This is a genomic window from Phreatobacter sp. (assembly GCF_051860605.1).
Lineage (GTDB): Bacteria > Pseudomonadota > Alphaproteobacteria > Rhizobiales > Phreatobacteraceae > Phreatobacter.
Genome location: NZ_JBHYDR010000002.1, coordinates 1 through 54629 on the forward strand (window position 1 = coordinate 1; position 54629 = coordinate 54629).

Consider the following 54629-nt stretch of genomic DNA (forward strand, 5'->3'; position numbering starts at 1 on the left):
CGGCGGCACCAACACGGATGCCATCCTGATCGAGGACGGCAAGGTGGTCGGTGCGGTCAAGGCACCGACCAGCGAGGATGTCACCGGCGGCATCCTTGAAGCGTTGGCGAGGCTCGGCGACAGCGGCCTGCTGAAGGGCCGGCGCATCGACGGCGTGATGATCGGCACCACCCATTTCATCAATGCGGTGGTCCAGCGCCGGCATCTGTCGAAGGTCGCCGCGCTGCGCCTCGGCCTGCCGTCGGGCGCCTCGCTGCCGCCCTTTTGCGACTGGCCGAAGGACCTGGCCGAGCTGGTCCGCGGCGCGGTCTATATGGTCGAGGGCGGCCACGAATATGACGGCCGGCCGTTCATGCCGCTGGACCGCGAGGCCGTGGCCGGCGCGGCGCGCGACATGAGGGCGAAGGGGCTGACGGCGGTCGCCATCTCCTCGGTCTTCTCGCCGCTCGATCCCTCGCACGAGCGGGAGGCCGCCGAGATCGTCGCCAGGGAAAATCCCGGCGCGGTCATCACCTGCTCCTCCGATCTTGGCCGCATCGGCCTGCTGGAGCGCGAGAATGCCGGCCTGCTCAATGCCGCGCTGACCGACCTTGCCCGCGAGACCATCGCGGCCTTCGAGAAGGCCATCGCCGACAGCCGGATCGCCGCGCCGCTGTTCATCACCCAGAACGACGGCACGGTGGCGGAAGCCCACCAGGCCATGCGCCTGCCGGTCTATTCCTTCGCCTCCGGCGCCACCAATTCCATGCGCGGGGCGGCCTATCTCTCCGGCCTCGACGACGCCATGGTCGCCGATGTCGGCGGCACGACCACCGATATCGGCGAGTTGAAGAACGGCTTCCCGCGCGAGGCCAATTCGGTCGTGCAGGTCGGCGGCGTCCGCACGCTGTTCCGCATGCCGGATCTGCTGTCGTTCGGCCTCGGCGGCGGCAGCCATGTCCGGCTCGATCCGCTCGGGATCGGCCCGGTCTCGGTCGGCTATCGCCTGATGCGCGACGGCATCGCCTTCGGCGGGCAGCAACTCACCACCACCGACGTGGCGGTGGCCGCCGGCCTCCTGCCCATCGGTGATCGCCAGAAGGTCGCCCATCTCGATGCCGACACCGTCGGGCGCGTCTTCGCCGAGGCGCGGCGCATGGTCGAGGAGGCGCTCGACCGCATCAAGACCGAGGCCGGCGACGTGCCGCTGATCGCGGTCGGCGGCGGCGCCTTCCTCATCCCCGACACGATGGAGGGCGCCTCCCGCGTCGTGCGCGTGCCCCATGGCGACTGTGCCAATGCGGTGGGCGCGGCGATCGCGCAGGTCTCGGGCGAATGCGACCAGATCTTCCGCGATATGGCCCGTAACGACGCCATCGCCGCGGCCCGGCAGATCGCCGCCGACCGGGCGGTCGCGGCCGGGGCCGACCGGGCAACCATCGCCACCATCGAGACCGAGGACATGCCGATCGCCTACCTGCCGGGCAATTCGCTCAGGGTCCGGGTGCGGGTCGTCGGCGCGGTGGCGTCAGGGGCTGCGGAGGCGGCCTGAAGGCCGCTTCAGCCCGTCTCGGTGCGCCCGAGCCCGAGATAGCTCTCGACGATGCGCGGGTCGCGGGCAAGCTCCGCCGCCGGTCCGTCGAGGCTGATCCGGCCGAGTTCCATGACATAGGCGCGGTCGGCGGCATTGAGCGCGGCGCGGGCGTTCTGCTCGACCAGCAGGATGGCGACGCCCGCCGCCCTGAGATCAGTGATGATCCGGAAGATGTCGGCGACGATCTTCGGCGCAAGACCGAGGCTCGGCTCGTCGAGCATGAGAAGCCGGGGCCGCGCCATCAGCGCCCGGCCCATGGCCAGCATCTGCCGCTCGCCCCCCGACAGGGTGCCGGCCAGCTGGCCGCGCCGCTCCTCGAGCCGTGGAAAGCGCTGGAACACCTCGATGAGCGATTCGGCCGCCGCCTCGCGGGTGACGCGGAAGCCCCCGAGCCTCAGATTGTCCTCGACCGTCATCGCGCCGAACAGTTCGCGCTTCTCGGCCACCAGGCAGAGCCCGAGGCCGACCCGGTCCTCGGCCTCGACGCCGATCAGGTCGCGGCCGTCGAATGTCACGCGTCCGCGCGCGGGAAGAAGCCCCATGGCGGCATTGAGCAGCGTCGACTTGCCGGCACCATTTGCGCCGATCACGGTAACGATCTCGCCGGGCGCAACCGTCAGCGACACGTCGGTCACCGCCTCCACCCGGCCATAGGCGACCGACAGCTGCTCGATGGCGATGAGCGCGCTCATGCGTCCGTCCCCAGATAGGCGGCGAGCACGGCCGGATTGGTCTTGATCTCGGCGGGCGGGCCCTCGGCGATCTTGGTGCCGAAATCCAGCACGACGACATGGTCGGTCAGTGTCATGACGAAACCCATATCGTGTTCGACCAGCAGCACCGACACGCCCTCGGCGCGCAACTGGCGCAGCAGTTCGGAGAGCGCGGCCTTCTCGAAATGCCTGAGGCCCGCGGCCGGCTCGTCGAGCAGCAGCAGGTCGGGGTCGAGGCACAGGGCGCGGGCGATCTCGACGATGCGCTGCTGGCCGAGCGCCAGCGAGCCGGCCGGCTTGTGCATGTGTTCGGCAAGGCCGACGCGGGCGATCTGGCGCGCCGCCTCCGCCTTGATCCGCTTCTCCTCCGTGCGGTCGAGCCTGAGCAGACCCTGGACGAAGCCCGCCCGGCCGCGCAGATGCGCACCCAGTGCCACATTGTCCAGCACGCTCATCTCCGGCAGCAGCTTCACGTGCTGGAACGAGCGGGCGATGCCGAGCCCGGCCACGGCCTGCGGCCGGCTGCCCGTAATCGGTCGTCCGGCAAAGGCGACCATGCCGCCCGATGGTGGCGACACGCCGGTGATCAGGTTGAAGGTGGTGCTCTTGCCGGCGCCGTTCGGGCCGATCAGCGCGACGATCTCGCCGCGCCGCACCCGGAACGACACGTCGTTGACAGCCACCAGCCCGCCGAAGGCCTTGCGGGCGGCCGTCACCTCCAGCAGCGTCTCGGCCCCCGCGCGCGGGCGCGCGGGAAGCGGTTCGGCCGCAGCGTCGATATCCGGCGGCGCCGCCGGTGGCAGCAGCGCGGTGATGCGCGGCCACAGCCCCTCACGCGCGACGATCAGGATGGCAACCAGCAGCACACCGAACACGATGGTCTCGTAGAGCGCGGTGGTGCCGAACACCGCCGGCACGATGCGCTGGAGAATGTCCTTCAGGAACGTGACGAGGGTTGCGCCCACCACGGCGCCCCAGACCTGGCCGGCACCGCCCGAGACCGCCATGAACAGATATTCGATGCCCGGATGGACGCCGAACGGCGTCGGGTTCACCGCGCGCTGGACATGCGCATAGAGCCAGCCGGAAACGCCGGCCAGAAGCGCGGCATAGACGAAGACGGCGAGCTTCATCCGGGCCGGCTCGATGCCGAAGGCCTCCGCCGCCATGCGCCCGCCGCGCAGGGCGCGGATCGCCCGGCCGGTGCGGGAATCGAGCAGGTTTGTCGTGATGATCGCCGCGATCAGCACGAAGCCCCAGATGACGTAGTAGATCGCGCGCGGGTCGATCAGCGAGTGACCGAACAGGCTGAGCGGCGGAATGCCGGAAATGCCGTCGTGCCGGCCGAGAATCTCCAGCTTGCCGAAGGCGTAGTAGAGCGCGATGCCCCAGGCGATGGTTCCCAAAGGCAGGAAATGGCCGGACAGGCGCACGGTGACGAGGCCGAGCAGAACGGCGGCCATGCCGGTCACCACCAGCGCCACCGGCAGGGCGAGCCACGGGCTGTAGCCGAACTTGGTGGTCATCAGCGCCGAGGTATAGGCCGCGAAGCCGCAGAAGGCCGCCTGCCCGAACGAGGTCATCCCGCCGACGCCGGTGAGCAGGACGAGGCCCATGACGACGAGCGTCGCAAGGCCGATATTGTCCAGGAGCGTGATCCAGAACACCGACAGGCCCGGGATCAGCGGGATCACGGCCAGAACCGCCGCGAAGACGGGAAGGGCGAAGCGATGCATCGTCACTCCTCCTCGTCGTGGTGGGGATCGGTCCAGGACCGGATCAGCAGCACCGGCAGCAGCAGGGTGAAGACGATGACCTCCTTCCAGTCGCTGGCATGGAAGGAGGCGAAGGCCTCGATGATGCCGACCATCAGGGCGGCGGCTGCCGTCAGCGGATAGCTGACCAGCCCGCCGATGATGGCTGCGACGAAGCCCTTCAGGCCGATCAGGAAGCCGGTGTCGTAATAGAGCGTCGTCATCGGCACGATCAGCACGCCTGACACCGCTCCGATCACCGCGGCCAGTCCGAAAGCGATGCGCCCGGACAGCGCCAGGCGGATGCCGACGAGCCTTGCGCCGATGCGGTTCATGGCGGTGGCGCGCAGCGCCTTGCCGGTCAGGGTGCGCCCGAAGAACAGGCCGAGTGCCACGATCAGACCCGCCGTGATGACATAGATGGCAAGGCTCTGGCCGGTGGCGACGATCGGGCCGATCGGGATGGAGGCGTCCGACAGGGGCGGCGCGCGCAGCCCTTCGGGGCCAAAGAACACGAGGCCGACGCCGGTCAGGGCCAGATGCACGCCAACCGCCGTGATCAGCAGGACCAGCACGGAGGCATCCGCCATGGGCTGGAACGCGATGCGATAGAGATAGGGACCGATGGGGGCGACGATCGCCACGGTCAGCACGAGGTTGACCAGCGATCCGGCCTTGGCCGCCACCGCGACCTGGGTGATGGCCAGAACCGCAAGCGGCAATGCAATCTTGGCCAGCGCCTCCCGGCCGATCTGCGGCAGGTGCAGCGAGCGGCGTCGGGAGACGATCTCGGCTGCGAAGGCGACAAGGCCGAAGACCACGACCATATAGGCCGTGCCGGGGACGCGGCCGGCCTCCAGCAGGGCGAAAGTGAGGCCCCCATAGGCGACGAACTCGCCCTGCGGCACGAAGATGACGCGCGTGACGGCGAACACCAGAACGAGCGCGAGGCCGAGCAGCGCATAGATCGCGCCGTTGGTGATGCCGTCCTGCAGCAGGAAGAGAAGGATGGTGGTGTCCATCCCTCACTCCCGCTCGCGCAGGGTGTGGACGGATGGTGGCCATCCGGTGCAGCCTGTCACTGCGCCGCGGGGGTCGAGCACGTCAGGTCCTCCCTCAGGACCGCTCTCACGGCGGCTTTCCTGCAAATTAGATATAGTCTATAACTATTTTCGGGACGGCTGCAACAGGCGTCCCGCAGGAGGGCAGGGCCGATGGGCAAGGCCACGGCGCGGCGGCGCAAGCCATCGGCGGAGAGGCAATCCGGGGTCGTCACCCCGGCGGCCGCGCGGACGGATGGATGGCTGGACCACGGGCCGCTTCCGGGTCTGGTCGGCTATGTTCTCAGGCGTGCCCAGCTGGCCGTTTTCGACGATTTCATCCGCTCCTGCGACGCCCATGGCCTGCGACCGGCCCAGTTCAGCGCCCTTGTGCTGATCGACGCCAATCCCGGTCGCTCGCAGCGCGAGATCGCCGCGGCGCTCGGCATCCAGAGGCCGAATTTCGTGGCCATGATGGACGGGTTCGAGAAGCGCGGCCTGGCCCGCCGGCGGCGCTCGGACACCGACAGGCGCAGCCACGCGCTCGAACTGACTGCGGCCGGCCGCGACCTGCTCGACCAGGCCAAGGCGACCGTCCTCGACCACGAAGCGCGCATCACCGGACGGCTGACCAGTGCCGAGAAGGCCGAACTGCTGCGCCTGCTCGAAAAGATCTGAAGCGCCTCACTCCTCGAGCCAGCGAACCGCCTCCTCCAGCGAGGCCCGCGGCGTCCTGTAGCTGTTCACCGGCGCATCGGTGTCGGCGAACCCGAAGGAGATGCCGCAGACCACCTGTCGGCCTTCCGGAATGCCCATCAGCTCGCGCACCAGGTCCGCATGCACCGCGAGCGCCGCCTGGGCGATGGTGCCGACCCCATGCGCCTGCGCCGCCGACATGAAATTCGAGACATAGGCCCCGCAATCGACCGCGCCATAGACCCCGATCACCTCGTCCGTGGTGACGATGGCGATATGCGGCGCATCGAACAATTCGAAATTGCGCAGCGTCTGGCGCCTGTAGGCGTCCTTGTCGCCGCGGGCGATGCCGACGGCGCCGTAGAGCTGGAACCCGCAGGCGCGCCGGCGGTCGAGATAGACGCCGAGATAGTCGCGCGGGAAGGGCAGGTCGCTGGCATGGGCCCCGCCGGAAGAGGCCCGCTCCACCATGGCCGCGCGGAACCGGTCGCGGGCGGCGCCCGAGGCAATCGTCACCTGCCAGGGCTGGGTGTTGTTCCAGGAGGCGGTCTTCTGCGCCGTTGTCAGGATCGCCTCGATGGTGGCGCGCGGCACCGGGTCGGGACGGAAGGCGCGGCACGAATGGCGCGCGCTCATGATGCGGTCGAAGGCGGCGGCGTCCCCCTCCCTGACGGTTGCGAGGGGCTGGGCATCGGTCATGCGGCAGGTCCTTCCGGGATGGGTCGGGCGATGCCCTAGGCTGGCCGCCGCGGCCGCGCCGATCAAGGGTCCGAACGGGAGGGGGCCTGCCGGACCGCCGGTGGACCTGACGGCGCATGCGTGACGGCCTGACGCTGACGGAGGGTCTTCCGGGCGGGGCTGCGATCCGCTAAGCCTCGCCCGTCCCGGCCCGCCGAGGAGGCACCCGGCCGGAGCGTGCGGGAGCAGGGCGTGGCGACGGTTGAACTCGACGGGGTCAGCAAGGCCTTCGGAACCCAGAACGCCGTGGCAGGGGTCTCGTTCACGGTGGAAGCCGGCCAGCTCGTCGCGCTGCTCGGCCCGTCCGGCTGCGGCAAATCGACCACGCTGCGGCTGATCGCCGGCCTCGAACCGGCAACCGGCGGAACTATCCGCATAGCGGACAGGGACGTCACCCAGGCGGCGCCGTCCGAGCGCGGTGTCTCCATGGTGTTCCAGAGCTATGCGCTCTTTCCGCACCTGTCGGTTGCCCAGAACATCGTGTTCGGCCTGGAGGTCAGGAAGGTGCCGAAGGCCGAGCGGGCGCGTCGCCTGGAGCGGGCGGCGGGCATTCTCGGCCTCGAAACGCTGCTCGACCGCAAGCCGTCGCAGCTGTCGGGGGGCCAGCAGCAGCGGGTGGCCCTCGGCCGCGCCATCGTCGCGGAAACGCCGGTCTGCCTGATGGACGAGCCGCTGTCGAACCTCGACGCCCAGCTTCGCCTCGACATGCGCCGCGAGATCCGCGGGCTGCAGCGCCGGCTCGGCGTCACCATGATCTATGTCACCCACGACCAGGTTGAGGCCATGACCATGGCCGACCGGATCGTGCTGATGCGCGCCGGCCACCTCGAACAGCACGGCACGCCGGAAGAGCTCTACAACCGTCCGGCCACGGTCTTCACCGCCCGCTTCGTCGGCACGCCGCCGATGAATGTCCTGCCGCTGGCGTCCCTGGGCGAGGCGGCGGCGCGTCTTGCCCCTGCCGGCCGCGACCCGGCCGGGGTCTCGATCGGCGTGCGTCCCGAACATGTGCGCTTTGCCGGGAACGGATTTCACGCAACCGTCACATCGGTCGAATACCTCGGCGCTGACAGCCTCGTCGACGTCCGCCTCGGCGGCCACCCGTTCATCGTGCGCGTGCCGGGCAGGACCGGGCTCGGCGAAGGGCAGTCCATCCACCTCGAATGGGACGGAAGCCATGAACATTTTTTCGACACGGAAAGCGGCCGGCGGATATGATGAGCCGGCAGACAAACACAATCCTGGGGAGGACAAGACCATGACCAAGACCAGCCGCCGCACCGTCCTCGCGGGCGGAGCCGCGCTCCTTGCCGCGCCGCTCGCCGGCAGCCTTTCCGCACCGGCCATCGCCCAGGGCAAGGTCGAGGTGTCGTTCTTCTATCCGGTCGCCGTCGGCGGCCCGATCACCCGCCTCATCGACGCCTATGCCGCCGATTTCGAGAAGGACAATCCCTCGATCACGGTGAAGCCGATCTATGCCGGCACCTATCAGGAGACCATCGTCAAGGCGCTCACCGCCCACAAGAGCGGCACGCCGCCGGTCACCTCGGTGCTGCTCTCCACCGACATGTTCACGCTCATCGACGAGGATGCCATCATCCCGTTCGACGACTTCATCAAGACCGACGCCGACAAGGCGTGGCTGGGAAGCTTCTTCCCCTCGTTCATGGAAAACAGCCAGACCGGCGGCAAGACCTGGGGCATCCCCTTCCAGCGCTCGACCATCGTGCTCTACTGGAACAAGGACCTGTTCCGCGAGGCCGGCCTCGATCCGGAAAAGCCGCCCCAGACCTGGGCCGAGCAGGTCGCCTTCGCCGAGAAGCTGACCAAGCGCGACGGCAACACGACCACCCAGTGGGGCATCCAGATTCCGTCCTCGGGTTTCCCCTACTGGCTGTTCCAGGCGCTGGCCGTCCAGGCCGACGCGATCCTGATGAACCGCGAGGGCAACCGGACGGCCTATGACGCGCCGGGCGTCATCGAGGCGCTGCAGTACTGGGTCGATCTCTCGCGCAAGCACCGCGTCCACCCGACCGGCATCGTCGAGTGGGGCACCACGCCGCGCGATTTCTTCGAGCGCAAATGCGCCATGATGTGGACCACCACCGGCAACCTCACCAACGTGCGCAACAACGCCAAGTTCCCCTTCGGCGTCGGCATGCTGGCGGCGGGCAAGCGGCGCGGCAGCCCGACCGGCGGCGGCAATTTCTATCTGTCGAAGAAGTCCTCGCGCGCCGAGCAGGAGGCCGCCTTCAAGTTCATCCAGTGGATCACCACGCCGGAGCGCGCCGCCAAATGGGGCATCGACACCGGTTACGTGGCGGTCAGGGGCGATGCCTTCGAAACCCCGGTCATGAAGGAATATGTCGCCGGCTTCCCGGCCGCGGCGGTTGCCCGCGACCAGCTCCAGTATGCGGTGGCCGAACTGTCCACCCACGAGAACCAGCGCGTCACCAAGGCGCTCAACGACGGCCTGCAGGCCGCCCTCAACGGCACCAAGACGCCGGAAGCCGCCATGAAGGATGCGCAGGCCGAGGCCGAGCGCATCCTGCGCCCCTATCGCTGACATCTCTCATGCGGGGCGGTCGCCGCACGGCGGCCGCCCCCTGACCCTCCAGATGACATCGCTCCGCACCCGGACCTGGATCCACGCCTGGCTGTTGCTGGCGCCCTCGCTGGCGCTGCTCGCCCTGTTCACGCACTGGCCGGCCATCGGGACCCTCATCGACAGCCTCTATTCGACGCCGCGCGCACGCCGTCCGTCCCGCTTCGTCGGCCCGGCCAATTTCGAGCAGATGATGGCCGACCCCATCTTCTGGCAGGCGATGTGGAACAATCTGTGGTTCGCCCTCGGCACGATCCCGACCTCGATCGCGCTGGCGCTGCTCATGGCGGTCTGGGTGAATGACCGCATTGCCGGCCGCACGCTGGTGCGCATGGCCTATTTCACGCCGACCGTCCTGCCGATGATCGCGGTCGCCAATATCTGGCTGTTCTTCTACACGCCCCAGTACGGCCTGCTGGCGCAGATCCTTGGCGCCTTCGGCATCAACGGGCCCAACTGGCTCGGCTCCAACGAGACCGCCCTCTTCGCCGTCACGGTGGTGGCGGTCTGGAAGGAGGCCGGCTTCTTCATGATCTTCTACCTGGCCGCGCTCCAGACCATCTCGCCGAGCCTCGCCGAGGCGGCGGCGCTGGAGGGGGCGTCGCGCTGGACCTATTTCCGGCGCATCCAGTTCCCGCTGCTGATGCCCACCACGCTGTTCGTGCTGGTCAATGCCGTGATCGGGGCCTTCCGCACCATCGACCACATCTTCGTCATGACCCGCGGCGGACCGGACAACGCCACCGCCCTGCTGCTGTTCTACATCTACCAGGTCGGCTTTTCGTTCTGGGACACGAGCTATGCCGCGGCCCTGACGGTCGTCCTGCTCGCCATCCTCGCCTTCATCGCGCTGGCCCAGTACGGGCTCCTCGAGCGCCGGATCCACTACCGGTGAGGGGGCGGCGATGAGCGAAGTCTATGCGCCGCGCGGCTGGGGCAAGGCGGTCGAGACAGCGGGCGCCTGGCTGCTGGCGCTGATCTGGATCGCGCCGCTCGCCTATGCGGTCTGGACGGCGTTCCATCCGCCGGAATTCTCCACCCGCTTCGACCTGTTCGCGCCGCTGACCCTGCAGAATTTCGCGCGCGCCTGGGAGGCGGCCCCGTTCGCGCGCTATTTCCTCAACACCTTCATCCTGGTGACGGGGATCCTCGCCTGCCAGCTGGTGCTCTGCACGCTCGCGGCCTTCGCCTTCGCCCGCTACGAGTTTCCCGGCCGGACACTGGTCTTCGCCCTCGTCCTCGCCCAGCTCATGATCATGCCGGACGTGCTGATCGTCGAGAACTACAAGACCATGAATCGCCTCGGGATCCTGGATTCGATCCCGGCCATCGGCCTGCCTTACGTGGCCTCCGCCTTCGGCATCTTCCTCCTGCGTCAGACCTTCAAGACCGTACCGAAGGAACTGGACGATGCCGCGCGTGTGGAGGGGGCAAGCCCCATGCAGATCCTCTGGCGCGTCTATGTGCCGCTCGGCCGCCCCGTCTATATCGCCTACGGCCTCGTCTCGGTCAGCTACCACTGGAACAACTTCCTCTGGCCGCTGATCGTCACCAACTCGGTGGAGGCACGCCCGCTGACCGTCGGGCTGCAGGTCTTCTCCTCCACCGACCAGGGCATCGACTGGTCGATCATCTGCGCGGCGACGCTGATGACCTCGGCACCGCTGCTCATCGGCTTCCTGCTGTTCCAGCGCCAGTTCGTGCAGAGCTTCATGCGCGCCGGGATCAAATAGGGCGCGACCGGGCAGGGACAGAACGCCGCAGGCCGTGCGGATGGACAGATCGCGCGCTCGCGCGTTTCTGTCACGACCCGTTGCAGACAAGGAGCCGGAACCATGGCCATCACCCGCAAGGAAGAGGCCCGCGCGCTGAGCGCGGACGAACTCGCCCTCGTCGAGAAGTCCCATCATCCGGGCCTGCAGGAGCTCTCCGACAGCGACCTGCGCGACCTTGTCAGGCTGGTCCGCGAGCGGCGCGACAAGGCGCAGACAGACGTCAGCCGGCGCCGGCGCGAGGCGCGCGGCAAGGGCGCTCCGAAGGGCGCGACCCCGTCCGCCGGCGATGCCGGTTCCAAGACCAAGCTTGCCGTGCTGGCCATGGCGATGCGCCGCCTCAACGGCGAGGCGCAGCGCCGCAAGCAGATCGCCGCGACGGCTGCCACGGCGGCCGGCATGCGCAAGGCGCTGGAGATGAAGCAGGCCAGCGACCAGGGCCCTGCCTTCAACAGCCGCCACGCCCGCAGCGGCATGCGCGATGTCGGCAATACGCGCGCCCAGAACCTCGTCCGGCCGATGGAGCGCGGCCGGCAGCGCCAGGCGGCGAAGGTGGCGCAGGCCCGGCGCGACGCGCGCTAGGAGATTTGCCGCCGGGACGTCTGCAGGCTGCGCCGACGGACGGCGCAGCCTGAGGTCGGCTTTCGCACCTCTTGCCGAGCCGGCGGGCGTCCGGCTATGTTCCGCGCCGCGGGCGGGTGTAGCTCAATGGCAGAGCAGGAGCTTCCCAAGCTCACGACGAGGGTTCGATTCCCTTCACCCGCTCCAGCCCCGCCGCCGGTGCAGCGCTTCCGTCGCGGATAGCGCCCCCCTTACGGATACAGCCGCTGCTTCACCGTCCATGGCCCGTCGGGCACCTCGCGCAGGAACTGCACGCGGTCGTGCAGGCGGAACGGCCGGTCGTGCCAGAACTCCATCGACACGGGCAGGATGCGGAATCCGGACCAGTGGGGCGGGCGCGGCACCTCGCCGATCGGGTGCCTGGCCGTGTAATAGGCCACGGCCTTTTCCAGAGCGAACCGGCTTTCCAGCGGCCGCGACTGCTGGCTGGCCCAGGCGCCGATGCGGCTGCCGCGCGGGCGCGAGGCGAAATAGGCGTCGGCCTCCTCCGGCGTCACCATCTCCACGGGGCCGCGCAGGCGCACCTGCCGCCTGAGCGATTTCCAGTGGAACAGCCCGGCTGCCTTGCGCTGGCCGGTCAGTTCCGTGCCCTTGGCGCTTTCGGTGTTGGTGTAGAAGACGAAGCCGCGCGGATCGATGCCCTTCAGCAGCACCATGCGGGCATTCGGCAACCCATCGGCATCGACGCTCGCCAGCGCCATGGCGGTCGGGTCGTTCGGTTCGGATGCGGTTGCTTCGGCGAGCCAGGCCTCGAACAGGGCGAAGGGCTCGGTGCTTTCAGTAAAATCGTTCGGATCCGAACCGGACATTAACCAGCTCCGTTGTCTGATCGCCCGAAAAGAGCCCTGTTGGCTGCGGAGTATCTGCGTATGGGCGCATCAATCAGGAGCGGATGGACCCTTCGGGTTCGCCGTCTCTATAGCGAATTGCCGGGGGCGCGCCCATGCCCCCTGACGCATGGCGATCAGGCTGGCCGGCGTTTGCCGCGCCTCGCCTTCTGCTGTCTTGCCCTGTTCGCGCTCGAGGGCTGCACGGTGGCCCTGCCGTCGCTTTGGGAACGCACCAACACCGCTCCGCCGCTCACCGCCCAGATGGCGCAGCCCGCCGGCGACCCGCGCACCACCGGCTCGGTCAACCGGGGAGCCACCGCCACCGCACCCGCTGCCGGCGGCGCCCTGCCGATACCCCAGGCCGACTGGGACGCCGCCAAGGCCGTGCTCATGCAGGCGCTGGCCGACAATGCGGATACGCCGAGCCTGCCCTGGACCAATGCCGCCAGCGGCATGGGCGGCACGGTGACCGCCATGCAGCGCGCCAACGGCCCCAGCGGACAGACCTGCCGCGACTTCCTCGGGAGCGCCATCAAGGACGGCCGCGAGACCTGGTTCGACGGCCGGGCCTGCCGCAGCACGGGTCCCTGGGCGGTCACCGAGCTCCGGCCCTGGCGGCGGAGCTGAGCCCGGTCGCTCCCGAACTTGTGAAGCGGGCCTGCCGCCCCCACATGCATTCCAACTCAACGCTTTGCGGGGCGTGGCCTGCCGGCCGCGCCCTTTTCAAGGACGACCATGGCCCGCGATCCCTATGACGTCATCGGCGTCGCGCGCGCGGCGAGCGCCGACGAGATCAAACGAGCCTTCCGCAAGAAGGCCAAGCAGCTGCACCCGGACGCCAACTCGGGCGACCCGAAGGCGCAGGACCGCTTTTCCGAACTGAACAATGCCTACGAGCTGCTGTCGGACGCCGACAAGCGCAAGGCCTTCGACCGCGGCGAGATCGACGCCGAGGGCAAGCCGCGCTTCACCGGCTTCGAGGGTTTCGGCGGCGGCCGGCCCGGCCCGGGTGCAGGGCCTCAGGGAACGCCGTTCGGCGAGACCATCTTCGAGAGCTTTTCCTTCGGGCCTGATGGCGTTCGCCGCTCCTCGAACCGGCCGGGCGGCGGCCCGCCGGGTGACGATTTCTTCGACATCTTCTCCCGCATGGCCAGCGGTGGTGCGGGCGCGCGCGGCCCCGATGCCTTCGAGCCCGGCCCGTCGCCGCGCGGTGCCGGCACGGACATCACGCTGACCGTGAAGGTGCCGTTCCTGGACGCGGCCCGCGGCTCGACCCAACGCGTCGTGCTGCCCACCGGCGAGTCGGTGGATGTGCGCATCCCGCCGGGCACCCGCGACGGCCACCGTCTGCGCCTGCGCGGCAAGGGCCGGCCGTCGAGCCTCGGCCGCCTTCCGGGCGATGCCTATGTGGTGATCGCCGTCGAGCCGCACCCGGCCTTCCGTGCCGAGGGCAAGGACTTGCGCCTCGACTTACCCGTAGCCCTCGACGAGGCGATCCTCGGGGCCAAGGTGCGCGCGCCGACCCTCGACGGCGAGGTGGAACTGACGCTGCCCGCCATAACCTCCTCGGGCAAGACCTTCCGCCTGCGCGGTAAGGGTCTGCCATCCGACTCAGGGGCCGGCGACCTCTATGTCACCGTCCGCATCGTGCTGCCGGAGGCGAGCGCCGACCTCGAGGGGTTCGCGCGCGTTCTGAAGGACCGTCGCAAGACGGATCCGCGCGAGGGGCTCTAGGCGCACGGCGGGCTCTCTCGGATCGGGGCGGTGCTGCCGATCCGGGGGAGGGGCGAGCCTGTCGCCACCTGAACGGGGGATGATGGATGCAGCTGACCTTTGAAACCGACAGGCTGCTCCTCAGGCCGCGCTCGACGATGGACTTCGCAGCGTGCCTTGCGATGGACCGGGATCCCGAAGTCACGAAATATGTAGCCGGGCCCTGGAGCAATCCCGTCGAGCACGAGCAGTTTCTGCGAAACAGGCTTGCGGCGTCCTATGGAGATGGGCTCGGATACTGGTCGATCTTCCCGAAGTCCGAACCGCAGCAGTTCCTCGGCTGGATTCTCCTGATTCCTTATGATGGGAAGGGTCCCGACATCGAGATTGGCTGGCGGTTGAACCGCCTCTCGTGGGGCAAGGGCTATGCCACGGAAGCAGCCAGGCCGCTTGTTCGTCATTCATTCGAGGTGCTGCGCCTCGAAAAGATCGTCGCCGACATACACCCCGAAAACGAGCCCTCGATGAGGGTCGCCGCGAAAATCGGCATGCGGTTCGTTGGAGATGTCCGCTACGAGGGGACCTTGCTGAAATCCTACCGGATGGCCAGCAGCCACCACCGGACAGGCTAGGTTAGCGCCCCCCGATGGATTCATATCGGCGTCCCCGGGCGAGATAGGGAGAGCCGGCGGCCAGCCCGTCCGCCTTGCGCCCAGAGCCCCGCAATGGCATAGGAACCGGCTGATTTGCAGGCGGAATGCCGGGCGAGGAACATTATGACGGGCATCATGAAGGGCAAGCGCGGCCTCATCATGGGGGTTGCGAACAACCGTTCCATCGCCTGGGGCATCGCCAAGTCCTGTGCCGAGCAGGGTGCGGAGCTTGCCTTCACCTACCAGGGCGATGCGCTGGAGCGGCGCGTGCGCCCGCTGGCGGCAGAGCTTGGTGGTCATGTGGTCGGCCATTGCGACGTGACCGACACGGCGACGCTGGACGCCGTCTTCGCCGAGACCGCGCGGCTGTTCGACGGCAAGCTGGACTTCGTGCTCCATGCCATTGCCTTTTCCGACAAGGACGAGCTGACCGGCCGCTATGTCGACACCTCCGAGGGCAATTTCACCAAGTCGCTGCTGATCTCCTGCTATTCGTTCACGGCCGTCGCCCAGCGCGCAGAGAAGCTGATGACCGATGGCGGCTCGATGCTCACCCTGACCTATTACGGCGCCGAGAAGTGGATGCCGCACTACAATGTCATGGGTGTCGCCAAGGCGGCGCTGGAGGCGAGCGTTCGCTATCTGGCGGCGGATCTCGGCGAGAAGAACATCCGCGTCAACGCCATCTCGGCCGGCCCGATCAAGACCCTTGCCGCCTCGGGCATTGGCGACTTCCGCTACATCCTGAAGTGGAACGAGTACAATTCGCCGCTGCGCCGCACGGTCACCATCGAAGAGGTCGGCGATTCCGGCATGTATTTCCTCTCCAACCTGTCGCGCGGCGTGACCGGCGAGATCCACCATGTGGATGCCGGCTACCATGTGGTCGGCATGAAGAACCCCTACGCGCCGGACATGAGCGTCGTGAAGGAGTGAGGGCAGCGCGTCATCCGCCGTCGCTGCTCCGCCGCCGGTCGGCGATCCATGCCGCCGCCAGCACGGCTAGCCCCATGGCTCCGATGACGAGCGGTGAAAACAGAAGGGTCAGCGGATAGAGCGGCTCGGCGAGGGCGCCCCCGATCCGGATGCCGTTCGCCAGCAGGATCTGGATGACCGCCCCGTAGAGCACGAAGGCCTGGCCCGCGGCCATGGCGGCAAGGCCCGCCGCGGCAGCCTGCCAGCCGGCCGGCCGGGTCAGGATGCGGGCCAGCACCAGCCACAGAAGCGCGAACGGCAGCAGGTTCCAGACCGCGACCAGCGCGAGCTTTCCCGGCACGCTGCCCGGCCAGCACAGCACCACCGTGACCAGAGCGACGAGGCCGCCGGCCGCGGCGGCCATCGCCGCAGCCCGGCGGGCGGATGCGCGCCGCCGGTTCTCCAGCAGGCGGCTTGCCGCCGTGCCGTCCCCGCCGGTCATCGGGTCTCGCCGCCCGTGGCCGCCCGGCGCGTGCGGGCGTGCAACTCCACCGCCATGGCTGCGACCAGGCCGATCAGGCCGGCGCCGCCGGCATAGAAGGGGACGATGAGGGAGGCGAGCCCGTAGAGCGCCTCCTGCCGGACACCCTCGATCCGCCAGCCGTGGGCGTGGATCAGAAACTGCTGGCCGGTCAGGAACAGGAACCAGGCCTCCATCGCGGCCATGGCGACAAGGCCGGCAAGGCCGACCGCCCAGGCGGAGCGGCTGGTCAGCGTCCGGTCGAGCACGATCCAGATGCCGGCCAGCGGCACCCAGTTCCAGGCGATCACCAGCGGCATCATCCAGGCGTCGCGGCCGAAGCCGCTCATCAGCACCATGGCGACCGCCATGGCCGCCGCCAGCAGCACGGTGGCAAGGCCGAGCCACCGCAGGGTCGGGGCAGGGGTGGGAACGGTGTCGGGCAGGTCCTCGGTCATGCTCCTTTGTCGCTGCGACGCAGCGAAAAGTTCGATGGCCCCGGTCGCGCCCTGCCGTTCCGGTGAGAGCCCGCGGACCCTCAGAGATAGAAGAACCGCTCCTCGACGATCTTGCCGTCGCGCACGGTGTAGAGGCCGACCTCCGCCAGGTTGATCCGATCGCCTTCGACCTTGCGGGTGAAGTCAAAGGCCATGTGCACCGCGAACTGGTCGCCATGCACATAGGGACCCTGCACCGTGGCGCTGTGGACCTCGTGGTTGGCCACCCACCACTCGCCCTTCTGGCGCACGCCATCCGCGCCGCTGACCTTCGCCATCGGGCCGTCCATGCTCTCCAGGCTGACAATGTCGGGTGCGTTGTATTTGGCGGCCGCCTCGGCGTCGCGGCCCTGCTTCAGCATGTCGGTGAAATCGAGTGCAACGTCACGGGTGTTCATGGGTGCCTCCTTCGGCGCGAGTGGTCCTGCCGGGGACGATCGCAAGGGCCGGGCTGCCGGATGTCAGCATGCCTTTTCGGCGATCCGCCGTGCCGCACCTGCGAAGGCTTGATTGCCGGCTGCGGCCGGGCCACCATCGTCCGTCACGGCCCGCGAGCGGCCGGCTTCCACGGGAGCGTCATCCATGAAACTGAAGGCCCTTCTCGTCGCCGCGGTCGCCGCCGTCGGCGCCACCGTCGGCATGGGCTATGCCCTTGCCCAGGAGAAGCTGAAGATCGGCTTCGTCTATGTCGGTCCCGTGGGCGACCACGGATGGACCTACCAGCACGACCTCGGCCGCCAGGCGGTCGAGCGCCAGTTCGGCAACCGCGTGGAGACCACCTTCGTCGAGAAGGTGGCCGAGGGACCGGATGCCGAGCGCGTCATCGAACAGCTCGCCCGCACCGGCCACCGGCTGATCTTCACCACCTCGTTCGGGTTCATGGACCCGACCGAGCGCGTGGCCCGCCGTCATCCGAACGTGCGCTTCGAACACGCCACCGGCTACAAGCGCGGTCCGAACCTTGCCACCTATGCGGGCCGCTTCTACGAGGGCCGCTACATCCTCGGCCAGATCGCCGCGCGCATGTCGAAGACCGGCACGGTCGGCTATATCGGCTCCTACGCCATTCCCGAGGTCATTTCGGGCATCAATGCCTTCATGCTGGGGGCTCAGTCCATTCGCCCGGACCTGAAGGTCCGCATCGTCTGGGTCAATTCCTGGTACGATCCGGGCAAGGAGGCCGACGCCGCCAAGGCACTGGCCGACCAGGGCGCCGACATCCTCGCCCAGCACACCGATTCCCCCGCCGCCATGCAGGTCGCGGCCCAGCGCGGCATCCTCGCCTTCGGGCAGGATTCCGACATGCTCCGCTTCGGGCCGAACGCGCAGCTCACCTCCATCGTCAACGACTGGGCGCCCTATTACGTCCGGCGCGTGCAGATGATGCTCGACGGCCAGTGGACCTCCGGCGACACCTGGGGCGGGCTGAACACCGGCCTCGTCCACATGGCGCCCTATACCAACATGCCCGCCGACGTGAAGGCGATGGCGGAAGCGACGGAGGCGGCCATCAAGGCCGGCACACTGCATCCGTTCCGCTGTCCCGTCGTGCGCCAGGACGGCCAGACCGTGCCATGCGAGGGCAATGGCACATTGGCCGATCCGCAGATCCTCGGCATGAACTTCTACATCCGCGGCATCGACGAGCGCGTGCCGAGCGGCAATTGAGGGGCGCGGGAGGCCGGCCGGACGCTGGTGGCAGGCCCCCTCACCCCAAGTCTGACCGGGTGAGGAGCAAGCCGCGTCGGCGCCGATTGCCTCCCGCCGACCTCCTCGTCTAAGAACGGGAACCCGCCGCCTTTCGCGGCGGGTTTCGCGTCTCATGTGTCATGTCCGCTCCCATCGCCACGCCCGTGCTCTCCGCCTTCCGCCGCATCGTGGTGAAGGTCGGCTCCTCGTTGCTGGTCGACGGCACGCGGGGCGCCGTGCGCCAGGCCTGGCTGGAAACGCTCGCGGACGACATTGCCCGCCAGGCGGCCCGCGGGGCCAATGTGCTGGTCGTCTCCTCCGGCGCCATCGCGCTGGGGCGCACCATCCTGAAGCTGCCGAAGGGGCCGCTGGAGCTTGAACAGAGCCAGGCGGCGGCCTCGGTCGGCCAGATCGCCCTGGCTCGCGCCTGGTCGGAGGTGCTCGGCCGCCACGGCATTGTCGCCGGACAGATCCTCGTGACCCTCAACGATACCGAGGAGCGCCGGCGCTATCTGAACGCCCGGAACACCGTGGAGACGTTGTTCGAGGTGCGCGCCGTGCCGGTGGTCAACGAGAACGACACCGTGGCAACCGACGAGATCCGCTACGGCGACAATGACCGCCTCGCCGCCCGCGTCGCCACCATGATCGGCGCCGACCTGCTGGTTCTGCTCTCCGACATCGACGGTCTCTACACCGCCCCGCCGCAGAACGACCCTTCCGCGACGCTGATCCCCGTGGTGCCGCGGATCACCCCGGAGATCGAGGCCATGGCTGGGGGCGCTGCCTCCGAACTGTCGCGCGGAGGCATGACCACCAAGGTCGAGGCCGGCAAGATCGCCACCACGGCCGGCACGACCATGGTGATCGCCTCCGGCAAACACGATTCGCCGCTCGGCCGGATCGAGGCCGGCGGACCCTGCACCTGGTTCCTGACGCCGACGCATCCGGTCACCAGCCGCAAGAAATGGATTGCCGGCTCGCTGGAGCCGCGCGGCGTCCTCTGGCTCGATGCCGGGGCGGTCGGTGCGCTGCGCCTCGGCAAGAGCCTGCTGCCGGCCGGCGTTGCGAGGGTCGAGGGCGCCTTCGAGCGTGGCGACTGCGTGGTGGTGCGCGGGCCCGACGGCGCCGAGATCGGCCGCGGCCTCGTGGCCTATGACGCGGTGGCGGCCGTGCAGATCATGGGCCGCAACTCGAAGGCCATCGAGGCCGTGCTCGGCTATCGCGGCCGCTCGGAGATGATCCATCGCGACGATCTGGTGCTGGCGGCGGAATAGGCCGGCGGGGCGCAGGCCCGCTACACCATCATCGCCTGCTTCTCGCGCCGGCGCTGGACCGAGGACGGGATGCGCAGGGCCTCGCGATACTTGGCCACCGTCCGGCGGGCGATGTCGATGCCCGAATCCTTCAGCTTGTCCATGATGGCATCGTCCGAGAGCACATCGTCCGGCGTCTCGGCGTCGATCATCTGCTTGATCCGGTAGCGCACGGCCTCGGCCGAATGGCTCTCGCCGCCGACGGCGGAATTGGCGATCGACGAGGTGAAGAAATACTTCATCTCGAAAATGCCGCGGCTGGTGGCGATCGACTTGTTGGAGGTGACCCGCGACACGGTCGATTCATGCATGCTGATGGCGTCGGCAATGGTCTTCAGGTTCAGCGGCCTGAGATATTGCACGCCGAGGGCGAAGAAGGCGTCCTGCTGGCGGACGATCTCGGTCGCGACCTTCAGGATGGTGCGCGCCCGCTGGTCCAGCGCCCGCGTCAGCCAGGTCGCCGTCTGCATGGCGTCGGCAAGGAAGCTCTTGTCCGTGTCGTTCTTCGCGGTCTTGGAGACGCGCGCGTAATAGCTCTGGTTGACCAGCACCTTGGGCAGGGTTTCGGAATTGAGCTCGACCAGCCAGCCGCCGTCCGGGCCGGCCCGCACCATCACGTCCGGCACCAGCGGCTGGACGGGCGCAAAGCCATAGGCAAGGCCCGGCTTGGGGTTCAGCCGGCGGATCTCGGAGACCATGTCGGCAAGGTCTTCGTCATCGACCGCGCACAGCTTTCTCAGGGCACCGAAGTCACGCTTGCCGAGCAGTTCCAGATGCCCGACCAGAACCTGCATCGCCGGGTCGAAGCGGTCCTTCTCCTTCAGCTGGATGGCAAGGCATTCGGCGAGATTGCGCGCGCCGACACCCGAGGGCTCGAAGGTCTGGATCACCTCGAGAACCGAGACGACGTCTTCCAGTTCCGCGCCCAGCCGGTCGGCGACATCCTCGACAGCGACCGTCAGGTAGCCGGCATCATCGATGGAATCGATCAGCATCTGGCCGATCAGCCGGTCGGCGGGCACTTCCACGGCCAGCGCGAGCTGGTTGGAGAGGTGGTCGGCCAGCGACAGATCGGCCGACACGAAGGCCTCGAGATTGTAGTCCTCGCTGTCCGAGCCGCCGGAGCCGACATTGGTCCATGACGAGGTCATGGGGTCCGAGCCGGCATCGGCGTGGCGCACCTCCGGCCCCTTGTCGTCGGGAAAGACGTTCTCCATTTCGGTGCCGAGCCGCTCCTCAATCTCGGTGCGGCTTGGTCCCATGTCGTCGCCCAACCAGTCGCCGGCCTGGGCATCGCCCTCGACGGGAGCGGCCGCCGGGGCCGCGTCACCTTCCGGACCGGCCTCGTTTGCCGGCTCGGCGCGTTCGAGCAGGGGGTTCTTCTCAAGCTCCGCCTCGACATAGGCCATCAGGTCGAGATTGGAGAGCTGCAGCAGCTTGATCGCCTGCATGAGCTGGGGCGTCATGACCAGCGACTGGCCGACGCGAAGCTCGAGACGTGCAGACAGGGCCATCGGGTTCCTTGCCGATCAGGTTCGATCCAACCACCGAAGCCCGATCATACGGCCGAAGCGGTGATTAGCAAGGTTCATGCCATGAGACGGGTGACTACGTCGTTAAGACCATCGGCGGGGTTGCGGGGCCGGCCGGCCTAGAGTCGGAACTCTTCGCCGAGATAAAGCCTGCGCACGTCGGGATTGGAGACGATCTCGCCGGGCGAGCCCTCCATCAGCACCTGTCCGGAATGGATGATATAGGCCCGGTCGATCAGGCCCAGCGTCTCGCGCACGTTGTGGTCGGTGATGAGCACGCCGATCCCGCGCTCCTTCAGGTGGCGCACGAGGTTCTGGATGTCGCCGACCGCAATCGGGTCGATGCCGGCAAAGGGCTCGTCGAGCAGCATGAACGAGGGCTTGGTGGCCAGCGCCCGGGCGATTTCCAGGCGCCGCCGCTCGCCGCCGGACAGCGCGATGGCCGGGCTCTTGCGCAGGCGCGTGATGTTGAACTCGTCGAGCAGGGCGTCGAGCTCCTGCTCGCGCTTGGCCTTGTCGCGCTCGGTCACCTCGAGCACGGCCCGGATATTGTCCTCGACATTCAGGCCGCGGAAGATCGAGGCCTCCTGCGGCAGGTAGCCGATGCCGAGCCGGGCGCGCCGGTACATGGGCAGCGCGGTGATGTCCCGCCCGTCGAGCGCGATGCGGCCCTTGTCGGCCTCCACCAGGCCGGTGATCATGTAGAACACCGTGGTCTTGCCGGCACCGTTCGGCCCGAGCAGGCCGACCGCCTCGCCGCGCCTGACGTCGAGGTTGACGCCCCGGACCACGGCGCGCCCCTTGTAGGACTTCCACACGCCGTGGACGCCGAGAAAGCCCTCCTCGGAGCGGGGTTCGAGCGCCTCCTGCGGCGCCGGCGCGCGCGGCGGCTGGTCGAGGAGCGCCACCTCCGCGGCCATCTCCTTCACCAGCCAGTCGGCATCCACCGCCGGGGCAGGGGCCTGCGACGGCTTGCGCCCGATCAGGCCGGTCATGCGATCGATCACGGACACCGGATGCGGCCGCCTCAGCCGCGCGGGGCCGGCCGGCGGGCCGGCGCTCCAGCGCATTCGGGATTGTTGGAACCGCCAGCGCCCTGGCCGGCCGGCGACAGCACGCCCGAGACCCGCCCGCCGGTCGAGGCCCCGCCGTCAAGGCGCACCCGGTTGGCGGTGAGATCGGCGAACAGCCGGCTGCCGCGCAGCACGTTGCCGCACTGGGTCAGCACCACATTGCCTTCCATGACCGCCTCGTTGCGGCGCGCGTCGAACGAGCCCCGCTCGGCCGTGGCGCTCTGGTTGCGCGAGGTGACCACGACGCCTCCCTCCATCTCGAAGCGCCGGACATTCTGCGTGGGCGATGCGGTCACCGTGGCCGGCTGGCGCTCGGAGGTCGTCGCGGGGCGGCCGCCGCCGGCCGGATTTTCGTAGAGGATCACCAGGCGGGATGCCGCCAGGGAGGACTCGCCCTGCCGGATGCGCACATTGCCGGTCAGGATCGCCTTGCGCTCGTTGTCGAGGACCTCGGCCCTGTCGGCTTCGAAATTGATCGGCTGGTCCCGGTTCTGGCTGAATCCGACGAAGGGGCTGCCGGCCTGCTGGGCACCCGCCGGCAGCGCCGTCAGCAGGGCCACGGCGGCGAGTGCAGCAAGCCCCCGGGCGGCTCGGCGCGCCTTCGGCATTCTCGCCCTGACTTCAGCCGGCATCATCTGCGAATCTCCACATTGTCGGGGGACGAGCCTTCCGGCTGCGACCTGGCGGCCGGATCAGGCGGCTCGGGCATGAAGTTACCACGCACCTGTCCTTCAAGCACGATCGTCTTGCCGTTGTCGCGGATCGCCATGCGGTCGGCGAAGAGCTGGCCGCGCGGCGAGGCCAGTTGCACCGGTCCTTTCGAGGTAATCACCCCGGCCCGCGTGTCGATCAGGGCATGGCCCGCCTCCCCGGACTGGCCGTTCGAGGTGGTGACCGACACCCGCTCGTTGAACTCGACCTGTCCGGTCTTGGTGTCCAGCACGCCGGCCGGCGCCACGACGCGTGCCGTGCCTCCGCCTTCGATCTCCATTTCCGCGTCGATGGCGGACAGGGTCACGATATGGGCCTGCAGGATGTCGTGCTCGGCGCGCGTGGCGGCAACACGATAGAACCGGTTGTCGTTGGTGTAGCCGGTCAGGCGCGGCGCCTCCATGGTCACCTTCGACCCGGAGACCGCGATGTTTCCGATCGAGACCGGCAAGTTCAGCATCTTCAGCGGGTTCCACCAGCTGACGAACACCACGCCGGCGAACAGCAGCACCGACACGATCGGTATGGCGACGCGCAGCGTCCTGACCCGCCGCGAGTGACGGAAAGCGGCGCGGAACGCCGCTTCGCGCGCCGGGTCGCCGGCGGCCGCGCCTCCGGAGATATGCCAGTCATGGATTGGCCGCGCCGCCATCGACAAGGGTCTCCCGCGCACTGTCCGGACGGTTGCCATCGGTGGGCCGACCGGCCGGAACGCGCGCCGCGCACTCTATAGCATTCTGTGGCCCCAGCATGGCCGCAGCCGGGCGAAGAGTGGAGCCCCGGCCCTCATGAATGGGCAAAGATATCGGTCTCCGGCCAGCCGGCAAGGTCGAGTTCGGCCCGCGTCGGCAGGAAATGGAAACAGGCCTCGGCAAGCCCCGCCCGGTCCTCGCGTGCCAGCATGGCGTCGAGCCGGTCCTTCAGCGCATGCAGGTGCAGCACGTCGGACGCGGCATATTCGAGCTGGGCCGGCGACAGGGCGTCGGCCGCCCAGTCCGAGCTCTGCTGCGCCTTGGACAGATCGATGCCGAGCAGGTCCTTGGTGAGGTCCTTCAGCCCGTGCCGGTCTGTATAGGTGCGCGTCAGCCTGGAGGCGATCTTGGTGCAGTAGACCGGCGCGGTGGTCACGCCAAAGGCATGTTTCATGACGGCGAGGTCGAACCGCGCGAAGTGGAACAGCTTGACGATGCCCGGATCGGCCAGCAGCGCGCAGAGGTTCGGCGGAGCCGCCTGGCCCTTGCGGATCTGCACGACATCGGCTGTGCCGTCGCCCGGGGAGAGTTGGACGACGCACAGCCGGTCGCGGTGCGGCATCAGGCCGAGCGTCTCGGTGTCGATGGCGACAACGCCGACGCGGTAATGGTCGAGGTCCGGCAGATCGCCGACATGGGAGCGGATGGTCATGGCCTCAGGCGTCTGGACGGGAGGATATCGTCGTCCTATAGGCCGTGGCGTCGGAGAAATCCAATGACCGGCGCACCGCTCAAGCTGCTCGCCCTCGACGCGGAGGACCTCGCGGTCGTCTCCGCCCATCTCCAGGATGCCGTGCTGAAGGCGTCCGACATGGCCTATCTGGCACGCGAGAGGCGTTTCGTTCTCGTCTGCAGCCGGTTCGACTGGGCTGCGGTCGATGGCGGTGCCTGTCAGCGGCGGCGCACCGGCATGCGTTTCGAGCAGGTCTCAGCGGTGAGGGCGCGCGGCATTCCCAAGGGCGGCGATGCCGCGCTCGAACTGCTCGCCATCCGCTTCGCGCCGGAGCTGGAGCCGGCCGGAACCATCGAACTGGTCTTTGCCGGCGGTGCCGGTCTGCGGCTGACCGTCGAATGTATCGAGGCCGCCCTCGACGATCTCAGTCCGGCCTGGCAGGCCGAGACGGTGCCAGGTCACGACTGACCCGGCCGGCGCTGCGCGCCACCTCGGCCGCGATCATCGCCACCGCCTCGATGGTTCCCGCATCCGGCGTGGTGCGCCATGCGGCGAAGAAATCGAGCTCGGGAAGCTCGACGCCGGTGCGCAGCATGCGCAGCCGACCGGCCCTGATCTCCGCGCCCGCAATCGCCGAGGGCACGGCCGCAATGCCGAGCCCGTCCTCCGCCATGCGCAGGATCGTCGCCATGGACGAGGAGGCATGGATTCGCACCGCCGGCAGGCCCGGTGCGGAGAACATCTCGCGCAGCGCCAGATAGGGCCGGGTGTTGCGCGAAAAGGTCATGATCGGATGGCGCGCCAGGACGTCGAGGCCGATCGGGCCCTTTGGCAGCGGGTAGCCGGGCGCCGTCAGGAAGGCCAGCCGATAGGTCGACAGCGGCAGGTTCTTCAATTGCGGGCCGGCCAGCGCGCCGAGCACGAAGACCAGATCCTGCTCCTGGGCGATCAGCCTTTCGCGCAGGTTGGGCGTGATATCCACCTCGATCTCCAGTTCGATGCGCGGATAGGCCTTCGCCATCCGCTCGACGAAGCGCGGCAGCCAGGTGTGGACGATGGTCTCGGCGACGCCGAGCTTCAGCGTGGCGCGGATCGCCGAGCTGTCGGCCACCGCGTGCAGCATCTCGGCCCTCAGGCGCAGCAGGCGTTCGGCATAGGCGATGAGCTGCCGGCCGGCATCGGTCGGCACGACCGTCCGCTTCTCGCGCACCAGCAGACGCCGGCCGATCTCCGTCTCCAGCTGCGCGATGCGCTGGGAGACGGCCGGCTGCGTGGTGTTTAGCCTGACGGCCGCGCGCCTGAAGCTGCGCAGCGTCGCCACCCAGACCAGGGTTTCGAGGGAGCGGAAGTCAACCATGCGTTCTGATCACACCAGCTTATCGATCTTGATCCAGAATTCCGATTGGACGCAATGGGCGAGTGATGCTGCACTGAACCCCCAGAAGAAGTCTGATCATCCGGACCTGATCCTTCTGGAGGCGTCATGGCCATCTCGCAGTTCAGGGCAGCATCGGTCGCCGACGTGTCGGATCCTGCCGCGGTCCGCCGGGCGATCCGCCGGGGCGACATCACCGGCCACACGGCCGGACTGGCCGCCGGCCGCGTGCAGGGCAACCTCGCCATCCTGCCGAAGGACCTGGCCGCCGATTTCCTGCGCTTCTGCACGCTGAACCCCAAGCCCTGCCCGATCATCGGCCTGTCCGAGCCGGGCGATGCGGCGATCCCCTCGCTCGGCACCGATCTCGACATCCGCACGGATCTGCCGCGCTACCGCGTCTGGAAGGACGGCGAACTGGTCGAGGAGCCGGACGACATCACGTCCCATTGGCGCGACGACCTGGTCGCCTTCGTCATCGGCTGCTCGTTCTCGTTCGAGGGGGCGCTGATGCAGGACGGCATCCCGATGCGCCACATCGCCTGCAACTCGACCGTGCCCATGTGGCGCACCTCGATCGCCTGCGCGCCGGCGGGACCCTTTGCCGGCCCGATGGTGGTGTCGATGCGGCCGCTGAAGCCGGCCGATGCCATCCGCGCCGTCCAGATCACCTCGCGCTTTCCCGCCGTTCACGGCGCGCCGGTCCATATCGGCCTGCCGGAGGCCATCGGCATCCGCGACATCGGCCGTCCCGACTATGGCGACCCGGTGGAGGTGATGCCGGATGAGCTGCCGGTGTTCTGGGCCTGCGGCGTCACCCCCCAGTCGGTGATCGCCGCGGCACGGGTGCCGTTCGCGATCACCCACGCGCCGGGCTCCATGCTCGTCACCGACCTTACCAACAGCCGGATCGCCGCGCTGTGACCACGCCCCGTTTCTGCCGGCCGGAAGGCCGTCCTGAAAGACCCAAAACAACAAGCATCCAGAGCATCGCCGACCGAACCCTGCCGCCCCGCGCGGAACCGACGAAGGAGAGACCATCATGACGCGCCTGACCTCTGTCGCGGCGGCCGCCGCGCTGACGCTCGGCTGGAGCCTGCCGGGCCTTGCCCAGACCGTGCCGGCCGGCCCGCCGGTCAACATCCAGATGGTCACCCAGCCCGGTCCGGCCCTGCCGCAATTCACCCGTGTCGACGTGCCGATGCTGCGCGAGGGCCTGCCGAAATCGTCCGGCGGCCGCATCACCGTGACGCTCGCCTCATGGCCGGAACGCAACCTCAACGGGCCGGAGATCCTGCGTCTCGTCCGCTCCGGGCAGGTCGATATCGGCGCCGTGCCGCTCAACACCGCCTCGGGCGACGTGCCGCTGGCCGATGCGGTGGATCTGGCCGGCCTCAACCCGACTCTTCGCCAGTCGCGGCGGGTGGCGGTCGCCATGGTGCCGGAACTGAACAGGGAACTGGAGCGGTTCGGCGTGAAGATCGTCGCCGTCTATCCGTTCCCGGCCCAGGTGTTCTTCTGCCGCGACCAGATCCGCAGCCTTGCCGACCTGCGGGGCAAGCGCATCCGCACCGGCGGCGGCTCGTCCAACGATTTCGTCACGGCCATCGGCGGCCAGCCGACCGCCGTCGGCTTCCCCGAGGTCTATGGCGCGCTGGAGCGCGGCGTCGTCGACTGCGCCATCACCGGCACCTCGTCTGGCAATGGCGCCCGCTGGTATGAGGTGAGCCAGAGCCTCTACACGCTGCCGCTGTTCTGGTCGATCTCGGCTTATGTGGTGAACCTCAACTGGTGGAACCGGCTCGATCCGGCGGTGCGCGCCCATCTCGAGACCACCATGAAGGAGGTCGAGGAGGCGCAGTGGACGCTCGGCCGCCAGGCGACCGAGGACGGCATCGCCTGCAACACCGGCCGCCGCGACGGCTGCAATCTCGGCCGACTGGTCGAGAACCGGCCGATGACCGCCTACGAGCCGACCCAGGCGGACATCGACACCCTGCGCACGACCCTGCGGTCGACCATCCTGCCGGCCTGGGTGCGTCGCTGCGGCGCGCGGTGTGGCGAGATCTACAACCGCGTGGTCGCGCCGATCTCCGAAGTCCAGTTCACCGCCAACTGACCATCCGCACGCAGCCCCGCGCCGGCCGCAGCCCGGCCCGCGCGGGCACGCATCACGACACGGCCCGCCATCCGCGCAATGATGGCGGCGCCGGTGCGGCACCGGCGAGGGGACACGGATGTTGGACACACTTATCGGCGTGGCCGGCGCAAGTCGGCGCGGCGTGGCGCGGCTGGGAACGCTGATGGGCTATGCGGCGGGCTGGGGCTTCATCGCCATCGCCGCCCTGATCACCTTCGACGTTCTGGCCCGTCGGTTCCTCGGGTTCTCCACCCAGGCGACGACGGAGCTGTCGGGCTATGCGCTGGCATTCGGGATCGCCTGGGGTCTCGCCCATGCGCTCTCGATGCGCGCGCATGTCAGGATCGACGTCGTGGTCAACCTTTTTCCTGACCGCATCCGCTACTGGCTTCACCTGGCCAGCCTCGCATTCCTGGCGGTCCTGGCGGGCTACCTGTTCTACGGCGCATGGACCCTGGTGGAGGAATCGCTGCTGTTCGGGGCAACCGATATCAGCGTCATCCGGACGCCGCTGGCCATTCCCCAGGGCCTGTGGGCCTTCGGCCTCGGCGTGGTCTTCGTGCTGATCCTGGCCATGCTGGTCGAGTGCTTCCTGCTCATCATCGCCGGCCGGGGCGCGGAGGCCGAGTCGCTGCTGCACAGCCGGACCTACCAGGAAGAGGTGGCCGAGGCCCTGGAGGCTGTCGGCGAGCCCGTTCCCCCAACGACCACCAGCCCCGAGGTCAAGCCGTGATCGCCGTCGTCTTCCTGCTCATTCTGGTCGGCATCACGGTGGCCATGTCCTTTACCGGCCAGGCGCCATCGGGCGAACTGACCGGCCAGATCCTGCTGCTGGTCGGCCTGTTCCTGCTGTTCTTCGGCATGGGCATCTATGTCGGCGCCGCGCTCGGCGTGCTCGGCCTGATCATCGGCTATGCCTTCTCCGACCGGCCGTTCTGGCTGTTCATCGGCCAGACCATCTGGAACCCGTCCTCGTCCTTCGTGCTGGTGGCGGTGCCGCTGTTCCTGCTGATGGGCGAGATCCTCCTGCGCGCCGGCCTGTCCGACCGGCTCTACAAGACCCTCAACATCTGGCTGAACCGCATGCCGGGCGGTCTTCTCCACACCAACATCGCCGCCTCCTCGGTGTTCTCGGCGATCTCCGGCTCGTCGGTGGCAACCGCTGCCACCATGGGCTCCGTGGCGCTGCCCTTCTTCAAGGACAAGCCTTACGACCCGAAGATGGTGCTCGGTTCGCTGGCCGCGGGCGGAGCGCTCGGCAACCTCATCCCGCCGGGCATCACCTTCATCATCTACGCACTGATCACCGAGACCTCGGTGGGGGCGCTCTATCTTGCCGCCGTCGGGCCGAGCCTGCTGGTCGTCGCGCTGTTCGTGCTGATCATCCTGGCCCGGGCGAAGACCGCGGCGCCGCGCGATCCGGATGGGCCGCGCTATTCCTGGGGCGAGAAGATCCGCAGCCTCGTCGACCTCGCCCCGACCGCCATCCTGATCCTGATCGTGCTCGGCACGATCTACGGGGGGCTGGCGACCGCCACCGAATCGGCGGCTCTCGGCGTCATCGCGGCCATCGTGCTGGCGGCTCTCGACGGCAAGCTCTCGTTCAAGATGCTGAACGACTCGGCCGAGGCGACCGCGCGCAATACCGCGCTGATCGGCCTGATCCTGTTCGGTGCCTACCTGCTCAACTACGTTTTCACCGCCCTCGGCGTGCCGCAGGCGCTGGCCAGGCTCGTCTCCGAGATGCCGCTGCCGCCCTGGGCGATCATGCTGCTGATCATCGGCTTCTACCTGGCGCTCGGAACCTTCATGGAGGGCTTCTCCATGATGATCACCACCATTCCCGTGATCTTTCCCGTGGTGGTCGCGCTTGGCTACGACCCGATCTGGTTCGGCGTCATTGTCGTCATGATGGTGGAGATCGCGCTGATATCGCCGCCTGACGGAACGGTGCTCTACGTGCTGCAGGGCATGCGCAAGGATGGCGGCCCGATCACCGACGTGTTCACCGGCGTGCTGCCGTTCATGCTTGTCTATATTCTCGCCGTCGGCATCCTCATGGCCTTTCCTGCCATCGCCACCTGGCTGCCGAGTATCATGCGCTGACGGCGTGGTTCACCGCGCGTTCAGACGATTTCGTCCAGAGAGGGGTCTGCACCGGTCGGGTGCGCGGGGCTGCATGCCGCAGGGGTTAGCCGTGTCGACGGATTATCGACGCAGACGCCTTTCTTTGCGACAGTGTCCCCGATATAGCACCGGACCGGACTTCCTCCCGACCATAGCCCGGGGTCGCGACAGCGGCCCGCGGTTCGAGTGACGAAAGCTGGGATATGACGCGCGTTGCGATCGTCGGTGGCGGCCCGGGCGGCCTGTTCACCAACTACCTTCTCGACAAGTTCTGCGACGGCCTTTTCACCGCCACCATCGTCGAGGCGTCCAACCGCCTCGGCGGCAAGGTCATGACCGACAGCTTCGACAAGGGCGGGTCCCTGTTCGAGCGCGGGGTCGCCGAATATTACGACTACTCCCATTTCGGCCCCGATCCGCTGAGGCGGCTGATCACCGAGGTGATGGAACTCGGCGTCGTTGCGATGGATGGCAAGGGCGTCATCCTCGACGGCAACGTCCTCAACACCCGTCGCGACATCAAGAAGCATTGCGGCGACGCCACGCTGAAGGCGCTCGACGATTTTCATGCCCTCTGCCACGAGCTGTGCTCGCCCGACGAATATTACGAGGGCTATTCCGGCGACGACAACAAGCACCCCTGGAGCGGCAAGAGCTTCCGCGAGGTGCTGGACGAGATCCCGGACGAGACGGCGCGCCGCTATATCGAGGTCGCGGCCCGGTCCGACGTCGCCACCGAGGCCCAGCTGACCAATGCGCTGAACGGCCTGAAGAACGTCCTGATGGACGATCCGAAATACCTGCGGCTCTATTCCATCGTCGGCGGCAACGAGAAGCTGATCGAGGGCCTGGCCGAGCGCGTTTCGGGCAAGGTCATGCTGCAGAGCCGGGTGGCGAAGATCACCCGCAACGAAGGCGGCACCTATTCCCTCACCGTGCGCCGAAAGGGCCGCGACGAGGTGCACGAGTTCGACCACGTCGTGGTGGCGGTGCCCAATTACTGGGTCAGCCAGATCGCGTTCGAGGGCCGCGGCGCCCGCATGGCGGTGCAGAAGCATCAGGCGCGCTACGACAATCCGGCGCACTATCTGCGCGTCACCATCCAGTTCAAGAAGCCGTTCTGGTCCGAGCACTTCAAGGGCCACTACGTGATGACGGACGCCTTCGGCGGCTGCTGCCTCTATGACGAGACCGCGCGCCATCCCTCCAAGCACGGCGTGCTCGGCTGGCTCATTCCGGCGACCCATGCGCTGGCGCTGTCCAACCTGCCCGACGGCGACCTGGTCGAGATGGCCCTCGATTCGCTGCCGCAGGACCTGATCGGCACGGCCCGCAAGCAGTTTATGGAAGCGAAGGTCCAGCGCTGGGTCGGCACCATTTCCGGCCTGCCGGGCGGCCATCCGGCGCCCGAGCTGCGCGAGCGCCATCAGCCCGACGGCAAGCTGCTGCCCAACCTCTACATGGTCGGCGACTACCTGTTCGATTCGACCGTCAACGGCGCCTATGACTCGGCCAATTTCGTGGTCGACATGATGATGGGCAAGCTGCGCGGTGCCGCCTATTCCGGCGCCCGCAAGAAGGCCGATCTCGAGAAGCAGAAGGGCGTCGTCGAGGAGGGCTTCGTGGAATCGACGCTCACCGACGACTACCACGACGAATATGCCGTGGGCCTGTCCTACGAGGAGAGCTTCCGCGAATATTTCGACGAGCAGTACAATGCCGACCTCTACGAGTGCATCTTCGGCATCAAGCCGCCCTATACGCTGCTCGACGTCGGCTCGGCCTCGGGCCTGACGCTGAAGTGCTTCGCCGATATCGGCATCGACGCCTGGGGCATCGAGAATGCGCGCCACGTCCATTCGCAGACGCCGAAGGAATGGCTGCACCGCAACCTTCTGGGCGATGTCACCAACCTGCCCTTCGAGGACCAGTCCTTCGACGTGATCTACGATACGTGCCTGTGCTACGTGCCGGAGGAACTGATCGACAAGGCGATCCAGGAACTCTACCGCGTTACCCGCATCGGCATCTTCTTCGGCGGCATCACCGCCGACATGACCCGCGAGGTGATCGAGTATCACGATGTCTTCGACGGCGTGCTGACGCTGGAATCGACATGGCAATGGTCCGAGCGCTTCCAGCGCCATGGCTGGCGCCCGGCCGTCCACGACCAGAAGATCCTCAAGAAGGCGTGGAAGATCGAGTGCGACGCCAACGAGGGCGATTTCCCCTGGTATCCGGACATGGAGACCATGCGCTACTGCTTCTATGCCAAGCCGGACGCGGCCAAATGGGTGGAGAAGCTGATGGCGGGGCGCCAGAAGGGGCCGACCTCGAAGCTGCGGCTGGTGGCCGGCGGCAAGCGCTGACGGATCTCTTCCCATCGACATGGCGGGGCCGGACCATCGTCCGGCCCTTTGCCGTTTCGTCGGCCATTTCGCCCGTGGCCTGCCATGCGAACGATTTCAGATGCAACAACGAGCCTTATCAGGCATGACGGATCGAGTGCCGTGACGATCCGCCGACCGCCGGGTTCCCATGACGAGCGAGAAGACCAGCGTCGAGCCCGACGACGAGGATGACGAGGACGAGGAGTCCGAAGACGTCAGTGCCGACGATCTGAAGGCGCTTTTCCGCTTCCTGACGCCCTTTGCCCGGCCCTATCGCGGCACGATCATCCTGCTCGCGGTGCTGGTCCTCATCGAGGCGGGCCTGAACTTCTCCTTCCCGCTGGTCACGCAGTACCTCATCGACGAGGGGCTGATCAAAAAGGAATGGCGGGCCCTGGTGAACTCGCTGATCTTCATGGGCGCGGCTGCCGTGACCGTGTCGATCGTCGCGCTCATCGCCGACTTCGTCTATACGCGCCTGTTCTCCGAGATGGCGCGCGACATGCGCCAGCATCTGTTCGACCACGTTCAGTCGATGTCGATGCCGTTCTTCCACACGACGCCGACCGGCACGGTGCTGTCGCGCTTCTCCGGCGATCTCGTTGCTCTTGAAGCGGCCCTGATCATGCTCGTTCCGGGCTTCGTCATGCCCTTCATGGAGGTGATCTACGCGACCATCCTGATGTTCATGTTCGACATCTGGCTTGGCCTGATCGCCTCGCTGATCTTCCCGCTGATCCTGCTCTGGCCGCGCATGTTCGCTCGCAAGGCCTTCATCTACGCCTATGACAAGCGTCAGACCGAGGGCAAGCTGATCAGCGCCGTGCAGGAGAATGTCGCCGCCCAGCCGGTGATCAAGGCCTTCGGCCTGGTCCCGCAGGCGCGCATCGACTTTTCCGCGCTCAACGTCATCTGGTACGGCATCGCGCGGCGCACCAACTTCGCCGCCGCCCTGGTCGAGCGCACCGCCCAGACCGGCCTCTATGTCATCCACATCGCGGTCTTCGCGCTGGGCGCCTACTGGGCCTTCACCGATCGCATCACGGTCGGCACCATCATCGCCTTCGAGGGCGTGTTCCTGTCGATGGGCTATGCGCTGACCAACGTCACGCAATATATCCCGACGCTGGCCCAGGCCGCCGGCTCGATCCACCACCTCAACGACATGCTGGCCATCCGCCCCACCATGGTGGACAAGCCCGGCGCCGCCGAACTCGCGCCGTTCGAGCGGGAGGTGTGTTTCGAGAACGTCGCGTTCAGCTATCCGGGCTCCTCGTTCCGCACCGAGAACCTGAACGTCACGGTGCCGAAAGGCTCGTTCCTCGGCATTGTCGGCCCGTCCGGATCGGGCAAGAGCACTTTCCTCAACCTGCTGATGCGTTTCTACGACCCGAACGAGGGCCGGGTGACGGTCGACGGCGTCGACGTCAGCACGGTGACGCAGGATTCGCTCAGACGGCAGATGGCGGTCGTGTTCCAGGAGAGCTTCCTGTTCAATACCACCATCGGCGAGAACATCCGCATGGCCTATCCCGCCGCCACGATGGAGGAGATCCACGAGGCGGCGCGCCAGGCCGAGGTGCATGACTTCATCATGTCGCTGCCGAAAGGCTACGACACCATGGTGGGCGAGCGCGGCGGGCAGCTGTCGGGCGGGCAGCGCCAGCGTGTCGCGATCGCGCGCGCGCTCGTGCGCAATCCGGCCCTGCTGGTGCTCGACGAGGCGACCAGCGCGCTGGACGCCACGACCGAGTCCAAGCTCAACGAGACGCTGCGCCGCATCGCCGAGACGCGAACCGTCGTCTCGGTGACCCACCGCCTCGGCTCGGTGGTGACCGCCGACCGCATCATCGTTCTGGAGCACGGCCATATTGCCGAGACCGGCACCCATCCCGAACTGCTCCGCGCCGGTGGCCTCTACGCCATGATGTGGCAGCGCCAGCAGGCAAGCCGCCAGGCGGTCGAGGTCGCGCCCGACGACGACGAAGAAGAGGAATGATCCTCAGCGCGCGCCGCGGCCGGCCGGGTCCTTGCCGGGACGGTCGTCCGGCTCGGGACGCGCCGCCACCGTGTCGTTCCGCCGCGGGGCTGTCAGCCGCGGCAGGTCGGACAGGCTGAACCTGAGGATCGCCGCCCCCGGCGGGCCATTGTCCGAACCGGGGCGTGCGCGCCTGGAGACGGCCACGAGTTGTGCGCGCTCGGCGACGAGCTTCTCCCGCATCCGCTGTGCCAGCGCCGCGCCGCCCTGCGGCACAGGGCGCGCCCGGGCCGTGACTAGCACGGGCTCGGCGGCAGCGACAGGCGCCACGCTTGCCTCCTGCGCCGCATAGAGAGCGGCATGGGCCTTCAGCTCCGCCTGGTCCGCGGCTGCGGCGGTGGAGAAAAGGTCCCTTTCGACGCCCATCGTCATCTCCGGTCGGTATGCAAGGCTCCTTTATCCCCGGTCTGCGGCGGCGGACGAGCGGAAGGTTTCGTTAAGATTAACGCAGCGGTGCCCGGCCACCCCGCCTGCCGCCGGGGCAGGCTTTGGCAGGGGCGCAGGGGCGGGCTACAAGGCTTGACACGAGCAAATGCGGAACCCGTGCCATGTGCGCCGATTGCGATCCCGACTTTTCCCCGCCCGGCCTGAAGGCCGACCTTGAGGAAGGCGTCACCCTGACACCGCGCTTCGGACCTGACGGTCTGATCACGGCGGTGACCAGCGATGCGCAGAGCGGGGACCTCCTGATGGTCGCCCACATGAATGCCGAGGCGCTGAAGCTGACGATCGAGACCGGCGAGGCCCATTACTGGTCGCGCTCGCGAAAGGCGCTCTGGCACAAGGGCGACACGTCCGGACAGATCCAGTCCGTCGTCGAGATGCGCATCGACTGCGACCAGGACGCCGTCTGGCTGAAGGTGCGCGTCGGCGGCGACGGCGGCTCCTGCCATACCGGGCGGCGCACCTGCTTCTATCGCGCCATCCCCACCGGCGGCCCGGTCGGCCGGGCGACGCTCGTGCTCCGCGATGCCGAGCGGCTGCGCCCGGCCTTCGGCTGAGCCATGCTGCGCCTGCGATCCCGCAATCGGAGCCGAGGGGAACAGATGGCGCCGGACGTGCCGGACGAGGCCGGAATGGCGACGGCCGGCCCGCCGAGGCCCGTGATCGGCCTGGCGCTTGGCGGCGGGGCTGCCCGCGGCCTTGCCCATATCGGCGTGCTCCGCGTGCTGCTGCGGGCCGGCTACGCGCCCGATGTCATCGCCGGAACCTCCATCGGGTCAGTGGTCGGCGGCCTCCATGCCTGCGGCAAGCTGGAGGCCTTTGCCGAATGGGCCCTTTCGCTGAAGCGGCGGGACACGGTGCGCCTCGTCGATATCGCCATTTCCGGCGGCGGCCTGATGGGCGGCTCGCGGCTCGCCCGGCTTCTGGAGGCCGAAATCGGCACACTCCGGATCGAGGACCTGGACCTGGGCTTTGCCGCCGTCGCGACCGAGATCGGCACCGGCCACGAGGTCTGGCTCACCCGTGGACTGCTGATCCAGGCCCTGCGCGCTTCCTACGCGCTGCCGGGCATCCTGCCGCCGGTGCGGGTCGGCGGCCGCTGGCTGATGGACGGCGCGCTGACCAATCCCGTGCCGGTATCCGCGGCGCGCGCGCTGGGCGCCCGGCTGGTGATCGCCGTCAGCCTCAATGCCGATGCGCTGGGCCGTGCGACCGTCATCCAGGACCACGGCACGGATGCCTTCGATGAAGCCCAGCCGCTGGTGGAGCGGCGCCCGCGGGTGAAGGCGGTGGTCAATCTCGGCAGGGGAATCGGACGCGGCGTCGGTCGCGGCCTCGGCCGCATGCTCGCCCGCCCGCTGGCGCTGGCACGCGGGGAGGGAGGGCCGGCAAGGCCTGACCGCGGGCTCGACCCGCGCCTGGCTCTTGCCCGCTCGCCCGGCATTCCGACGGTCATGGTCAAGGCGTTCAACGCCACGCAGGAGCGGATCGCGCGCACGCGCCTTGCCGGCGACCCGCCCAACGTGCTCATCGGCCCGCGCCTGTCGCGGCTCGGCCTGTTCGAGTTCCATCGCGCCGCGGACGCCATCGCCCTCGGCGAGGAGGCGGCCGAACGCATGCTGCCCGAGATCGCCGAGGCGCTGAAGGCGGTGGCGTGAAGCGCCACCGGCCCTCAGGAGTTCATGATGTAGTCCTTGAGCGCATTGTGCTCGCTCTCGATCTCGGCGAGCCGCCACTTCACCACGTCGCCGATCGAGATGATGCCGACCAGCCGGCTGTTCTCCACCACCGGCAGATGGCGGAACTTGCCGGAGGTCATGCTCTCCATGACCTGGCCGATCAACTCGTTCTCGCCGCAGGTGATGACCTTGGTCGTCATGGTCGTCCCGACCGTGCGGTCAAGCGCTCCGGCGCCATGCTTCGACACCGCCCGTACGATGTCGCGTTCGGACAGAATGCCGGCCACGCTGTAGCCGGGCCCGGTCACGACGATCGCACCGATAAGCTTTTCGGCGAGCATGTGGGCGGCATCGGCAAGGCTCGCCTCTGCCGCGATGGTTGCGACCGAACGGCCCTTGAAGTCGAGGATGCTCTTCACATTCATGGCGTGCGCCTCCCGTCCCATGGCGGGGCGCGCCGGCGGGCACACCCGCGAGAGCTCAAGTCCGGTCACCCGGACAGGAAGCATCCTGCGCAACGGTGACGAAGGCAAGGCCTTCGTCGTGCGCTGCAACATGGTTTGTCCTATCGGTCCGCGGGTTCCGCCCGGACCGGATCGAACAGGGGGAACAGCAGCAGGCCCGCGGCAAAGCCACCAAGATGGGCCTGCCAGGCGATCTGACCCTCGGCGCCGGGGATCGGCAGGCTGACCGCGCCGAACAGCACGTTCATGGCGATCCAGACCGCCGTCAGCCCCATGATCGGGCCGTTGCGTGCCATGTCGGCCAGTCCCAGAGCCGGCACCCGCCAGGCTTCGCGCTCGCTCGCCTGCATGGCGCCCAGCGGCCCGCCCATCTGGAACACGAAGCGCAGCGCGGCGGCCGTGAAGCCGGACACGGCGGCCGAGGCGCCGATCATCGGGACGAATTGCGTGCCCATGGCCGCCAGGTGCGTCGCGGCCCCCGCCGCCGCCGTCACCGCGAAGAACGCCAGCGACCGCAGGACGCCGAAACGGCGCGCCACCGCCGAGCCGAACACCAGGAACCACAGCGTGTTGACGCCAAGGTGCAGCCAGTCGGCATGAAGGAAGGCATAGGTCACGAAGGTCCAGACATCGGCGGCCATGCCGCCGGGAAAGCCCCAGGATGTCGCGAGCGAGCGCTCGTAGCGGGCCGGGATGAAGGCGAAGGTGAGCAGGACCTCCTGGTCGGCCAGATCGGACAGCAGGAACTGCCGCGCCGCATGGATCAGCACCATGGCAAGGGCCAGGACGGCGACCACGCCGGGAAGGTTCAGGATCGGTTCGCGTTCGGACAAGGAAGTGCTGCACTCGTGCCGGCGGGAGGGCTTCCCTTGCACGGGAGCCCGGCGGTGTCGAGGCCGGCGGGTGCTTCCGGCGTGCGCCGGACAAAAAAAGGGGGAGATCCTTGTCGGATCTCCCCCGGCTTGGAGCGTCAGGGGGCAGCGAACCGCCCCCCGTGTCACGTCTCCCTCTCCTCCTGTCCCCCGGAGAAAGCCTTAAGTCGAGCGGGCCGGCGGTGGAGTCGACACCGGGGCCCGAATTCGTGGAACGCCTCTCTTTTGCCTGTTCGACGGGCAGGGACGCAACTGAAACCAAAGGTCAACCTTAACGCGTCAAGCCCTTGTTAACCCTGAGGGTCATGCGGGACCTTGGCACGCCGACTGCTCAATGACCGGCAAGGTGCCCAGCGGGACGCGTTTTTGTCCCGCGCCGGCACAGGTCAGCAAGCCGATGAGCCCGCCATGCGTCACGACGAGAGCCGCCACCTCTTCTCCTACTGGGACGGCCTGCGCGCCGGCCGTGCGGCGCCTGATCGCACCGAGGTCGATCCGCGCGACATCGCGACCATCCTTGGCGACACCTTCATCCTTGAGGCGGATCGCACCGTCGTCCTGCCCTACAGGCTGGCCGGCTCGCGGGTCAGCAACCTGTTTGCAGGCGAACTGAAGGGCTCGGGCTTCCTCGACCGGTTCAGCGCCGGCGGCCGGGAGCGCGCCACCACGGCTCTGGCCGATGCGACGGCAGCCCAGACCGGCCTGATGCTCGCCCTCGATGCCACCAGCAGCCAGGGGCGCAAGGTCGATCTTGAGGCGGTGATCCTGCCGCTTGTCCATCGCGGCCGGATCGGCGCGCGCCTGATCGGCACGCTGTCCGTCCACGAGGCACCCTGGTGGATCGGCCGCGACGGGATCGCGAGCCTCGACGTGACCGAACTGCGCCTGCTCTGGCCGACCTGGCAGGATGCCGGCCGGGAGAGCCCGGCGGCGGCGAACGGTGCGGCCCGCCCCCGTCTTGCCGCGCTCGTGACGACGGCACCGGCCCGGCCTGCCGCCGAGCGCCCGTTGCTGCGCCTGATCAGGGGCGGATTGCCTGCCTGACGGGGCGGTCATGACCGGCTTGGCAACCAGCTGTTAACGCTCCCGACCTAAAGTTGCGGCTGCAGTTCCTCCAGCACAGCCGCACATGTCAGCCCTGGCAAAAGTCCTGACCGCTCCCTCGTCGGAGGAGAACAGACGCTTCCAGCGCGTGCGCGTGGACGTGCTCGGCCGCTTCATGCTGTCGGACCGGCGCGAATATCCCTGCCAGGTCATCGACATGTCGCCGGGAGGCGCTGCCATCGTGGCGCCTGTCGTGGGCAGGCTCGGCGAACGGGTGATCGCCTATCTCGACCATGTCGGCCGCATCGAGGGCATGATCGTGCGCGTCACGGAGACCGGCTTCTCCATGACCATCGAGGCCTCGCTCCGCAAGCGCGACAAGCTCGCTGACCAGCTCACCTGGCTGGCCAACCGGCAGATCCTCGGCCTGCCGGAGGATCGCCGCCACGAGCGCATCATCCCGCGCAACCCTTTCACGACGATCACCACGCCGCTCGGCGAGAAGGTGCCGATCCGCGTCATCGACATGTCGCTGTCGGGAGCGGCCATCGGCGGCGCCGATGACCTGAAGCCCGGCGACATCGTCCAGATCTCGCGCTGCATGGCGCGCGTGGTGCGCCGGCTGGAGCGTGGCGTCGCGGTGGAGTTTTCCAACCAGCAGCCGATCGAGACCATCGTGGCGCTGGCAGCCGAACTCGGTGCCGACCTGAAGGTCGACTTGCCCCGCACGCCGCTCATCTGACCGGCGCTTGCCAGCCCCTGAACGCCCGCGATTCGGTCTTGGCTGACCGCCGGTAAACGGCTTCCCGACAATCTCAGCAAATCTGCCGGTCCACGGAAACCACACGGGTGCGCTCCGCTCGCCTCGCTGGCGCGTCATGGCCTCCGAATCGCGGCCGAAGCGTGACGGATCGGCCCGATCCGCCAGAACGCGCAGTTTGCCGTGGTGAATCCACGCTCCGTTAGTGCCAACAAACCCTTGCCGGGATCGTTCGTCTTTCACCGATCGGTTTCAGTGCAGCGCAAAAGCCGGCTGGCATCGTCCCCCCATCGACGGAGGGACACGTCATGCAGGGTCTTGCGACCGGCACCACGACAGGGGGATGGCGGGCCATGCTGGCCGCGGCGGGGCTCATGCTCCTGCCCCTGGCCGGCGCCGAAGCCAACGGCAGCCGCCTCGCCCATCTCAACGAGATGGGCAGCACCACGCCACCGCTCGGCTGGGTGCAGTTCTGCAGGGATTTCGCCGCCGATTGCGCCACGCGGCCGGCCCGGATCGACGCCGTGCGCCTTGATCGCGGCAGCTGGAACCTGATGGCCGGCATCAACAGCCGGATCAACGCGGCCATCGAACCGGTGACCGATATGGACCAGTACGGGGTGGAGGAGCACTGGACCTATCCCGTCTCGGGACGCGGCGACTGCGAGGACTACGTGCTGGAGAAGAAGAAGCAGATGGTCGCAGCCGGCTTTCCGGCAAGCGCGCTGCTGATCACGGTGGTGCGCGACCGGCGCGGCGACGGCCATGCCGTGCTGACCGTCCGCACCGACCGCGGCGACTTCATTCTCGACAACGAGACGGACGCGATCCGTCTGTGGAACCAGACCGGCTATCGCTTCGTGAAGCGCCAGTCGGAAGCTGATCCGAACCGCTGGGTCACCATCGGTCCGGCCTCCGCACCGGCGGCGGTGGCCAGCCAGTAGCAAGCCCGTTCGCGCGGCGGACATCGAAACGGTCCAGTGTGGGCCAACACACAATCGGAGCTTCGCGTCCTCGGTCACGTCCCACCCCTCCCCGTCCCCAGACCGGGTTCGCGATCGACGGCCGGTACCTCGCAAAGAGGGCCGGCCGTCACCTTTTCTGACAGGCGCCGGCGCGCCCCGGGCCGGGTCCCTCCGCAGGCGCCGATTGACCCGGCCCCGGCGGACGCTTAACTCAGGCGCGAAACCGGCCGTCGCCGTCCCTCAACGCCTGTCCGCTGCTCCATGGCCCCACGCGAGATCATCGTCATTCCGGACCCGCGGCTGAAGCTGGTCTCCGAGCCTGTCGCAGCCGTCGACCGGGAGATCCGCAGGCTGGCGGACGACATGCTGGAGACGATGTACGAGGCGCCCGGCATCGGCCTTGCGGCCATCCAGATCGCCGTTCCCAAGCGCATCATCACCATCGACCTTGCGCGCAAGGACGAGCCGAAGACGCCGGTCGTGCTGATCAATCCGGAAATCGTCTGGCGGTCGGAGGAGACCTCCACCTATGAGGAGGGCTGCCTGTCGATCCCCGAATATTACGAGGAGGTCGAGCGGCCGGCCCAGTGCCGCGTTCGCTATCTGGATCTCGATGGCAAGCCGCAGGACCTCGACTGCGACGGGCTGATGGCGACCTGCGTCCAGCACGAGGTGGACCACCTCAACGGCGTGCTGTTCATCGACTACCTGTCGCGCCTGAAGCGCGAGCGGGTGATGAAGAAATTCACCAAGCAGGCCAAGCGCGAGGCGACCGCGTGAGCCTGCGCGTCGTCTTCATGGGCACGCCGGACTTTGCCGTCCCGACCCTGTCCGAGATCATCGGCCAGGGTCACGAGGTCGTGGCGGTCTATACCCGCGCGCCGAAGCCGGCAGGCCGCGGCATGGCCGAGCAGAAGACGCCCGTCCACAGGCTCGCCGAGCGTTTCGGCATCCCGGTCTTCACGCCGAGGACGCTGCGCGACGCGCCGGCCCAGGAGGTCTTCGCCTCGCTCGGCGCCGATGTCGCCGTGGTGGTGGCCTATGGCCTCATCCTGCCAGGGCCGGTGCTGGAGGCGCCGGGGCTCGGCTGTCTCAACCTGCATGGCTCGCTGCTGCCGCGCTGGCGGGGAGCAGCTCCCATCCAGCGGGCCATCATGGCGGGCGACGCCGAAACCGGCGTCATGGTCATGAAGATGGACGAGGGGCTGGACACCGGCCCGGTCGCCATGGCCGAGACGATCCCCATCGGCCCGGATATGACCGCCCTTGAACTGCATGACCGCATGGCCGTGCTCGGCGCCGACCTGATGGTGCGCGCGCTGGCCGCCCTGGAGCGCGGCTCGCTCGGCTTCTCGCCCCAGCTGGCCGCGGGCGTGACCTATGCCGCCAAGATCGACAAGGCCGAGGCGCGGATCGACTGGGCGCGGCCGGCGGCGGAGGTCCACAATCTGATCCGCGGCCTGTCGCCCTTTCCCGGCGCCTGGTTCGAGGCCGATCTCGGCAGGGGACCCGAGCGCGTGAAGGCACTGCGCTCGGTCCGGGCGGCAGGCTCCGGCCCTGCCGGAACCATGCTCGACAGCGACCTCACCATCGCCTGCGGCGAGGGTTCGGTGCGCCTCGCAGAGGTCCAGCGCGCCGGCGCGAAGCCGATGAAGGCCGCCGATTTCGTCAACGGCGCGAGGCTTGCCGCCGGCGCCCGTTTCGGCTGAGGGCGCGGCCGTGCCCCGCTATCGCCTAACCATCGAATATGACGGCTCGCCCTATATCGGCTGGCAGATCCAGGGCGCCAGCTTCGGCAAGTCGGTGCAGGGCGAGCTTGTCCGCGCGGTGGCGGCGTTTTCCGGCGAGACGACCAGCGTCAACGGCGCCGGCCGCACCGATGCCGGCGTCCATGCCACCGGCCAGATCGCGCATGTGGATCTGACCCGCGACTGGCCGAACCGCGTGGTGCGCGATGCCACCAACCGCTACCTCAAGGACGAGGCCATCGCCGTCCTGAGGGCGGAGAAGATGCCGGACGATTTCGACGCCCGGTTCTCGGCGGTGCGCCGGCACTATCTCTACCGCCTCATCGACCGCCGGCCGCCCCTCACCCTCGAGCGCGCGCGCGCGTGGTGGTCGCCCAAGCCGCTGGACGTCGCGCGCATGCAGGAAGCCGCCAATGTCCTGATCGGCCGGCACGACTTCACCACCTTCCGCTCGACCGAATGCCAGGCCAAGTCGCCGGTGAAGAACCTCGACCGCTTCGACATCGTCCGCACCGATGATGGCATCGCCTGCCGGCTCGATGCCCGCTCGTTCCTGCACAACCAGGTGCGGTCCATGGTCGGCACGGTGAAACTGGTGGGCGAGGGGCTCTGGACGGTCGAGGACATGCGCGAGGCGCTCGCCGCCCGCGACCGCAAGGCCTGCGGCATGGTCGGGCCGGCCCATGCGCTCTACCTCACGCAGGTCGACTATCCGCCGGTCTGGGTGCCGCTGGCCGACACCCCGGAAGGCGGCTGAGCGAGCGCGGCCACCGCCTGCCATTCGGCCAGCACCGCGGCATCGCGCTCGTCGGCCGGCGGCCCCCCGGCAAGGTGCTCCGGCGCCAGTTGTCCGAGCGCCCAGACCGCAGCGCCCCGGACCAGCGCATGGGGGTCGTCGAGCAGCGGCCGGACGACCGGCGCCAGGGCCTGATCCCCGCTGTTGCCGATGGCGATCAGCACATTGCGCAGGAACCGGTCGCGGCCGATCCGCTTGACCGGGCTCTTGGCGAACAGGGCACGAAAGCCGGCATCGTCGAGCCGGGCCAGGTCGCCAAGCTCCGGCCGTCGCAACGCCTCGCGCGTGGCGAGCTTCATCTCGCGGCCTTCCCGCGCGAACTTGTTCCAGGGGCAGGCGGCAAGGCAATCGTCGCAGCCATAGATGCGGTTGCCCATGGCGCGCCGGAATTCGCGGGGGATCGGCCCCTTGTTCTCGATGGTCAGATAGCTGATGCAGCGCCGGGCATCGAGGGCATAGGGGCGCGGGAAGGCGTCCGTCGGGCAGATGTCGAGACAGGCCCGGCAGGAGCCGCAATGGTCGGTCTCGGGCGCGTCGGAAGGCAGGTCCAGCGTCGTCATGATGGCGCCGAGGAACAGCCAGGAACCGAAGCCGCGCGAGACGAGATTGGTATGCTTGCCCTGCCAGCCGAGGCCGGCGGCCGCGGCCAGCGGCTTTTCCATGAGCGGGGCGGTGTCGACGAAGACCTTGATGCCGCAGCCGGTCTCCTCCGCCAGCCAGCGGCCGACCGCCTTCAGCCGCTTCTTGATGAGGTCGTGATAGTCCTCGCCGCGGGCATAGACCGAGATGAGCCCGGCGGTGCGGTCGCTCAGGCCGTCGAGCGGGTCCTCGTCCGGACCGTAGTTGAGCCCGAGCATGATGACGCTGCGCGCCTCCGACCAGAGCACCCGCGGGTCGCCCCGCCGCTCGGCCGTCTCGGCCATCCAGGCCATGGAACCGTGCCGGCCCGCGGCAATCGCCTCGGCAAGGCGCGGGGCGGCTTCGGGAACGGCAGCGGGCGAAGTGAAGCCCACATCGTCGAACCCCTCGGCATGCGCCTTCTCGACGATCAGCCGGCGCAGCGCGGCCGGGTCGCTCAGAAGTCGAGATCGGCGTAGGTCGCGCTCGCGGGCATGCCGGCCACCCGGTCGGCCAGCAGCGTCCGGAACGACGGGCGCGACTTCACCCGCGCGTACCATTCCCTCGCCGTCGCTTCCTCCGTCCACTTGACCTCGCCCAGATAGTCGACAACCGACAGATGCGCCGCCGCCGCCAGGTCGGCGTAGCTCATCTCTGCACCCGCCAGCCAGTGGTTGCGCGCCGCAAGCCAGCCGATATAGGCCAGATGATAGCGGATATTGGCGCGCGCTGCCCGAAGCGCGGCGGTGTTCGGCCCGCCGCCGCCATGCTCCGGCGACATGAACCGCTTGTCGATCTTCTCCTCGACCAGCGGCCGGGACACCTCCTCGAAGAACTTGCCGTTGAACCAGCGCACCAGCCGGCGCACCTCGACCCGCTCGACGGGGCCTTCGGGCAGGAGCGGGCGTGACGGCGTGCCGGTGCCGGACTCGTCCAGCCACGCGCAGGCGATCTCGGCACCGGGGATTGCCAGCGCATCGGCGACGACCAGAACCGGCGTGGCGCCCTCCGGGTTGAGGCGCAGGAAATCTGCGCGCCGCTCCCACGGTCGCTCCTCGGTCAGGTCAACGTCGATGCCGCGTTCGGCAAGCACCAGGCGGAGAAATCGCGAGTGCGGACAGAAGGGGCGATGAAGGATCTGCATGTGTCGGGTCCGGGCGCAATCGACCGTCGCCATGTGGTTTTTCCGTGGCACCGCCGCAAAGGTGCTGCCGCGCGGGCGCGGTCAATAGCGCCCGCCCGCCGGCAAAGCAACGTCACAGGCGCCGGGACAGGGCTTGGCAGGCGTCTTCAGCCGTTCAGCGACTGTCCGGGCCAGCCCTCGGCCGCGATCTTCGAGGCGGCGATCACGGCCTGGGTGCGGCTGTCGACGCCGAGTTTGGTCAGGATCGCCGAGACATGGGCCTTCACGGTCGCCTCCGACACCGACAGCTCGTAGGCGATCTGCTTGTTGAGAAGCCCCTCCGACAGCATCATCAGCACGCGCACCTGCTGCGGGGTCAGGCTCGCCAGCCTTGCCGCAAGGCGCGCGCTCTCCGTGTCGCCGCCACCGGCAAGGTCGATGTCGGGTGGCACATAGGTGCCGCCGTCCAGGACCTGCCGCACCGCCTCGCGCATCGCCTCGGTGCCGAGCGTCTTGGAGATGAAGCCGGAGGCACCGAACTCGAAGCAGCGCCGGATGACCGAGGGGTCCTCCGTGGCGGAGACGACGACGACCGGAACGCCGGGATATTGCGCGCGCAGGAACATCAGTCCCGAAAAGCCCTTCACGCCCGGCATGGCCAGATCGAGCAGCACCAGGTCGACATCGGAATCCTGCGCGATGAGGTCCGACATCCCCGCGAAGGACCCCGCCTCGACGATCTGCAATTGCACAGGCAGGCCGCTGACGGCCTCGCGCAGCGCGCCGCGAAAGAGCGGATGGTCATCGGCGATGACGATCCTGTAGGACGGCGTTTCCATGTGATGCCCGCAACCCCTGCGGTTGTTGCCTGCCCTCTTGAGGAGCTTGTCACCAGTTATCCCCGCCCTTGCCCCCGGCACAAGCCCGAAAACCGCCAGATGCCATGGATCGGTCGCGGTTCGGTCACCGGATCGGCCCGGCGGGGTGCAGGATGGTTCCGAGCTGTCGCATTGACAGGCCGCGGAAGGGGGTCTGTTATCGACCCTTGAGACAGCCGGCCCCAGGGCTGGCCCGAAGAGACGAGGCGGATCGTGGCGCAACCCATCACCTGGATGGCGGTCCTTGTGACCGGCCTGATGATGACCGTTCCCGCCGAGGCGGTGATGCGCGGCGAGCCGGCGCGGGATCCTGCCGGCGTTCGCCGCTCGACCGTGCTGATCGAGACCCCCGAGGGCATCTGCACCGGCGCGATTGTCGGCCCCGACCTCGTGCTGACCGCCGCCCATTGCGTCTCCGCCCGCGGACGCTACCGGGTGCGCTATCTCGACCGTTCGTTCCGCCGGCTCACCGTCGCGGTGGCGCGCACCATGCCCCACCCGAATTTCGATCCCGGCCACGGCTTTGCCGCCGACGATATCGGCCTCATCCAGGTGGCCCGTCCCTTTGCCGGCGATACCCGGGCGGCGACCCTGCCCGGCGGTGGCTGGGGGGTCGGCTGGTTTTCCGGCGGGGCGCCAGGCGAGGAACTGCTGATCGCCGGCTTCGGCTCGACCGAGCGCGCGCGCGGGCGCGATGGCATCCTCCGCGAGGCGCTGATGCGCTCGGCCCAGCCGAGCGTCTCCGGTCGCGGCTTTGCCGGCCTTGCCGGCGAGGAGCGCAGCCAGCGGCCGGGCATGTGCGTCGGCGATTCCGGCGGGCCGGTCTATCGCCGCGAGGGCCGGTCCTTCACGGTGGTCGGCGTGCTGAAGGGCGGCACCACGGATCCCGGCCGCGAATGCACCTCCACGCCGATCTACGTGCCGGTGCGCGACTATGTGCCGTGGATCCAGTCCACCGCCTCCGGCTGGAACACGCGGGTCGGCGGCCGCGGCGTGCTGGAAATGCGCCAGTAGCGGCCGGCCGGCGGCAGGTTGTCAGGCCGCCTTCGCCAGTCCGCGCTTGACCAGAAGGGCCTGCGGGTCCGGCTCGCGGCCGCGGAAGGCGACATAGGCCTCCATCGGATCGCGGCTGTTGCCGGCCGAATAGACATACATGCCGAGACGCTGGGCGAGGCGCGGCTCGAACGGGTCGCCCGCTTCCTCGAAGGCGGCAAAGCCGTCGGCATCCAGCACTTCCGACCACATGTAGCTGTAATAGCCGGCCGAATAGCCGTCGCCGGAGAACACATGGGCGAAATGCGGGGTGCGATGGCGCATGGCCATGCCCTCGGGCATCCCGATCCGCTTCAGTTCTTCCGCCTCGAAGGCGATCGGATCGAGGCCGTCCGCGCTCTCGAGCGAGTGGAAGGCCATGTCGACCAGCGCCGAGGAGACATATTCGACCGTGGCGAAGCCCTGGTTGAAGGTGCGCGCCGCCAGCACCCGGTCGATCAGGTCCCTGGGCATCGGCTCGCCGGTCTCGGCATGGATCGCGAAGCGCTCCAGCACCTCCGGCCGTTCGAGCCAGTGCTCGTAGATCTGCGAGGGGAACTCGACGAAGTCGCGCGGCACGGCGGTGCCGGCGACCAGCGGATAGGTCACGTCGGAGAGCAGGCCGTGCAGGCCGTGGCCGAACTCGTGGAACAGCGTGCGGGCATCCTCGAAGGACAGGAGGGCCGGCCGGCCCTCCGGTGGCTTCGCGAAGTTCATTACATTGACGATGATCGGCCGGATGTTGCCGGACAGCCGCTCCTGGCTGCGGAAGGCGCTCATCCAGGCGCCCGAGCGCTTGGTCGGCCTTGCGAAATAGTCGCCGAGGAACAGGCCGACATGCTCGCCCTCGCGCAGCACCTCGAAGGCACGCACGTCCGGGTGATAGACCGGAATGTCGTCGCGCGGGCGGAAGGTGATGCCGAACAGCCGGCCCGCCACGTCGAAGGCCGCCTCGATCATCCGGTCGAGCTGGAAATAGGGCTTGAGCGCCGCCTCGTCGATGGCATAGCGCCGCTGGCGCACCTTCTCGGCATAGTAGCGCCAGTCCCAGGGCTCGACGGGGCCGACCATGCCCTCCTCGCGGGCGATGGCTTCAAGATCGGCCCGCTCCTCGCCGGCCCGCTCGACCGCCCGCGGCCAGACCCGTCCGAGCAGGTCGCGCACCCGGTCCGGCGTCTTGGCCATGCTGTTGTCGAGCTTGAAGGCGGCAAAGGTCGGATAGCCCAGCAGCCGCGCCCGCTCGGCGCGCAGCTTCACGGTCTCGGCGACGAGGGCCCTGTTGTCGGTCTCGCCGCCCATCTCGCCGCGCTTCACCCAGGCGCGGAACACCTTTTCGCGCAGGTCGCGGCGCGGCGACAGCGTCAGGAAAGGCTCCACCATGGAGCGGCCTAGCGTCATGACATGGCCGTCGCGGCCGCGATCCCGGGCCGACTGTTCCAGCGCTGACATAAGGAATTCCGGCAGGCCCTGGAGGTCTGCCGCGGACAGGTCCAGCGTCCAGCCGGATTCGTCCTTCAGGATGTTCTGGCTGAACTGCGTTCCAAGGGTCGCGAGCCGTTCGGTGATGGCGCGCATGCGCTCCTTGCCGGCCTCGTCCAGTTCGGCGCCAGCGCGGACAAAGCCCTTCCACGTGTAGTCGAGCACGCGCTCCTGCTCGACACTGAGGTTCAGCTGGCTCATCCGGTCGTGGACCGCCTTCACCCGCGCATAGAGCCGGGGGTCGAGGCTGATCGCATTGGCATGCTGGGCGAGGATCGGGGCCATGTCGCGCTGGATCGCCTGGATTGCCTCGGTGGCATCGGAGGCGGCCAGATTGAAGAACACGCCGGTGAGGCGGTCGAGCGGATGGCCGGCCGTCTCCAGCGCCTCGATCGTGTTGGCGAAGGTCGGCGCGTCCGGATTGGTGGCGATCGCCTCGATCTCGGCGCGGTGCCCGGCAAGCGCCTGCTCGAAGGCGGGCCGGTAGTCCTCCGCGGCAATCTCGCCGAACGGGGCGATGCCGAAGGGGGTGGTCCAGGGGCGGAAGAAGGGGTTGGTGCGCTCGCTCATGGCGCCAATGTGGCGAGCCGCCTCACCCGGGACAAGCCCGCCGCGCCGCATGGTTAACCGCTCGTGAAGGGCGGGCTGCTAGGACCGTCGGATCGGGCGGCAAGCGAATCGGGGCCGGCATGGACATCGCCAATCTGGGCAAGGCACTCTTCCTCGGCCTCGTCGAGGGCGCAACCGAGTTCATCCCGGTCTCGTCCACCGGCCATCTGATCCTGGTGGGTCACTTCCTAGGCTTCCATTCCACCGGCAAGACCTTCGAGGTGCTGATCCAGCTCGGCGCCATCCTGGCCATCCTGTCGGTCTATTTCGTTCGCCTGCTGGGTGTCGTGCTGTGCCTGCCGACCGATCCCTGGGCGCGCCGCTTCGTCGTCTCGGTGCTCGTCGCCTTCCTGCCGGCGGCCTGTCTCGGCGTGCTGCTGCACTCCTCGATCAAGGCGATGTTCGAGCGACCTGATCTCGTCTGCGTGGCTCTGATCGTCGGCGGCTTCATCCTGCTGGTCGTCGACCGGCTGAAGATCGAGACCGTGGCCGACAATGCCTTCCGCTTCTCGCCCTGGCTGGCGCTGAAGATCGGCCTGTTCCAGTGCGCCTCGCTGTTTCCCGGCGTCTCGCGGTCGGGCGCCACCATCGTCGGCGCCATGCTGATGGGCACCAGCAAGCGGGCGGCCGCCGAGTTTTCCTTCTTTCTCGCCATGCCGACCATGGCGGGCGCCTTCGCCTACGACCTCTACAAGAACTACCGCGCGCTCGATTTCGCCGACGTCACGCTGATCGGCGTCGGCTTCGTGGCGGCCTTCGTCTCGGGCCTGTTCGTCGTGCGCTTCCTGCTCGACTATGTCAGCCGCCACGGCTTCGCGCTGTTCGCGATCTGGCGCATCGTGGTCGGCACCGTCGGGCTTGCGGGGCTCTGGCTGATCCGCTGAGCCGGGTCTGCAGGCCGGCCGTCAGCGATGCTGCTCGGCAAACTGTCCCTGCCGGCGGAACCGCCACAGATAGGTCGGCACGATGGCCTCCACCGATTGCGGCCGGATGCCCAGCCCCTCCAGCGTCAGCCCCTCGGCCTTCGCCTGCTCGCTGACGACATTGTCGGTCCGCAGCATCTCGACCTGATCGGGGGTCAGCGGCGGGTTCGGCAGATATTGCAGCACCTTGGCCTTGAGCCGTGCCAGCCCGAAGGGCAGCGGCACCAGCAGGCGGTTGCGGCCGGTGGTCGCCAGCACGAACTCCATCAGCTCGCGGAAGCTCCTGACCGCCGGACCGCCCAGTTCATAGACCGCGCCCGGCTTCGCCTTGCCGTCGACGGCGGCCATCACCGCCGCGGCGAGATCGGTGACGAAGACCGGCTGGAACCGCGTCTCGCCGCCGCCCACCAGCGGCAGGGCCGGCAGCATCTGGGCCATGCCGGCGAAGCGGTTGAAGAAGCCGTCCTCGGGTCCGAACACGATGGAGGGGCGGAAGATCACCGCATCCGGCGCCTCGGCCAGCACGGCCGCCTCGCCCGCGGCCTTGGTGCGGCCATAGGCCGAGGTGCTCTGCGCATCGGCGCCGATGGCCGAAAGATGGATCATCCGGGCACCCACGGCCGTCGCGGCCCGCGCCACCGCACCGGCGCCGCGCGCCTGTACCGCGTCGAACTTCTGCCGGCCGGTCTCGTGCAGGATGCCGACGCAGTTGATGACGATCTCGGCGCCCTCGCAGGCCCGCGCCACCGAATCGGGAAAGCGCAGGTTGGCCTGGACGGCATGGATCTGCCCGACGGAACCCAGCGGCTGCAGGTGGCCCGCCAGGTCCGGACGGCGCACCGCCACGCGGACGCGGAAGCCGCGGCGGGCCAGCGCCCTAACGATATGGCGGCCGACGAAGCCAGAGCCGCCGAATACCGTCACCAGCCGGTCGAAGGTCTGCATGTCTCGCCTCTCGGGTCGAAGATCGCGGGGGTCGGGGCTGATTAGTCGATTTCCAGGGTGAGGTGAAGGGGCGACGACAGGTGGATTTCCCGCTTGCGCCGGACCCTGGGTCATACCTTAGCACTCCCGGACATGGAGGTTGCCATGACGACGACGAAAGATGACGGCCCGATGATGACGGCAGCGGAATGTGCCGGCCGGATGGGTCTGACGGTCCGGGCGCTCAGGGTCTATGAGCGCCACGGACTGATCGCACCCGGCCGGACAGGCAAGAACTGGCGGCTTTACGGGGCTCGGGAGATCACGCGCCTCAGCGAGATCCTCGCTCTCAAGCAGCTCGGGCTCAGCCTGTCGCGCATCGCCGGGATCCTCAAGGGCCGGGCGAGCGATCTGGATCACCTGCTGGCCGTCCAGCGCGCGGTCCTGGTCGAGCGTCGCGACGGGGCCGAACGCAGCCTCGCCCTCGTCGGCAGCCTCCAGGCCAAGGTCGCCTCCGGCGACCGGGTCTCCATCGACGATCTGGTCAAACTTGCAAAGGATACCAGCATGATTGACGACCGCACCCAAGCCGTGGCCTGGCGGCGCTACGAACAGGCAAGGCCCCGTGTCGAGATCCCCGTCGAAGCCTCACGGCTGGACGAGTATGCCGGAGACTACCGCTTCGGCGACGGCACCACCTACACGGTCACCGCGCGCGATGGCCGCCTCTTCGTGCGCGTCATGGGCCAGCCGGAGGTCGAGGCCTTCGCCGAGGCCGACGACCGCTTCTTCCTGAAGATCGTGCCGGCCCAGGTCAGCTTCGATCGCGGTGCGGATGGCCGGGTGGACCGGCTCGTCCATCACCAGGGCGGCCTCGAGCAGGAGGCGGTCCGGGTTGCCGCCGAGGATGCGCGGGCGAGCGAAGATGCGCTTGCCGCCCGCATCCGCCTGCAGCAGCCCCTGCCGGGCGGCGAGGCCCTGCTGCGCAGGATCGTCGAGGACCAGCGCCGCGGCGAGCCGGACTATGACGCCATGACGCCGGCGCTGGCGTCCCTGGTGCGGCAGCAGCTGGCGATCATCGTCGCCGAGCTCGGCCGGCGGGGCGCGACCGGCGAGATCCGCTTCAAGGGCGTCGGCGAGCACGGCATGGACATCTACGAGGTCCGGTTCGAGCGCGGCGCGACCGAATGGGGCCTTGGCCTTGCCCCCGACGGCCGCATCTCGGGGCTCTATGTCCGACCGGTGCCCTGAGGCACAGGTCCGGGTCCGGCCTCATCCCCACCAGGCGATGAGGCCGGCCGCCCCCGCCCAGAGCACGGCATAGCGTGCCGTGCGGGCAAGGCCAGTGATGATGAGGGTCGGCAGGGCCGGATAGCGGGCCATGCCGGCCACCAGCGTGATCGGATCGCCGATCACCGGCATCCAGCAGAGCAGCAGCGTCATCCAGCCGTGGCGGGCGAACAGGCGTTGCACGCGCGTCATCATGGCCGGGTCGAGCCGGAAGCGCGCGACCAGCGCCTTGCCCCGCGGGCTTTCGACACCGGTGGCGATGAGCCGGCCGATCCACCAGCTGGTCATGCCGCCGGCGGTGTTGGCCAGGGCCGCGACAACGAAAAGGGCGGGCACCGGGGCGGCTCCCGTGGCCATCAGTCCGAGAAAGACCACTTCCGACCCGCCCGGCAGCAGGGTCGCGGCCGTGAACGCGGCTGCCGCCATGGTCGCAAGCGCAAGGATCTCGGCGGCCACGCGGCACTCCCGTTAACGACGGTCTCTTGCCACGCCGATCATCGCTTGCACAGGGCCCCGGCCGGTCGTTTAATACGGCCCCGAAACGAGTTGCGTTTCCTCCAGTTTGCGTTCCCCCGGTGCCACCATGTCCGTGGTCATGCGTCCCGCCCAGGCGCTCAGGCTGATGCATGACCTGTCGCTCGGCCTCGTGCAGGACGGCGAGCCGGACCTGTCCGCCCGGCAGCTTGCCATCCTGCTGACCATCTATCTCGAGCCGCCGCCGCACCATGTGCGCGATCTCGCCCGCAAGCTCGGGGTCACCAAGCCGGTCATCACCCGCGCGCTGGACACGATGGGCAAGCTGGAACTGGTGGCGCGCAGGCGCGACGAGAACGACCGGCGCGACGTCATCATCCAGCGCACGGTGAAGGGGGCGCTCGCCGTCGAGCGCATCGGCGACCTGATGATCGCCTGCGCCCGCGAACTGCCGCCATGACCGGCGCGCACACACGATGCCGGGCCCGCGCATGACTCAGGCTTGCCCGACGGCAATGCACCGTTCATCGGCCCGTGCCAGAATGAGCCCGCCATGCAGACCCTCGACCGCCGCACCACGCCCGCCCGTCCCGACCTTGCCGCCGCCTTCCTGAAGGGGCAGGTGGAGGCCGCGCGCTTTGTCGAGGGCCGTCCGGCCCGCGTGATCCTGCCGGTCGTGCCGCTGACACCCTCCACCCAGATCAACGTCGCCCGCGACACCGAACTGGTCTTCGGCGAGGAGGTGACCCTCTACGACGAGGCGGGCGGCCACTGCTTCGTCCAGTCCGCCCGCGACTTCTATGTCGGATATGCGGTGTCCGCCGCCTTCGGCCATCGCGGCCTGCCGGCCACCCACCGCGTGGCCGCGCTCAGGACCCATCTCTATCCCGGCCCGAGCATCAAGCTGCCGCCGACCTTCGCCGTGCCGATGAACACGCGCCTCACCGTCGAGCGCCTGGTCGGGGATTTCGCCGTCACCGATACCGGGCTTCATGTCGTCACCCGCCATCTCGCCCCCGTCGGTGCGCCGGAGCCCGACTACGTCGCCGTGGCCGAACGCTATGTCGGCACGCCCTATCTGTGGGGCGGGCGCACCAGCCTCGGCATCGACTGCTCGGGCCTCGTCCAGGCATCGCTCGACGCGGCGGGCATCGCCGCCCCACGCGATTCCGACATGCAGGAACAGGCGCTCGGCGAGCGCATCGAGGTCGGCCCCGACCTCATGGGTGTCCGGCGCGGCGACCTGATCTTCTGGCGGGGCCATGTCGGCATCGTCGTCGGCGACGGCCGGCTGCTGCACGCCAACGGCCATCACATGGCAGTGGTGGCGGAACCGCTGATGGAGGCGGTCGAGCGCATCGCCGCCAAATCCTATGGCAGCATCACCGCGGTGAAGCGGCTCGCCTGATCCCTATTCGCAGACCGGCCGGTCGCAGCGGCGCACGGCCGCGATCGCGCCTTCGAGCACGCCCCGTCCCGGCCAGCCGATCAGGGCGACGCCGGCCATCAGCCAGGAGGGCGTCGCCGACAGGTTGGCGGCATTGGCAAGCCGTGTCGCAGACGCAATGGCGACGCCGGTCTCCTCGCGGTCGGCCAGGTCCTCGATCTCACGATCGTCCAGCCCGAGATCCTTCGCCAGGTCCAGCGCCCTCAGCCCGTCGAACACGCCGCGCGCGGCCATCGACGCCTCGTGGAAGGCGAGCGCCCGGGCCTCGCCGCCGATCTGCTTGACCGCATATTCCACCCGCGCCGCCTGGAACGAGGGCAGGCCGAGGCTCGGCGCATTGATGAGCCGCAGGCCAAGGCTCCCGTCGGCCGCCAGCATGGCCTTCACGTCCGCAGCCGCCCGCCGGCAATAGCCGCAATTGGCATCGTAGATCTCGGTGAGGATGACATCGGCCTGGCCCGATCCGGCCGGAATGGCATTGGCCAGTGCGTGGATGTCGGTCTCGATCTCCACCGCCACGCGGAAATTGGGCACCTCGCGCCCGGCCCTGTCCTTCAGCGGATACCAGGCGCCCTGGGCAAGGGCTCCCGATCCGGCGATCACG

The 54629-nt window shown here is 68.5% G+C and carries 57 protein-coding genes and 1 tRNA gene (1 of these 58 running past the window's edge); 34 read left to right on the forward strand and 24 right to left on the reverse strand.

Annotated features, from left to right (window positions below):
- A partial coding sequence (locus ACTIFS_RS02685; RefSeq protein WP_439572501.1) for a hydantoinase/oxoprolinase N-terminal domain-containing protein occupies nt 1–1531 on the forward strand: 1531 nt, incomplete at its 5' end.
- An 8-nt stretch (nt 1532–1539) separates the two neighbouring features.
- Here the strand turns inward: ACTIFS_RS02685 and ACTIFS_RS02690 are convergent.
- From ACTIFS_RS02690 to ACTIFS_RS02700, 3 genes are read right to left on the reverse strand one after another with little or no spacing between them, the layout of a single operon-like run.
- Nucleotides 1540–2265, reverse strand: a complete 726-nt coding sequence (locus ACTIFS_RS02690; RefSeq protein WP_439572502.1) for an ABC transporter ATP-binding protein — start codon at nt 2263–2265, stop codon at nt 1540–1542.
- Complete coding sequence (locus ACTIFS_RS02695) at nt 2262–4022, reverse strand: branched-chain amino acid ABC transporter ATP-binding protein/permease (RefSeq protein ID WP_439572503.1); 1761 nt, start codon at nt 4020–4022, stop codon at nt 2262–2264. Before ACTIFS_RS02695 ends, ACTIFS_RS02690 begins: the two co-directional genes overlap by 4 nt.
- A 2-nt stretch (nt 4023–4024) precedes the next feature.
- Nucleotides 4025–5062 (reverse strand): branched-chain amino acid ABC transporter permease, encoded by a 1038-nt coding sequence (locus ACTIFS_RS02700; protein WP_439572504.1) that lies wholly within the window; start codon nt 5060–5062, stop codon nt 4025–4027.
- Nucleotides 5063–5254: 192 nt separating this feature from the next.
- Between ACTIFS_RS02700 and ACTIFS_RS02705 the strand changes: the two genes are divergently transcribed.
- On the forward strand, nt 5255–5758 hold the full coding sequence (locus tag ACTIFS_RS02705; RefSeq protein WP_439572505.1) for a MarR family winged helix-turn-helix transcriptional regulator: 504 nt from the start codon (nt 5255–5257) through the stop codon (nt 5756–5758).
- A gap of 6 nt (nt 5759–5764) precedes the next feature.
- On the opposite strand, the gene ACTIFS_RS02710 is transcribed toward ACTIFS_RS02705, so the two are convergent.
- Complete coding sequence (locus ACTIFS_RS02710; RefSeq protein ID WP_439572506.1) at nt 5765–6475, reverse strand: nitroreductase; 711 nt, start codon at nt 6473–6475, stop codon at nt 5765–5767.
- 231 nt (nt 6476–6706) lie between these two features.
- Between ACTIFS_RS02710 and ACTIFS_RS02715 the strand changes: the two genes are divergently transcribed.
- From ACTIFS_RS02715 to ACTIFS_RS02740, 6 genes are all read left to right on the forward strand, one after another.
- Nucleotides 6707–7732, forward strand: coding sequence for an ABC transporter ATP-binding protein (locus ACTIFS_RS02715; RefSeq protein WP_439572507.1), 1026 nt, complete (start codon nt 6707–6709; stop codon nt 7730–7732).
- Between the two features lie 40 nt (nt 7733–7772).
- Entirely contained in the window at nt 7773–9080 is a 1308-nt protein-coding gene (locus ACTIFS_RS02720; RefSeq protein ID WP_439572508.1) for an ABC transporter substrate-binding protein, read from the forward strand.
- Between the two features lie 52 nt (nt 9081–9132).
- Entirely contained in the window at nt 9133–10014 is an 882-nt protein-coding gene (locus tag ACTIFS_RS02725; protein ID WP_439572509.1) for a carbohydrate ABC transporter permease, read from the forward strand.
- A gap of 10 nt (nt 10015–10024) precedes the next feature.
- Complete coding sequence (locus ACTIFS_RS02730; protein WP_439572510.1) at nt 10025–10852, forward strand: carbohydrate ABC transporter permease; 828 nt, start codon at nt 10025–10027, stop codon at nt 10850–10852.
- Nucleotides 10853–10954: 102 nt separating this feature from the next.
- Entirely contained in the window at nt 10955–11473 is a 519-nt protein-coding gene (locus ACTIFS_RS02735; RefSeq protein ID WP_439572511.1) for a hypothetical protein, read from the forward strand.
- 112 nt (nt 11474–11585) lie between these two features.
- Nucleotides 11586–11659, forward strand: a tRNA-Gly gene (locus ACTIFS_RS02740).
- A 44-nt stretch (nt 11660–11703) separates the two neighbouring features.
- Here the strand turns inward: ACTIFS_RS02740 and pdxH are convergent.
- Complete coding sequence (gene pdxH / locus ACTIFS_RS02745) at nt 11704–12321, reverse strand: pyridoxamine 5'-phosphate oxidase (protein WP_439572512.1); 618 nt, start codon at nt 12319–12321, stop codon at nt 11704–11706.
- Between the two features lie 171 nt (nt 12322–12492).
- Here pdxH and ACTIFS_RS02750 point away from each other — a divergent pair, with 171 nt between their 5' ends.
- The 4 genes from ACTIFS_RS02750 to fabI all read left to right on the forward strand — a co-directional run bounded on the left by ACTIFS_RS02750 (nt 12493) and on the right by fabI (nt 15644).
- Complete coding sequence (locus ACTIFS_RS02750) at nt 12493–12969, forward strand: RT0821/Lpp0805 family surface protein (RefSeq protein WP_439572513.1); 477 nt, start codon at nt 12493–12495, stop codon at nt 12967–12969.
- 108 nt (nt 12970–13077) lie between these two features.
- On the forward strand, nt 13078–14076 hold the full coding sequence (locus tag ACTIFS_RS02755) for a DnaJ C-terminal domain-containing protein (RefSeq protein ID WP_439572514.1): 999 nt from the start codon (nt 13078–13080) through the stop codon (nt 14074–14076).
- Nucleotides 14077–14162: 86 nt separating this feature from the next.
- Nucleotides 14163–14687 carry a GNAT family N-acetyltransferase gene (locus tag ACTIFS_RS02760; protein ID WP_439572515.1) on the forward strand — a complete coding sequence of 175 codons (525 nt, stop codon included), beginning with the start codon at nt 14163–14165 and terminating at the stop codon, nt 14685–14687.
- Between the two features lie 144 nt (nt 14688–14831).
- Nucleotides 14832–15644 (forward strand): enoyl-ACP reductase FabI, encoded by an 813-nt coding sequence (gene fabI / locus ACTIFS_RS02765; protein ID WP_439572516.1) that lies wholly within the window; start codon nt 14832–14834, stop codon nt 15642–15644.
- Between the two features lie 10 nt (nt 15645–15654).
- Here fabI and ACTIFS_RS02770 read toward each other — a convergent pair whose 3' ends face one another.
- The 3 genes from ACTIFS_RS02770 to ACTIFS_RS02780 form a co-directional block, all read right to left on the reverse strand.
- Nucleotides 15655–16125 (reverse strand): hypothetical protein, encoded by a 471-nt coding sequence (locus ACTIFS_RS02770; RefSeq protein WP_439572517.1) that lies wholly within the window; start codon nt 16123–16125, stop codon nt 15655–15657.
- Nucleotides 16122–16601, reverse strand: a complete 480-nt coding sequence (locus ACTIFS_RS02775) for a hypothetical protein (protein WP_439572518.1) — start codon at nt 16599–16601, stop codon at nt 16122–16124. The genes ACTIFS_RS02770 and ACTIFS_RS02775 overlap by 4 nt, the downstream gene beginning before the upstream one ends.
- A gap of 80 nt (nt 16602–16681) precedes the next feature.
- Entirely contained in the window at nt 16682–17038 is a 357-nt protein-coding gene (locus ACTIFS_RS02780) for a SnoaL-like domain-containing protein (protein ID WP_439572519.1), read from the reverse strand.
- A 184-nt stretch (nt 17039–17222) separates the two neighbouring features.
- On the opposite strand from ACTIFS_RS02780, the gene ACTIFS_RS02785 reads away from it, so the two are divergent.
- Nucleotides 17223–18308, forward strand: a complete 1086-nt coding sequence (locus tag ACTIFS_RS02785) for a BMP family ABC transporter substrate-binding protein (protein WP_439572520.1) — start codon at nt 17223–17225, stop codon at nt 18306–18308.
- Nucleotides 18309–18469: 161 nt separating this feature from the next.
- Entirely contained in the window at nt 18470–19606 is a 1137-nt protein-coding gene (gene proB / locus ACTIFS_RS02790) for a glutamate 5-kinase (protein ID WP_439572521.1), read from the forward strand.
- 20 nt (nt 19607–19626) lie between these two features.
- Here proB and rpoN read toward each other — a convergent pair whose 3' ends face one another.
- The 5 genes from rpoN to ACTIFS_RS02815 form a co-directional block, all read right to left on the reverse strand.
- Nucleotides 19627–21159 (reverse strand): RNA polymerase factor sigma-54, encoded by a 1533-nt coding sequence (rpoN, locus tag ACTIFS_RS02795; RefSeq protein ID WP_439572522.1) that lies wholly within the window; start codon nt 21157–21159, stop codon nt 19627–19629.
- Nucleotides 21160–21296: 137 nt separating this feature from the next.
- The gene (gene lptB, locus ACTIFS_RS02800) at nt 21297–22172 is read right to left on the reverse strand and encodes an LPS export ABC transporter ATP-binding protein (protein ID WP_439572523.1); all 876 of its coding nucleotides are present in this window, start codon (nt 22170–22172) and stop codon (nt 21297–21299) included.
- A gap of 32 nt (nt 22173–22204) precedes the next feature.
- Nucleotides 22205–22885, reverse strand: a complete 681-nt coding sequence (locus tag ACTIFS_RS02805; protein ID WP_439572524.1) for an LptA/OstA family protein — start codon at nt 22883–22885, stop codon at nt 22205–22207.
- Nucleotides 22882–23613, reverse strand: coding sequence for an LPS export ABC transporter periplasmic protein LptC (gene lptC, locus ACTIFS_RS02810; RefSeq protein WP_439572525.1), 732 nt, complete (start codon nt 23611–23613; stop codon nt 22882–22884). The genes ACTIFS_RS02805 and lptC overlap by 4 nt, the downstream gene beginning before the upstream one ends.
- A 134-nt stretch (nt 23614–23747) precedes the next feature.
- Nucleotides 23748–24365: a ribonuclease D gene (locus ACTIFS_RS02815; protein WP_439572526.1), complete on the reverse strand. Its 618-nt coding sequence runs from the start codon at nt 24363–24365 to the stop codon at nt 23748–23750.
- A gap of 63 nt (nt 24366–24428) precedes the next feature.
- On the opposite strand from ACTIFS_RS02815, the gene ACTIFS_RS02820 reads away from it, so the two are divergent.
- Nucleotides 24429–24854: a DUF2948 family protein gene (locus ACTIFS_RS02820; protein WP_439572527.1), complete on the forward strand. Its 426-nt coding sequence runs from the start codon at nt 24429–24431 to the stop codon at nt 24852–24854.
- Here ACTIFS_RS02820 and ACTIFS_RS02825 read toward each other — a convergent pair.
- Nucleotides 24811–25743: a LysR family transcriptional regulator gene (locus ACTIFS_RS02825; protein WP_439572528.1), complete on the reverse strand. Its 933-nt coding sequence runs from the start codon at nt 25741–25743 to the stop codon at nt 24811–24813. The genes ACTIFS_RS02820 and ACTIFS_RS02825 overlap by 44 nt on opposite strands.
- Before the next feature lie 126 nt (nt 25744–25869).
- Between ACTIFS_RS02825 and ACTIFS_RS02830 the strand changes: the two genes are divergently transcribed.
- From ACTIFS_RS02830 to ACTIFS_RS02855, 6 genes are all read left to right on the forward strand, one after another.
- On the forward strand, nt 25870–26685 hold the full coding sequence (locus tag ACTIFS_RS02830) for a putative hydro-lyase (protein ID WP_439572529.1): 816 nt from the start codon (nt 25870–25872) through the stop codon (nt 26683–26685).
- A 118-nt stretch (nt 26686–26803) separates the two neighbouring features.
- On the forward strand, nt 26804–27880 hold the full coding sequence (locus ACTIFS_RS02835; RefSeq protein WP_439572530.1) for a TRAP transporter substrate-binding protein: 1077 nt from the start codon (nt 26804–26806) through the stop codon (nt 27878–27880).
- 118 nt (nt 27881–27998) lie between these two features.
- On the forward strand, nt 27999–28634 hold the full coding sequence (locus tag ACTIFS_RS02840) for a TRAP transporter small permease subunit (RefSeq protein ID WP_439572531.1): 636 nt from the start codon (nt 27999–28001) through the stop codon (nt 28632–28634).
- A complete protein-coding gene (locus tag ACTIFS_RS02845; RefSeq protein ID WP_439572532.1) occupies nt 28631–30007 on the forward strand; it encodes a TRAP transporter large permease in 1377 nt (458 codons plus the stop codon). The genes ACTIFS_RS02840 and ACTIFS_RS02845 overlap by 4 nt, the downstream gene beginning before the upstream one ends.
- Nucleotides 30008–30231: 224 nt before the next feature.
- Nucleotides 30232–32397, forward strand: a complete 2166-nt coding sequence (locus ACTIFS_RS02850; RefSeq protein ID WP_439572533.1) for an FAD-dependent oxidoreductase — start codon at nt 30232–30234, stop codon at nt 32395–32397.
- Nucleotides 32398–32566: 169 nt separating this feature from the next.
- Nucleotides 32567–34417: an ABC transporter ATP-binding protein gene (locus tag ACTIFS_RS02855; protein WP_439572534.1), complete on the forward strand. Its 1851-nt coding sequence runs from the start codon at nt 32567–32569 to the stop codon at nt 34415–34417.
- 3 nt (nt 34418–34420) lie between these two features.
- Here the strand turns inward: ACTIFS_RS02855 and ACTIFS_RS02860 are convergent, their stop codons facing one another.
- A complete protein-coding gene (locus ACTIFS_RS02860) occupies nt 34421–34822 on the reverse strand; it encodes a hypothetical protein (RefSeq protein ID WP_439572535.1) in 402 nt (133 codons plus the stop codon).
- A gap of 182 nt (nt 34823–35004) precedes the next feature.
- On the opposite strand from ACTIFS_RS02860, the gene hisI reads away from it, so the two are divergent.
- Nucleotides 35005–35457: a phosphoribosyl-AMP cyclohydrolase gene (gene hisI / locus ACTIFS_RS02865; protein ID WP_439572536.1), complete on the forward strand. Its 453-nt coding sequence runs from the start codon at nt 35005–35007 to the stop codon at nt 35455–35457.
- Nucleotides 35458–35502: 45 nt separating this feature from the next.
- Nucleotides 35503–36558: a patatin-like phospholipase family protein gene (locus ACTIFS_RS02870; RefSeq protein WP_439572537.1), complete on the forward strand. Its 1056-nt coding sequence runs from the start codon at nt 35503–35505 to the stop codon at nt 36556–36558.
- A 14-nt stretch (nt 36559–36572) separates the two neighbouring features.
- Here the strand turns inward: ACTIFS_RS02870 and ACTIFS_RS02875 are convergent, their stop codons facing one another.
- Nucleotides 36573–37004, reverse strand: coding sequence for a CBS domain-containing protein (locus ACTIFS_RS02875; RefSeq protein WP_439572538.1), 432 nt, complete (start codon nt 37002–37004; stop codon nt 36573–36575).
- Nucleotides 37005–37144: 140 nt separating this feature from the next.
- Nucleotides 37145–37876 carry a rhomboid family intramembrane serine protease gene (locus ACTIFS_RS02880; RefSeq protein WP_439572539.1) on the reverse strand — a complete coding sequence of 244 codons (732 nt, stop codon included), beginning with the start codon at nt 37874–37876 and terminating at the stop codon, nt 37145–37147.
- A 447-nt stretch (nt 37877–38323) separates the two neighbouring features.
- On the opposite strand from ACTIFS_RS02880, the gene ACTIFS_RS02885 reads away from it, so the two are divergent.
- From ACTIFS_RS02885 to truA, 6 genes are all read left to right on the forward strand, one after another.
- Nucleotides 38324–38959, forward strand: a complete 636-nt coding sequence (locus ACTIFS_RS02885; protein WP_439572540.1) for a PAS domain-containing protein — start codon at nt 38324–38326, stop codon at nt 38957–38959.
- A gap of 85 nt (nt 38960–39044) precedes the next feature.
- A complete protein-coding gene (locus tag ACTIFS_RS02890) occupies nt 39045–39701 on the forward strand; it encodes a PilZ domain-containing protein (RefSeq protein WP_439572541.1) in 657 nt (218 codons plus the stop codon).
- A 326-nt stretch (nt 39702–40027) separates the two neighbouring features.
- Entirely contained in the window at nt 40028–40663 is a 636-nt protein-coding gene (locus ACTIFS_RS02895; protein WP_439572542.1) for a transglutaminase-like cysteine peptidase, read from the forward strand.
- Between the two features lie 282 nt (nt 40664–40945).
- Nucleotides 40946–41464: a peptide deformylase gene (gene def, locus ACTIFS_RS02900; protein ID WP_439572543.1), complete on the forward strand. Its 519-nt coding sequence runs from the start codon at nt 40946–40948 to the stop codon at nt 41462–41464.
- A 2-nt stretch (nt 41465–41466) separates the two neighbouring features.
- The gene (fmt, locus tag ACTIFS_RS02905; protein WP_439573028.1) at nt 41467–42393 is read left to right on the forward strand and encodes a methionyl-tRNA formyltransferase; all 927 of its coding nucleotides are present in this window, start codon (nt 41467–41469) and stop codon (nt 42391–42393) included.
- 10 nt (nt 42394–42403) lie between these two features.
- A complete protein-coding gene (truA, locus tag ACTIFS_RS02910; RefSeq protein ID WP_439572544.1) occupies nt 42404–43189 on the forward strand; it encodes a tRNA pseudouridine(38-40) synthase TruA in 786 nt (261 codons plus the stop codon).
- Here truA and queG read toward each other — a convergent pair.
- The 3 genes from queG to ACTIFS_RS02925 form a co-directional block, all read right to left on the reverse strand.
- The gene (gene queG / locus ACTIFS_RS02915; protein ID WP_439572545.1) at nt 43141–44406 is read right to left on the reverse strand and encodes a tRNA epoxyqueuosine(34) reductase QueG; all 1266 of its coding nucleotides are present in this window, start codon (nt 44404–44406) and stop codon (nt 43141–43143) included. The two genes, truA and queG, sit on opposite strands and share 49 nt — an antisense overlap.
- Nucleotides 44304–44990: a glutathione S-transferase family protein gene (locus tag ACTIFS_RS02920; protein ID WP_439572546.1), complete on the reverse strand. Its 687-nt coding sequence runs from the start codon at nt 44988–44990 to the stop codon at nt 44304–44306. Before ACTIFS_RS02920 ends, queG begins: the two co-directional genes overlap by 103 nt.
- 146 nt (nt 44991–45136) lie before the next feature.
- Nucleotides 45137–45808: a response regulator gene (locus tag ACTIFS_RS02925; protein ID WP_439572547.1), complete on the reverse strand. Its 672-nt coding sequence runs from the start codon at nt 45806–45808 to the stop codon at nt 45137–45139.
- A 252-nt stretch (nt 45809–46060) separates the two neighbouring features.
- Between ACTIFS_RS02925 and ACTIFS_RS02930 the strand changes: the two genes are divergently transcribed.
- Complete coding sequence (locus tag ACTIFS_RS02930) at nt 46061–46861, forward strand: S1 family peptidase (protein ID WP_439572548.1); 801 nt, start codon at nt 46061–46063, stop codon at nt 46859–46861.
- A gap of 21 nt (nt 46862–46882) precedes the next feature.
- On the opposite strand, the gene ACTIFS_RS02935 is transcribed toward ACTIFS_RS02930, so the two are convergent.
- Nucleotides 46883–48928 (reverse strand): M3 family metallopeptidase, encoded by a 2046-nt coding sequence (locus ACTIFS_RS02935; protein ID WP_439572549.1) that lies wholly within the window; start codon nt 48926–48928, stop codon nt 46883–46885.
- A 119-nt stretch (nt 48929–49047) separates the two neighbouring features.
- On the opposite strand from ACTIFS_RS02935, the gene ACTIFS_RS02940 reads away from it, so the two are divergent.
- Nucleotides 49048–49851 carry an undecaprenyl-diphosphate phosphatase gene (locus ACTIFS_RS02940; protein WP_439572550.1) on the forward strand — a complete coding sequence of 268 codons (804 nt, stop codon included), beginning with the start codon at nt 49048–49050 and terminating at the stop codon, nt 49849–49851.
- A 21-nt stretch (nt 49852–49872) separates the two neighbouring features.
- Here ACTIFS_RS02940 and ACTIFS_RS02945 read toward each other — a convergent pair whose 3' ends face one another.
- Nucleotides 49873–50835 (reverse strand): complex I NDUFA9 subunit family protein, encoded by a 963-nt coding sequence (locus ACTIFS_RS02945; protein WP_439572551.1) that lies wholly within the window; start codon nt 50833–50835, stop codon nt 49873–49875.
- 144 nt (nt 50836–50979) lie between these two features.
- On the opposite strand from ACTIFS_RS02945, the gene ACTIFS_RS02950 reads away from it, so the two are divergent.
- Nucleotides 50980–52065 carry a MerR family transcriptional regulator gene (locus ACTIFS_RS02950; RefSeq protein ID WP_439572552.1) on the forward strand — a complete coding sequence of 362 codons (1086 nt, stop codon included), beginning with the start codon at nt 50980–50982 and terminating at the stop codon, nt 52063–52065.
- A 21-nt stretch (nt 52066–52086) separates the two neighbouring features.
- Here the strand turns inward: ACTIFS_RS02950 and ACTIFS_RS02955 are convergent, their stop codons facing one another.
- On the reverse strand, nt 52087–52560 hold the full coding sequence (locus ACTIFS_RS02955) for a YqaA family protein (RefSeq protein ID WP_439572553.1): 474 nt from the start codon (nt 52558–52560) through the stop codon (nt 52087–52089).
- Between the two features lie 127 nt (nt 52561–52687).
- Here ACTIFS_RS02955 and ACTIFS_RS02960 point away from each other — a divergent pair, with 127 nt between their 5' ends.
- Nucleotides 52688–53038 carry a MarR family transcriptional regulator gene (locus ACTIFS_RS02960; protein ID WP_439572554.1) on the forward strand — a complete coding sequence of 117 codons (351 nt, stop codon included), beginning with the start codon at nt 52688–52690 and terminating at the stop codon, nt 53036–53038.
- A 93-nt stretch (nt 53039–53131) separates the two neighbouring features.
- Nucleotides 53132–53986, forward strand: a complete 855-nt coding sequence (locus tag ACTIFS_RS02965; protein ID WP_439572555.1) for a C40 family peptidase — start codon at nt 53132–53134, stop codon at nt 53984–53986.
- Nucleotides 53987–53989: 3 nt separating this feature from the next.
- Here ACTIFS_RS02965 and ACTIFS_RS02970 read toward each other — a convergent pair whose 3' ends face one another.
- Nucleotides 53990–54629 carry the 3' portion of a thioredoxin domain-containing protein gene (locus tag ACTIFS_RS02970; RefSeq protein WP_439572556.1) on the reverse strand. It continues 38 nt past the right edge of the window, so only the last 640 of its 678 coding nucleotides appear in the window; its start codon lies off the right edge, out of view; its stop codon occupies nt 53990–53992.

Coding starts and splice junctions, on each gene's coding strand:
- ACTIFS_RS02960 (WP_439572554.1), top strand. CDS start 52,688: ATGTCCGTGGTCATGCGTCCCGCCCAGGCGCTCAGGCTGATGCATGAC.
- ACTIFS_RS02940 (WP_439572550.1), top strand. CDS start 49,048: ATGGACATCGCCAATCTGGGCAAGGCACTCTTCCTCGGCCTCGTCGAG.
- ACTIFS_RS02840 (WP_439572531.1), top strand. CDS start 27,999: ATGTTGGACACACTTATCGGCGTGGCCGGCGCAAGTCGGCGCGGCGTG.
- proB (WP_439572521.1), top strand. CDS start 18,470: ATGTCCGCTCCCATCGCCACGCCCGTGCTCTCCGCCTTCCGCCGCATC.
- ACTIFS_RS02755 (WP_439572514.1), top strand. CDS start 13,078: ATGGCCCGCGATCCCTATGACGTCATCGGCGTCGCGCGCGCGGCGAGC.
- ACTIFS_RS02830 (WP_439572529.1), top strand. CDS start 25,870: ATGGCCATCTCGCAGTTCAGGGCAGCATCGGTCGCCGACGTGTCGGAT.
- ACTIFS_RS02950 (WP_439572552.1), top strand. CDS start 50,980: ATGACGACGACGAAAGATGACGGCCCGATGATGACGGCAGCGGAATGT.
- ACTIFS_RS02850 (WP_439572533.1), top strand. CDS start 30,232: ATGACGCGCGTTGCGATCGTCGGTGGCGGCCCGGGCGGCCTGTTCACC.
- ACTIFS_RS02885 (WP_439572540.1), top strand. CDS start 38,324: ATGCGTCACGACGAGAGCCGCCACCTCTTCTCCTACTGGGACGGCCTG.
- ACTIFS_RS02735 (WP_439572511.1), top strand. CDS start 10,955: ATGGCCATCACCCGCAAGGAAGAGGCCCGCGCGCTGAGCGCGGACGAA.
- ACTIFS_RS02730 (WP_439572510.1), top strand. CDS start 10,025: ATGAGCGAAGTCTATGCGCCGCGCGGCTGGGGCAAGGCGGTCGAGACA.
- ACTIFS_RS02725 (WP_439572509.1), top strand. CDS start 9,133: ATGACATCGCTCCGCACCCGGACCTGGATCCACGCCTGGCTGTTGCTG.
- ACTIFS_RS02770 (WP_439572517.1), bottom strand. CDS start 16,125: ATGACCGGCGGGGACGGCACGGCGGCAAGCCGCCTGCTGGAGAACCGG.
- ACTIFS_RS02890 (WP_439572541.1), top strand. CDS start 39,045: ATGTCAGCCCTGGCAAAAGTCCTGACCGCTCCCTCGTCGGAGGAGAAC.
- ACTIFS_RS02720 (WP_439572508.1), top strand. CDS start 7,773: ATGACCAAGACCAGCCGCCGCACCGTCCTCGCGGGCGGAGCCGCGCTC.
- ACTIFS_RS02875 (WP_439572538.1), bottom strand. CDS start 37,004: ATGAATGTGAAGAGCATCCTCGACTTCAAGGGCCGTTCGGTCGCAACC.
- ACTIFS_RS02925 (WP_439572547.1), bottom strand. CDS start 45,808: ATGGAAACGCCGTCCTACAGGATCGTCATCGCCGATGACCATCCGCTC.
- ACTIFS_RS02945 (WP_439572551.1), bottom strand. CDS start 50,835: ATGCAGACCTTCGACCGGCTGGTGACGGTATTCGGCGGCTCTGGCTTC.
- ACTIFS_RS02855 (WP_439572534.1), top strand. CDS start 32,567: ATGACGAGCGAGAAGACCAGCGTCGAGCCCGACGACGAGGATGACGAG.
- ACTIFS_RS02705 (WP_439572505.1), top strand. CDS start 5,255: ATGGGCAAGGCCACGGCGCGGCGGCGCAAGCCATCGGCGGAGAGGCAA.
- ACTIFS_RS02805 (WP_439572524.1), bottom strand. CDS start 22,885: ATGATGCCGGCTGAAGTCAGGGCGAGAATGCCGAAGGCGCGCCGAGCC.
- ACTIFS_RS02785 (WP_439572520.1), top strand. CDS start 17,223: ATGAAACTGAAGGCCCTTCTCGTCGCCGCGGTCGCCGCCGTCGGCGCC.
- ACTIFS_RS02860 (WP_439572535.1), bottom strand. CDS start 34,822: ATGGGCGTCGAAAGGGACCTTTTCTCCACCGCCGCAGCCGCGGACCAG.
- rpoN (WP_439572522.1), bottom strand. CDS start 21,159: ATGGCCCTGTCTGCACGTCTCGAGCTTCGCGTCGGCCAGTCGCTGGTC.
- ACTIFS_RS02780 (WP_439572519.1), bottom strand. CDS start 17,038: ATGAACACCCGTGACGTTGCACTCGATTTCACCGACATGCTGAAGCAG.
- fabI (WP_439572516.1), top strand. CDS start 14,832: ATGACGGGCATCATGAAGGGCAAGCGCGGCCTCATCATGGGGGTTGCG.
- ACTIFS_RS02815 (WP_439572526.1), bottom strand. CDS start 24,365: ATGACCATCCGCTCCCATGTCGGCGATCTGCCGGACCTCGACCATTAC.
- ACTIFS_RS02965 (WP_439572555.1), top strand. CDS start 53,132: ATGCAGACCCTCGACCGCCGCACCACGCCCGCCCGTCCCGACCTTGCC.
- ACTIFS_RS02700 (WP_439572504.1), bottom strand. CDS start 5,062: ATGGACACCACCATCCTTCTCTTCCTGCTGCAGGACGGCATCACCAAC.
- ACTIFS_RS02895 (WP_439572542.1), top strand. CDS start 40,028: ATGCAGGGTCTTGCGACCGGCACCACGACAGGGGGATGGCGGGCCATG.
- lptB (WP_439572523.1), bottom strand. CDS start 22,172: ATGACCGGCCTGATCGGGCGCAAGCCGTCGCAGGCCCCTGCCCCGGCG.
- ACTIFS_RS02835 (WP_439572530.1), top strand. CDS start 26,804: ATGACGCGCCTGACCTCTGTCGCGGCGGCCGCCGCGCTGACGCTCGGC.
- ACTIFS_RS02690 (WP_439572502.1), bottom strand. CDS start 2,265: ATGAGCGCGCTCATCGCCATCGAGCAGCTGTCGGTCGCCTATGGCCGG.
- hisI (WP_439572536.1), top strand. CDS start 35,005: ATGTGCGCCGATTGCGATCCCGACTTTTCCCCGCCCGGCCTGAAGGCC.
- ACTIFS_RS02820 (WP_439572527.1), top strand. CDS start 24,429: ATGACCGGCGCACCGCTCAAGCTGCTCGCCCTCGACGCGGAGGACCTC.
- ACTIFS_RS02710 (WP_439572506.1), bottom strand. CDS start 6,475: ATGACCGATGCCCAGCCCCTCGCAACCGTCAGGGAGGGGGACGCCGCC.
- ACTIFS_RS02760 (WP_439572515.1), top strand. CDS start 14,163: ATGCAGCTGACCTTTGAAACCGACAGGCTGCTCCTCAGGCCGCGCTCG.
- ACTIFS_RS02825 (WP_439572528.1), bottom strand. CDS start 25,743: ATGGTTGACTTCCGCTCCCTCGAAACCCTGGTCTGGGTGGCGACGCTG.
- ACTIFS_RS02935 (WP_439572549.1), bottom strand. CDS start 48,928: ATGAGCGAGCGCACCAACCCCTTCTTCCGCCCCTGGACCACCCCCTTC.
- ACTIFS_RS02695 (WP_439572503.1), bottom strand. CDS start 4,022: ATGCATCGCTTCGCCCTTCCCGTCTTCGCGGCGGTTCTGGCCGTGATC.
- def (WP_439572543.1), top strand. CDS start 40,946: ATGGCCCCACGCGAGATCATCGTCATTCCGGACCCGCGGCTGAAGCTG.
- lptC (WP_439572525.1), bottom strand. CDS start 23,613: ATGGCGGCGCGGCCAATCCATGACTGGCATATCTCCGGAGGCGCGGCC.
- ACTIFS_RS02870 (WP_439572537.1), top strand. CDS start 35,503: ATGGCGCCGGACGTGCCGGACGAGGCCGGAATGGCGACGGCCGGCCCG.
- queG (WP_439572545.1), bottom strand. CDS start 44,406: ATGGTACGCGCGGGTGAAGTCGCGCCCGTCGTTCCGGACGCTGCTGGC.
- ACTIFS_RS02920 (WP_439572546.1), bottom strand. CDS start 44,990: ATGCAGATCCTTCATCGCCCCTTCTGTCCGCACTCGCGATTTCTCCGC.
- pdxH (WP_439572512.1), bottom strand. CDS start 12,321: ATGTCCGGTTCGGATCCGAACGATTTTACTGAAAGCACCGAGCCCTTC.
- ACTIFS_RS02775 (WP_439572518.1), bottom strand. CDS start 16,601: ATGACCGAGGACCTGCCCGACACCGTTCCCACCCCTGCCCCGACCCTG.